This window comes from Allobosea sp. Root670 (assembly GCF_001429415.1).
Taxonomy (GTDB): Bacteria; Pseudomonadota; Alphaproteobacteria; order Rhizobiales; family Beijerinckiaceae; genus Allobosea; species Allobosea robiniae.
In genome coordinates, this window is sequence record NZ_LMJU01000001.1 from 1,183,449 (window position 1) to 1,239,563 (window position 56,115).

Below are 56,115 nucleotides of genomic sequence, written 5' to 3' on the forward strand. Positions count from 1 at the left end.
ACTGGGCTGGAGGCTCGTTTTCGCGGGCCAGCTCAACGGCGATCCCAAAGCGCTCGAAAGCAGCTTCGAGACTTACGCGAAATCCGGCGGCATCGGGACGCCGCTGCTGAGTGTCGCAGCGCTCGCGGCCCCGACTGCCGAAGAAGCGCGCAGCATCACCGATCAGCTCAGGGTCGTCCGGGTTTCGCTGGCGGACGGCCAGAGCGTCAATCTCGGCAGCGAGGAACAGGCCGCGGAGTTCGCGCGGCAGGCCGGCGCAACGGATTTCAGAGCCGAGATCCGCAGGCCGCATGTCCTGTCCGGCACGGCCGAGGATGTTCGCCGGGAACTGGACGCCCTGCACGCGCGCTTCGGCGTCTCGGAATTCATCATCGACACCCCCGTCGCGGCGACGCGGCTTCGCGCCACATCGGTCAGCCTGCTGGCCGGTGAAGCGCCTGCTCTCGCCGCTTGATCGTCAAAGGAGACTCGCCATGGCCCAGACACCGCCGCGCAAGACCCGCCTGACCTTCGGGGTGATGCTGCAGGGCGCCGGGAGCCACATGAATTCCTGGCGGCACCCGGCGAATCCGGCCGATGCCAGCGTCAATCTGGACTTCTTCATCGCCAATGCCCGCAAGGCCGAGGAGAACGGCATCGCCTTCGCTTTCGTGGCCGACGGGCTCTACATCAACGAGAAGTCGATCCCGCATTTCCTCAACCGCTTCGAGCCTCTGACGATCCTGTCGGCGCTGGCGACGACGACGCGCAAGCTCGGGCTCGTCGGCACGGTCTCGACATCCTATAGCGACCCTTTCACCATCGCCCGGCAGTTCGCCTCGCTGGACCTGATCAGCGGCGGCCGCGCCGGCTGGAACGCAGTGACCTCACCGTTGGAGGGCTCGGGCCGCAACTACAGCCGGCCGCACCCCGAACATTCCCTGCGCTACGAGATCGCGCAGGAATATCTCGATGTCGCCAAGGGGCTCTGGGATTCCTGGGATGACGACGCCTTCGTTCGCGACCGGCAGAGCGGGCGCTTCTTCGACCGCGAGAAGCTGCATACGCTGGGCCACAAGGGCCGCTTCTTCCAGGTGGAGGGACCGCTGAATATACAGCGCTCGGCGCAGGGACAGCCCGTGCTCTTCCAGGCCGGCGCCTCGGAAGCCGGAATAGGCCTGGCCGGCCGGCATGCCGATGCGGTCTTCGCCAATCATGTGCCGCTCGAGGATGCCCAGGCCCTCTACCGCAGCATCAAGACCAGCGCGCTCGCCCATGGCCGCAGTGCCGACGACGTCAAGGTATTCCCTGGCGCCGGCCCCATCGTCGGGCGCACTCATGCCGAAGCGGAAGAAAAATATCAGGCGATCCGCAATCTCGTCTCGATCGACGAGGCGCTGGCCTATCTCGGCCGCTATTTCGACCATCACGACTTCACGGCCTATCCGCTCGATGCGCCCTTCCCGGAGCTCGGCGAAATCGGCAAGAACAGTTTCCGCTCCACCACCGACCGCATCAAGCGCAACGCCGCGCTGAACCATCAGACGCTGCGCGAGGCCGCGCTGGAGGCGGCGACGCCGCGCACGGATCTGATCGGCACGGCGGAGGAGATCGCCGATGTGCTGATCGGGCGCGTCGAGAAGCAGGCAGCCGACGGCTTCGTGCTCGGTTTTCCGGTCTTGGGCCAGGGCCTTTCCGACTTCGTCGAGCTGGTCATCCCGGTGCTGGAGGAGCGTGGCGTTTATGACCGCTCGCTGCCGGGCACGACGTTGCGCGACCACCTCGGACTGCCCCGCAAGACGAGCCGCTACGTCGATGCCGGCGCGGGCGAGCAGGCGCGCAGGGCCGGCTGAGGCGAGCGGCGATGACCATCCGCATCGCAGCTCGGGCCAAGGCGTTCGATCCGGAAAGCTATCGGATCCAGCCCTTCGAAAACCGCCTGCCACCCGCCCTCGCCTCGCCGGCGAAGCAGCCGGATACCCGTCCGCAGCTGCGGACGGGCTGACGCACCGACATCCATCACACGAGCCAGATCATGACCCTCGCCAGCGATCTTGCGGGCCTGCCCGCGCGCGCCCAGACGGCACCGTATGTCGGTGATTTCAGCCGGTTCCGGATCGTGCCCGCGCGCTATCCGGCCCGTACCATCGGCACCATCTTCGCCGCCCTGGTGATCTTCGCGGTGCTGAACTCCGTGTTCTCCAACCCGCGTTGGGGCTGGGACGTCTTTGCGGAATGGTTCTTCTCGGAGCCGGTCCTGGCCGGCCTTGGTCGCACGCTGCTGCTGACGCTCGCGGGCACCGCGCTCGGTTTCCTGTTCGGGACGCTGCTCGCCCTGGCGCGGGTCTCGGGCTCGCCGCTGCTGGCCTCCCTGTCCTTCGCCTATGTCTGGCTGTTCCGCTCGGTGCCGCTGATCGTCCTGCTGCTGATCCTGAACAACCTCGGCTATCTCTACAGCACTGTCTGGCTCGGCGTTCCGTTCACCGACATCACCTTCGCTACCTGGTCGACGACGCAGCTGATCACGCCTTTCTTCGCGGCGGTGCTGGGGCTGACCCTGCATGCGGCGGCCTTCTCCTCGGAAATCGTGCGCGGCGGCATCCTCTCGGTCGATCAGGGGCAGCACGAGGCCGCGGCCGCACTCGGCCTGCCGCAACGACGGCAGTTCACCCGCATCGTGCTGCCGCAGGCGATGCGGACGATCCTGCCGAACGGCTTCAACGAGATCATCTCGCTGACGAAGGGCACCAGTCAGGTCTATATCCTGGCGCTGCCCGAGCTGTTCTACACCATCCAGATCATCTACCGGCGCAATCTCGAGGTCATCCCGTTGCTGATGGTGGCGACGGTCTGGTACCTCGTGATCCTCAGCGTGCTGTCCTTCGTGCAGCACCATATCGAGCGGCATTATTCGCGCGGCGCCTTGCGTAATCCGCCGGCTTCCGCGCTGACGCAAGCGTTCGCATGGCTCAGGCGGCATGTGCCGGCGGGTCGCGCTCCCGGTGACGAGCATGTTGCCCTGGCCCCGTCACCATCCGCTGCTGCGACCCGCCCCGGCGGTGAGATCAGGATCGGCGGCGTCTCGAAGAGCTTCGGCCCGCTCACAGTCCTCGACAATGTCAGCCTCACCCTGCGATCCGGCAGCGTCACCGCGATCATCGGGCAATCGGGCTCCGGCAAGTCCACGCTGTTGCGCGCGATCAACCATCTCGAGCGCGCCGACCAGGGCTTCATCACCATCGACGGCGCGCTGATCGGCTATCGCCAGGACGGTGACACGCTCTACGAGCTTAAGGAACGCGAGATCCTGAAGCGCCGCGTCGATGTCGGCATGGTCTTCCAGAACTTCAACCTGTTCCCGCACCTCACGGCCATCGAGAACATCGTCGAGGCGCCGGTCTCGGTGCGCGGAATTCCTCGCGTGCACGCGCTTGCGGAGGCGCGAAATCTGCTCGCGCGTGTCGGCCTCGCCGACAAGGCCGGCGCCTATCCGCGCCAGCTGTCCGGGGGCCAGCAGCAGCGTGTGGCCATCGCCCGCGCGCTGGCCCTGAAGCCCAAGGTGCTGCTGTTCGACGAACCCACCTCGGCGCTCGACCCCGAACTCGTCAACGAGGTGCTGGACGTCATCAAGGAACTCGCCCGCTCGGGCACGACGCTGGTGATCGTCACCCACGAGATCGGCTTCGCCCGCGAGGTCGCCGACGAGGTGGTGTTCATGGAAGCCGGCCGCATCGTCGAAGCCGGCCCGCCGGCCCGTGTCCTCGGCACGCCCGACCACTCCCGCACCCGCGAATTCCTGGCCAAGGTCCTGTGACCGCTCACTCCCGGAGAAAGCACTCCATGATCCACCGCAGACACCTGCTCGCCCTGCTCGGCAGCGCCGCTTCCCTGACCCTGAGCCTCGCACCCGGCATGGCCCAGCAGGCGCTGGACCTTTCTGCCGCGCAGGCGACCCGCCCACGCGCCGAACCGGACGAGGCCGCGATCAAGGCCATCGGCAAGGACGCAAAATTCGTGAAGGACGGCGTCTTTACCGTCGCCAGCGCCTCGGTGCGCCTGCCCTTCGCCGCTTTCGCCGAGGACAACAGGACCAAGATCGGCGTCGAGATCGACTTTGCCAGCCTGGTCGCCGACGCGCTGGGGCGCAGGCTGGAAATCGTCAACGTGGCGTGGGCGGATTGGCCGCTCGGCGTCGTTTCGGGAAAATACGACGCCGTGCTTTCGAACGTGACGGTGACCGAGGAGCGCAAGGAGAAGTTCGACTTTTCGACCTATCGGCAGGACCTGCTCGGCTTCTACGTCAAGGCCAGCAACCCGATCGAGATCCGCGAGCCCAAGGATGTGGCCGGGTTGAAGGTCATCGTCGGGTCGGGGACCAATCAGGAGCAGATCCTGCTCCGCTGGAACGAGCAGAACGTCAAGGCGGGGCTGAAGCCGGTCGAGCCGCTCTATTTCGACGACGACGTCGTGCTCTATATCGCCCTGGAGAGCGGCCGCGCCGACGCCTATCTCGGCCCCAATCCGACGCTCGGCTTTCAGTCCACGCAAGGCAAGACCCGTCTGGCCGGCAATTTCAGCGGCGGCTGGCCGCTGACCGCCGAGATCGCAGTGACGACGCGCAAGGGCGCAGGGCTTGCCGAGGCGATCACGGCCGCCCTCAACGGCCAGATCAAGAATGGCAACTACGGCAAGGTCCTCGCCCGCTGGAACCTCGCGAGCGAGGCCGTCCCCGAATCGCGCACCAACCCGCCGGGCTTGCCGAGGAAGTGAGATCGGCGCCGGCCGCTCGTCAGTGAGGCGGGCGGCCGTCATCGGTCTTTTCAGGGAGAAACTTCATGGCAACCGACAACTTCGCTGCGCTCGTCGGCAACACGCCCCTGCTGCCGCTTCAACGCTTCGCAGACAGGCAGAACCTGAAGGCGAAGCTGCTCGCGAAGATCGAGTATCTGAACCCGGCCGGCAGCATCAAGGACCGCACCGCCTGGGGCATCGTCCGCGACGCCGAGGAAAGGGGTCTGCTCAAGCCGGGGCAGCTGATCGTCGACCTGACCAGCGGCAATACCGGCATCGGCCTCGCCGCTATCGCCGCGGCGCGGGGTTATCGCTCGAAATTCTACCTGCGCAACACGATCAGCGAGGACAAGATCCGGCTGCTCCAGCAATACGGCGCCGAGGTCGTGCTGATCGACAACGCGGTCTTTCTGCAAGCGGGCGCCATCCATCGGATCATCGAACGGGTAAGGCGTGAGAACCCGGATGCGTATTACACCAACCAACGCGGCAATCCGGCTAATCCCCGCGTCCATTTCGAGACGACCGGTCCGGAAATCTGGAGGGCGACACAGGGCGAGGTCGACATTTTCGTCGCAGCGGTCGGCACCGGCGGCACCATCTCAGGCACCGGTCGCTTCCTCAAAGAGCAGAAGAGCGACGTGGAGGTCGTGGTGGTCGAACCCGGCGCAGCCTCGCTGCCTTCGGTCGAGAACGCCTATCCGGACAGCATCGAGGGCGTTCACAAGGTCACCGAAGTCGAGGCCGATTACCTTCCGGACAACTTCGACCCGCGTGTCGTCGACGAGGTCATCGTGACCGAGACCGCCCAGGCCCGCCGCTTCGCGCAGATGCTGGCGCAGGAGGAGGGCATCCTCGCCGGAACCTCCTCCGGCGCCGTGCTCTACGCCGCCTCCGAACTCGGTCGGCGGCCAGAAAATGCCGGCAAGACCATCGTCGCGGTCATCGCCGATAGCGGCGAGCGCTATCTCAGCCCGCCGAAACTCGGGCCTGGAGCGGAACAGGCGCCCGCGCCGGATCGAGCCGCCGCCTGATCGAAAGCCATCAGCGCGCGTCGAGTGCGAACAGGCCCCAGCAGCCGTTCAACGGATGGTCATTGCAAGGTTGCGGTAAAGGTATAGCCGACGCCGTAGACGACCTTGATCGGCGCTGGCAGGCTGGTGCGCTCCTCGATCTTGCGGCGCAGGCGGCTGACGATGGCGTCGAGATGGCGGTTGCCGAAGTTCGACCGTGGGCGGGCAAGCGTCTCCATCAATTCCTCGCGCTGGCAGATGTCGCCGCCGCGGCTGCACAACGCACTCATGAAGGCGAATTCGGTCGCGGTCAGCTTGAGCGAACGGAGATTGGGCGCGACCAGCATCCAATTCGTGCCGTCCAGCAGCCATTGATCGCTGATGCCGGTCGCCGCGCTGGGCGGGTTTCCGCTCCGCCGCAGCAGGCTGCGAATGGCCGCCTCGATCTCGCGCAGCGTGCTGTGCTTGACGAGGTAGATGTCCGCGCCGCTCTCGAAGCCACGGATGCGGTCGTCGCTGTCGCCGAGCGCCGTCAGCATGATGATGCCGCAGTGATGGGTTTCACGAATCTGGCTGGCGAGCTCGAAGCCGTTTCCATCGGGCAGGCCGACATCGAGAATGATGATGTCGGCCGCGTGGCCGGTTGCGAGCGCCTGGCGCAATTCCTGCGCTGAGGCGACCCCGCTGGCCGAGAAGCCGCACAGCCCCAGGAAATCGACCAGGTCCTTGCGCAGCCTGGTTTCGTCCTCGACGATCAGAATCTGCGTCACGCTGCAGTCTCCTCTGGCAAATCGGCGGCGGCGGCCTCACGCGACGACGGCACGCGCACGATGGCCGTCGTACCCTCGCCGTTGTCGGAGACGAGCTGCAGGGTTCCGCCGTGATAGGCCAGGAACTTGCGCGCTGCGTAGAGCCCCAGGCCGGTGCCGGTGATCGCCTTGGCGTTGGAGGCGCGAAAGAAGCGGCGCCCGATCTTGCTTTCTTCGGCATGGGGAATGCCGATGCCCCGGTCGCGAACCTGGATCACGACGGAAGCCGCTTCCTCCCAGGCTTCGATGCGGATCGCCGGGTCGTCGGGTGCATATTTCAAGGCGTTGTCGATCAGGTTGATGATGACCGTCCCGAGCATTTCCGGGTCGGCATGAAGGGAGGCGGCTTCGTCGGCCACGGCAAAATGGAGCCTGCCGCCGCGTGCCGTCATCTCGAAATGCAGGCGCGCATCCCCGATCAGGGAGCCGAGCTGGACCGGTTCGGGCTGGAAGCCGTTCTCGCGGTCATCCGCCATGAATCTGTCGATGAGGGAGAAGAGGCGATTGAGCGCCTCGCCGATGCCGGAGAGGCGCTCTCGCGTGGCTTCGGGCGACCTGTCGCCGACGAGACCGATCATGTCGACGGCGTTGCGGATGATCGCGAGTGGCGTGCGGAACTCATGGCTGACCACGCGCATGAAATCCGCTTGTTCATCGCGCAGGGCCCGCTCGGCCTCGATGCTGGCATTCAGCCGGCTTGCGAGCCTGCGGCGCTCCTCCACTTCCTGCAACAGGGCGTCGTGCTTCCTGCGCAGATCGGCGGAGAGCCGCGAACTGACCATGAAGAGCAGGCAGGCGAACAACGCGATCAGGAAAAGCGTGCCCTGCAACAGGTACCAGGCGTTGCGGTCCGCCAGAATCGGGCCACCGTCGAAATCGGCGGGCAGGCGATATTCGAGGACGCTCTGCAGGATGCTGGCCGCCATGTACTCGGCGAGAATGGCGATGGTGATCAGGCGCAGGAGCGGGGGTTGCGTCCGGTCCCGCACGAGGCCCAGGCACATCACCGACATCATGATCACGGTAAAGACGGTCGAGCTGTAAATCCGGGTCGCGATGTCGTCCGGGTCGATCGCGACGGCCGCGCTCCAGACGGCGATCTGCAGAACCAGGAGCGAGATGCCGATCCAGGTATAGCGCGGCTGCCCCAGGAAGCGGGCCAGCCCCTCCGCGAGCAGGACGAGTCCCAATTTGATGACCGTGTTGTGCAGCACGATAGCCAGGGCACCCGGCTCCGGACCGCGGATGATCATCAGGAGGAGGCCGACGGCAATCGCTCCAAAGCCCGCCGCAAGGAATTTGAGCTCGTAGAGATGGCGCCAGGCCCGCCAGACGAAGACCCAGGCCACCGCCTGCAGACTTGCAGTCGCCAATGCCACGATCAGGACCGTTTTGAGATCAAGCATCTCGCCGCATTCTCATGCCCCAGCCAATACTCGATATTGGATAAAATTCTACCCTTAATAACCTATGTATAGATTCAGTAGAAGATATTCATGTTTGATTTCGTCAGAATCTGAACGAATTCATAGGTAGAAATCCGCCCATATTTTGATTTACTCAATACAAAATACTTTTGACGCCCTGACTGAGGCAAGACTGACCGACGGTCACAGGGCAGTGGCCCGATCGCCGCGTGAAAAGACACCTTGCCGACACCGCTCTCACAAGGGGGAGATTGCGGATGCATGTTCGCGTGCTGTTCGGGGCCGTCGAAGCCCTCAAGTCCAGGTTGCTTGATCGCTGGACCGCCGGCTGGTCGGTGCCCACCGACGAGGTCTTCGTCCCGGCTCGCCTTCCGTTGCGCGATGCCGAGGCGGGCGGTGGCATCGCCGAGCCCTGGTTGCGGATGGCGGCACGATCCGCCGCGGTGAAATGGCGCAGCGAGGTGTGCGGCGTTCATCGGGGCCGGGTCCGGAGCGTGGTGATCGCCGGGGCGGGATTGCCGCAACCGGCGTCGAACAAGGTGCATGGAGCCGTGCATGTCACGGCCCGCTACTGTGGCCGGGTCCCGGATGGAGGCTTCTGCTTTCGGCATGGCCTCTGCGATACGAACGGCTCCGAGGTCCTGCATTTCGTCTCTCAGGTTTACTTCAACCCACCACCGGATCTTCCCGCGTATCCGGCCTTGAAATTCGACGTGGACGATGATTCCGAAGCTTTGTATCAAGCCGCCATGCGTTCAACCATGGCTGCTGCAGCATTATCCGGCGGCGATTTCTCCGAAAGCTCGGCTATCGCCCCGATTGATACGAAGCAACATGCCGTAGCGTCAGGGGTTTCGTAAGAATCTGTCAGAATTCAACTGAATTCAACGGTAGCCTGACCGGAGGCAGAAATCTAACCTGAGAATCGGCTTGCTTCGTTCTTCGCCAGGCGGTTGCCGGAACCGTCGACGCGGCGCCGAGCGCAACGCCACCGACGATGTCGCGAGACGAGTGACGAACGGGCTCCCGATCCGGTCGCTCGGCAGGGGGAATGATGACGCTTCGCAGCCGCGATTTGCCGAAATGCGCGCCCGCATCCCGTAGCGCCACGACGCCGATGACCTCCCCATCTGGATCGCATGCTGCGTCTCCGGCTGTTGCCGGTGAAGCCATCGGTCCGGTCTCCAGTTCTCTTGCCCAGCAGCGCAGCAGCCTGCGCAGGACGACGTCGCGAGCCTGTCTGGCCCTTGCGGTGTCGTTAGGCGCAGGGCTGCCGCTATGGCCGCACGCCGCTTCCGCGCAGCAGATCACCCAGGGAGGCGGCAACGGCGCGGGCGACCGCTTCGGCCTGGGCGGCATCGCGGGCGGCGGCGGCGGCGGCGGCGACCGCACCATCGGCTTTTTCGGGGGCGATGGCGGTTCGGCAGCACAGACACCCGGCGGTTCGGCGACCGCGGGAATGCGTGGTTACGACGATGTCGGTGGGTCCGGCGGAGCAGGCGGGGCGCCGGGCGCTCCCAATGACCTCTCTGCCGGCGGCGGCGGCGGCGGCGGCCGCGGCGGTTATGATCCCGGATTCCCCAGCAATGGCGGAGCGGGGGGAGCCGGCGGCGGCGGCAACCTCCTCACGACAACCTCTCCGCTCTCCCTCGGCTCGGCTTATGCTGGTGGCACAGGAGCGACCGGGTCCTTTGGCGCCTCCCCAGCGGGCAGTGGCGGCGGTGGCGGTGGCGGTGGCGGCCTCATCCTGACGGGTGCCGGCGTCAGCATGAATACGAACGGGTTCGCTGTCTCGGGCGGCGCGGGCGCTGGCGGTGCGGGCGCTGGCGGCGGCGGCGCCGGGCTGGTGCTGCTGAACGGCGGCACGATCACCGTCGCGGCCGGAGCGGGCGGTACCAGCGTCATTGCCGGCGGCCAGGGCAGCAACGAATATGAGGGCGGGCACGGCGGCGCCGGGCTGTTCCTGTACAATGGCGGCAGCCTGTCCCATCAGGCCGGCTCGATCACCGGCGGCGCGGGCGGGGGGTGGGCCTGGGCCGGCTCCGGCGGTGCCGGCGTGCTGAGCAATCTCGGCATCATCGACAATCGGGCCGCGATCACAGGCGGTAAGGGAGGCGATTCGAACGCAGGTGGGACTGGCTACGGCCGAGGCGGTGCCGGCCTGGAAGCCTGGGGCGGCTCGATCGCCAATATGGCGGGCGGCAGCATCACGGGCGGTGCGGGCGGGAACCAGTCCGACCTCAACCCAGTCTATGTCGCGGGCGTCGGCGGCGCCGGCATCGTCTTCCGGGATGGCCAGATCGCCAGCCTGGACAATGCCGGGACGATTTCAGGCGGTCGTGGCGGCACCGCCGCCTCCACCAGCCATGGCGTTGGCGGCGTCGGCATCGTCGGCGCGGCGAGCGGCGGCATCTCCATCATCAATTCGGGGACGATCGCGGGCGGGCTTTCCGGCGACGGCGTGACGCGCGCCAATGCGGTCGCGCTCTCCGGCAGCAACAACCGCTTCGAGATCCGGGCCGGCTCGACGACCGACGGCAATGTCGTGGTTCAGGGCGGCGGCACCAACAATGTCCTGGCGCTGGGTGGCGCCACGGATGGCAGCGTCAATATCGGCAACCTCGTGGCCTCGCATACCGGCTTCACGGCCTACGAGAAGACGGGGTCGTCGACCTGGACGCTGTCGGGCCCCGGCAACCAGAACTGGACGATCAACGAGGGAACGCTTGCCGGCAACGCCGCCAGCATGGCCGGCAACCTGACCTTCGCAGCCGGTGCCGGCACGCGCGGTGTCGTCTTCAATCAGGGAGGTGGCGGCATCTATTCCCGGACCATCTCGGGGGATGGCAACTTCACGTTGACGGGAGGGGGCTCCCTCACTCTGACCAATGAGCAGAGCTATACGGGTACGACTACCGTCAATGCCGGCACGCTGCGGATGGGGGCGGCCAACGCGCTGGCCTCTTCAGCCGGCATCGGTCTTCAGGGCAGCAGCACCTGGGACCTCGACGGCTACAACCAGACCGTCAAGAGACTGGAAGGGGACGCCGGCACGGCCGTCAATCTGGGCGCGGCGACGCTGACCATCGACAACAGCGCCTTTTTCGTCTTCAGGGGAGATATTTCCGGATCGGGCGGCCTGACCAAGACCGGGTCGGCGGGTCTCAATATCTTTGGGGCCAACACCTATTCCGGCCCGACCAATGTCGCCGGTGGGACGTTGAGAATTGGCCAGGGCGGGTCCATCCGCAACTCGACCGCGATCAACATCTCCAACGGCTCTCGGTTCGTCGTTTTCGAGCCCAACGCCCTGTCACCCACGGGGGCGGTCAGCCTGACGGGGGCCGGCTCGCAATTCGAGATACTATTCGACCAGCAGATCGGCTCGCTTGCTGGCGGGGCAGATACGAGTGTGATCCCCGGCCTGGGAGTGGTGCTGACAACGGGGACGAACAACACGAGCACCGTCTTCAGCGGCACCATCGGCAGCGTTTTCGGCGATGGCTCCCTGACCAAGGTCGGCACCGGCAGCTTCACCCTGAACGGAGTGAACACATACGAGGGCGCGACGGTCGTCACCGGCGGTTCGCTGATCGTGAACGGCTCGATCGCATCGTCCTCGGGCGTGACGGTCGCGGCCGGCGCGCTGCTGGGCGGCTCGGGCACGGTCCCGACGACGATCATCAACGGCGGGACGCTTTCGCCGGGCAACTCTCCCGGAACGCTGGCGGTCCGGGGGAACCTGACCTTCAACCCCGGCTCGACCTATCTCGCCGAGATCCAGGGCGCGAATGCGGACCGCGTCAACGTGACCGGCACGGCCGCACTGGCAGGCACGCTGCGTCTGGCGCCGCTCGGCGGCGCCTATGCGTTCAACAGCGCCTACACGCTGCTCTCGGCGGCGGGGGGACGAACAGGCACCTTCAGCCCGGTCGACACGGCGGGAACCTTCGGCGACGGCGTGACCACGACGGTGAGTTACACCACCAATGACGTGCTGCTGACGCTCGCGCCGAAGCCGCTCACGCCCGAGGGGCCCGGGGATCACGGCTCGCCACCGGGCTCGCCGACGCTCGGCGTGACCCATCCGCGCAATGCCTATGCCATCGCGCGCTCGATCGACACGGCGGTCGAGAATGGCGGCGATCCGTCGACGCTGTTCGGGATCTACAACCTGCCGGCAGCCGCGATCCCGGCTGCGGTAAACAGCCTCTCGGGCGAGATCCATACCGCGGCGCCGGCGATGGCGAGCCTCGCCTCCGACCAGTTCCTGCGTATCATGCTCGACCCGTTCGCGGCCGGGCGGCTGAACGGTGCCGGCGTCGGACCGGGCACAGCGGCGTTCTCCGGCCTCATGCGCAAGGGCGCGGACGAACCCGCCCTTCCCTCACGCCTCGACACCCCGTTCTACTCGGTCTGGGGCTCGGCCTATGGCTCCTATGGCCGCACCGGTGGTGACGCCGCGATCGGCTCGGCGAAGCGGACGATCGACGACGCGCATCTCGCAACGGGCATCGATATCCGGCTGTTGCCGGGGACAGTGGCGGGCGTCGCGGTCTCGGGCGGCAAGGCGCGGGCCTCGCTGCCGGGCCTGATCGGCAAGATCGACGCCGACGTGTTCCAGGCCGGCCTCTACGGCATGACACAGCTCGGCCTGGTGAAGCTCGGCGGGGCGCTGAGCTATGCCCGGCTGGAGAATGATGTCAGCCGCGGCATTCCGGCCCTGGGCTCGAGCCTCTCGTCCTCCTATGCGACGACGGCCTGGAGCGGCAGGTTGCAGGCGAGTGCCGCGCTGCTCGGCTGGAACGGCTTCACGGTCTCGCCGCTGGCGGCGATCCAGGCGACCCGGGCGCATAGCCCTGTGGTAGTCGAGGCAAACTGGGCCGGCGCCAATGCCGGGGCACTCGCACTCGGCGGGCGCAGCGACGTCACCGCCCGCAGCGAACTCGGCCTGCAGCTCGATGCCGATACCGTGCTCGGTTCGGTTCCGGTCACGGGCTATGTCCGGGCGGCCTGGGGGCATTATTTCCGGCGCGATGCGGATCTGACCGCAAGCCTGATCGGGCTGCCGGGCGCGAGCTTCACCGCGACCGGGGCCGAGGCAGACCGCAACAGCGCCCTCCTCAGTGCCGGCCTCAACGCCAGGCTCTCCGAACGCGTCACCTTCGGCCTCAACCTCGACGGAGAGCTCTCCGCCAACAGCAGCCGCCTCGGTGGATCGGCCCGGATCAGAGTCAGCTTCTGAAGGCAGCGATGGTCGTGCAGGCGCAAGATCGCGCAGGCCGACCGGCGCCTGATATCGTTCCAGGCTGGCCGGCCTTCAGTTCCCGACCTGTTATTGGCGCAGGACGGGGGAGTGCATGCGCATCCAGTCCGCCGACAGAACCCGCTCGTCCCGGCCGATCGCCCGAAAATCGACGGCCTCCAGAATGTTCGCAATGGCGATCAGAGCGGTCGTCAACGGCGTCGTGGCGCCAACCTGCCGACCGAGGACTTCCAGCGGCACGAGCGAGCAGGGCACATCCTCATGCAGGAAGCGCTTCTGCAGCTTGGGCCCGAAGCGGGGGATGGCGCCGAACAGCCGCGTTCCCGCCGGATAGGCCCGCTGGGAGAAGGTGGCGGACGGCAGCGGCGTGAGCCCGGCCGCGCGCATGACCTGATCGCGCTCCTGCTCCAGCGCGGCGGCGATGACATTGACCCGGCCCATGCGCGCCTCGTCGAAATGCAGGATGCCGGTCGTCAGATCGCCCATGTCGCGGTCCAGCGTCATCGCGCCGCCGATATAGGCGGGAACGTGGCCGATGCAGTTCGGGTTGTTCAGGCCGCTTTCGAGCACGTTCGCGGAATAGGTGAATTCCGGGAACTGCTCGAGGAAGGCCGCGTAATGCGGATTGTCCTTCGCTTCGGGCAGACCGGCGAGCTCGAGCCAGCGCTTCTGCCCCTTGAGCACGACGGTCGATGGATTGAGCTTCCCGGCCAGATGCAGCGTGTTGTTGAGTTCGAAGACCGCGACGCCCTGGGGATTGCCTGCTGAAATCAATGCGTCGGCAAAGACCTTGGAACCGCCGACATAGCCGCAATGCAGCACGACCATCTGGCCGGGCGCGAGGCCGGGCGCGATCTCGCGTGCCACGGCCGCATGCCGGTCAGCGGTGGTGGAGACCACGACGACATCCGCTCCGGCGACGGCCGCAGCGCCATCCGCCGCACTTTTCGGCAGGGCAACCGCCCCCTGGCCGCCCAGCCCCTCGAAGGACAGCCCCCCGGCCATGTCGGTCGACGAACGCACCGCACCGTCGCAGTCATACCAGCCGCAGATGCGCCCGCCCCGCGCTGCGACAGCGACCGCAAAGCCCGCACCTGCTCCGCCGAGCCCGATCAATGCGTAGTTCAGAACCGCCATGCCCTGCCTCCCCCTTGCATATCACGGATGATCATGTTGTCATCCGGTCGTCCGTACGTTTAATGTTCATCAAAATAATGTCAATCAAACGAGGGGAAATCCAATGACGTTAGACTTCATTCTCCTGTTGCGAAGGAAGATCAGCCTGGCCGCCGGCGCCGCCGGTCTCCTGGCTGCGACCCTGTCCGGCGCAGCAGCGGAACCGCTGAAGATCGCGGCCGATGTCGGCTATGCGCCGTGGGCGATGCGCCAGCCTTCCGGCGAAATCGAGGGGTTCTCGATCGAGGTTGCGAAGGACATCGCCCGGCGCATCGGCCGCACCGGTGTCGAAGTCGTCGACGTCAATTTCTCCGCGATCTTCGCGGGCCTCTTCGCCGGGCGCTACGACATGATCGTCGCCCCGATGTCCATGACCAAGGAGCGCGCGGCGCAGCTGCTCTTCACCGAAGGTTACCTGACCGGCGGGATCGGCCTGGTCACGCGCTCCGACGACGACAGCATCACCAAGCCCGAGGACCTGCGCGGCAAGGTGCTCGCGACCAATAGCGGCAGCTTCACCGATACCTGGGCGACGGCGAACGAGGCCAAGTACGGCTACAAGATCCAACGCTACGACAAGGACAGCGACGCATTGCAGGCCGTGATCGCCAAGCGCGCCGATGCCGATGTGGTCAACCTCAATGTCGGCCAGTACGCGGCCTCGAAGAACCGCCGCATGAAGGTCGTGCACCGAATCTTCGTCGACTACGATCTCGGCTACGGCTTCCGCAAGGATGCCAGGGAATTGCGCAACCAGGTCGAGAACGCGCTGGAATGCATGAAGCTCGACGGCACGCTGCAAGGCCTGCACGAGAAATGGTTCGGTGAGCAGCCCGATCCGGCCGATTCCAGCATGAAGGTCTTCGCCGGCTATGGCCCGATCGGGCTCGAAGGCTACGAGCGCAGCTATCACAAGCCGGATTGCAAGTGATGGCCGCAAGCGCGCCTGCCAGGGCCCTGCTGAAAATGCGGGGGATCGAGAAGAGCTTCGGCGCCGTCCCGATCCTGAGGGGTATCGACCTCGATGTCGCCGCCGGCGAGCTGGTCGCGATCATCGGCCCGTCGGGCTCCGGCAAGTCGACGCTGCTGCGCTGCATCAATCGCCTGGAGGAGCCGCAAGCCGGCTCCATCCACCTCGACGATATCGAGATCACCGGAAAGCGCGTCAACCTGAGCAAGATCCGGCGCGATATCGGCATGGTCTTCCAGGCCTTCAATCTCTATCCGCATTTCACCGCCGAGCGGAATGTCAGCCTCGCCCTGTCGAAGGTGCTGAAGCTGAAGGCGGCGGAAGCCTCGGAGCGGGCGCTGGCAGCGCTCGAGCAGGTCGGCCTGCGCCACAAGGCCAAGGCCTTTCCGGCCGAGCTTTCGGGCGGCCAGCAGCAACGCGTCGCCATCGCGCGCTCGATGGCGATGGCGCCGAAGCTCTATCTCTTCGACGAGCCGACCTCCGCGCTCGACCCCGAACTCGTCGGCGAGGTCCTTGCGGTGATGCAGGAGATGAAGGCGAAGGGCCAGACCATGGTGGTCGTGACCCATGAGATGGCTTTCGCCCGGCAGGCCGCCGACCGGGTGATCTTCATGGACGAAGGCGTCATCGTCGAGCAGGGGACGCCCGACGCGATCTTCCGCCAGTCCGTCAATCCGCGCCTCAGCAGCTTCCTGCGCAATTATCGCGGCAAGGAGGCCTAGAAATGGGCGAGATCGGCAAGTTCTTCTTCGACGGCACCATCGCAGCCGCCGTGCTGCCCTTCCTGTTCCAGGGCTTCCTCGTCACGCTGCAGTTGTCCGCCCTGACGATCCTGTTCGGGCTGTCGCTCGGGCTCGCACTCGCCTGCGCCCGCGCCTACGACATCACGGCGCTGAACCTGCTGATCGTCGCCTTCGTCGACATCCTGCGTTCGCTGCCGGCGCTGGTGATCCTGATCTGCATCTATTTCGTGCTGCCGGAATACGAGATCCGGATCGACGCCTACTGGGCGACGGTGCTGACGCTCGGCCTCGTGCTCGCCGCCTTCTCCGAGGAGATCTTCTGGGCCGGCATCACCTCGGTCCCGAAGGGGCAATGGGAGGGCGGCCTCTCGACCGGCCTGACCTTCACCCAGACGCTGTTCTACATCGTGCTCTACCAGGCGGTGCAGATGGTCATCCCGCCGCTGACCAACAAGACGATCAGCATCACCAAGAACACGGCGCTGGCCTCCGTCGTCTCGGTCTCGGAATTGCTGAACCAGGCGTCGAGCCAGCAGGCGCTCTATGCCAACCCGACGCCGCTCACCGTCGCCGCCCTGTTCTACCTGGCCGTGTTCGCGCCGCTGGTCGTGCTCAGCCGGCACATCGAGAGCCGCTATGCGGTGAAGAGGTAGGCACCATGTTTCACCCCGACACCGTCGCGCTGACCATTCCCTACCTGCTCTCGGGGCTGAAGGTCACGCTCCTGCTCGCGATCATGATCGTGCCGCTGGCCTTCGGCGTGGGCACGCTGGTCGCCATCGTCGCGAATGCGAGATCGCGGCCGGCGCAGCTCGCCGCCTATCTCTACATCGATTTCTTCCGCGCCTTCCCGCCGCTCGTCCTGATCATCTTCGTGTTCTATGCCCTGCCCTTCCTGGGCCTGCGCCTGCCGGAGATACCGGCCTTCGTCCTGGCGATGACGCTGAACGGCTCGGCCTATTTCGCCGAGATCGTCCGGGCCGGGCTCGCGGCCGTGCCGAAGGGCCAGTACGAGGCTGCGCAGGCAACCGGCCTGAACGGCTTTCAGGTGCTCGCCTATGTCGCCCTGCCCCAGGCACTGAAGAAGGTGCGCCCGCCCCTGCTCAGCAACGTCCTCGAGCTCGCCAAGGCGACCTCGCTTGCATCGGTCGTCGCGATCGCCGAACTGCTGCGCAACGCGCGAATCGCGCAAGGAGCGGTTTATGATCCGACGCCCCTGCTCATGGCCGCCCTGGTCTATCTCGCGATATTCTGGCCCTTCGTGCGCTTGCTTTCGCTGATCGAGAAGCGCCAACCCTTCAAGCCGGCATGAACACCGCCCCCCGCAACATCGGAAACGCCATGCCCGTGCCGCTTCATCTGCAGATCCAGGCCGACATCATGGGAGCGATCGAGCGCGGCGACTTCCCGGTCGGCGAGCAGCTTCCCTCGGAGACGGAGCTGCAGGCCCGCTACGGGGTCAGCCGTGCGACCATCCGCAAGGCGATGGAGGAGCTCTCGGCCGGCGGCGTCGTGATGAAGCTCCAGGGGCTCGGCACCTATGTCAACGATCGCGTCAAGGTCGGCCAGAGCGTGCGGCTGCGCGGCTATCTCGACGATATCCTGATCGCCGACGAGCGCCTGAGCTTCCGGACATTGGCGATCGACGACGTTGAGCCAGCGCCCGATATTGCTGCCCTGTTCGCGCCGGCCGACCGGGGGCCCGCGACCCGCTATCGTTCGCTCATCCTGCAGGCCGGCAAGCCGCTGATGATCGGCACGTCCCATATTCCCGTCTCGGTCTCGCCCCGCGTCGACGACGCCGAATTGCCGCCGGGCGAGCAGCAGACCGTGGTGCGTTTGCGCCGGGCCGGGCTCGCGATCCAGCGCGGGCAGCAGACGCTGGGCGCGATCGTCGCCGATGCCGAGCAGGCCTCGAATCTCGGCGTGCCCGCAGGCACGGCCCTGGTCGCCTCGCGCCGCCTCTATTACGACCGCTCCGACAGGCCGCTCATCGTCATCGACGGCATCTTCCACCCGACCAATTACAGCCTCGTCGTCGATCTCGTGCCCAGACCGGGCGGTCGCTTCGTCAGCTCAAGCCGGTAGAATTCCATGTTCGATCTCGTCATCCGCAATGCCCGCTGCGCCAGCTCCAGCGACGTCTTCAACGCCGATATCGGCATCCGCGACGGCCGGATCGCCGCGCTCGGCGCCATCGGCGACAAGGCGCCGGAGACCATCGACGCGGCTGGCCGGCTGGTCACGCCGGGCGGCGTCGACAGCCATCTCCATATCGACCAGCGCAAGGGCCAGGGCCGGATCAATGCCGACGACTTCTATTCGGGAACGGTCTCGGCCGCCTGCGGCGGCACGACGACGGTCCTGCCCTTCGCCCCGCAGCATCGCGGCGAAGGGATCGCCTGGGCGGCAGCCGATTATCACGAGCGCGCACGGAAGTCGGTCCTGGACTATAATTTCCACATCGTCGTCACCGACCCGTCCCATCCCGATTTCGACCGAGACCTCGCTGAGGCCGCTGCCGGCGGCCTGCGCTCGCTGAAGATCTTCACGACCTATGCCGCCGTCGGGATCGCCGATCGCGATATCGTCACGGTCTTCGCCGCCGCCCGCCGGCACGGCTTCATGGTCATGGTCCATTGCGAGAACACCGACATCATCGACCATGTGACCCAGCGATTGCTGGCGCAGGGCCATGTCGCGCCGAAGTTCCATCTCGCCTCGCGCCCGACCATCGCCGAAGCCGAGGCCGTGTTCCGGATCTGCGCCTACGCCGAACTGTTCAACGTGCCGACCATGATCGTGCATGTCTCGACCGGCCGGTCGCTCGACGTGGTCGCGCTCTCCCGCGCGAAGGGCACCACGCTCTTCGTCGAGACCTGCACCCAGTACCTGACCCTCGACGGCAGCCTGCTCGACAAGCCCGGCCATGAAGGCGCCAAGGGCATCTTCAGCCCGCCGATCCGCGACGCCGCCAACCGCGCCGAACTCTGGCGCGCGGTCGCCGACGGGCGCATCGACGTACTCTCCTCGGATCACTCGCCCTATAGGTTCGACGAAGTCGAGAAGTTCCCGAACGGCTTCGGCGCGAGCTTCGACAAGATCGCCAGCGGCGTGCCCGGCGTCGAGATCCGCATGCCGCTGCTGTTCACGCAATGCGTCAAGGAAGGCCGGATCAGCTTGCCTGAATTCGTCCAGCTGACATCGACCAATGCCGCACGGATCTACGGGCTGGCACCGCGCAAGGGCGATCTCACCATCGGAGCCGACGCCGATCTGTGCATCTGGGACGAGAATTACGACCGCGTCATCGACAACGCGATGATGCATCACAACGTAGACTTCACCCCCTATGAAGGCCTGAAGGTCACGGCCTGGCCGGCGGTCACGCTGAGCCGTGGCGAGGTGATCAGCCGCTATCACGAATTCTGCGGCACACGGGGGCGAGGCCGTTTCCTGCCGGCGACAGCGACCGCCCCTCATCAGGACCGAACCGATGCGGAAAAGGAGCTGGAAGCCTTCGGCCTCGCCTGGTGAGGCAGTCAGTGGCCAGTTGATCCCCCATCAAGCCGGGCTGAACAATTTCATCTGTCCAGCTCCGGCGATGGCGGCAAGACCGTCGTCGTCAGCGTCCGGCGCATCATGTCGCGCAGCGCATTGGCATTTCGGTAGCCGGCGGTCACTGCCGCTTGCCGCAAGGGGACGCCGTTTGCCTGGAGCGTCAGCGTATGGAGCATGCGTAACCGCCGGCGCCACTCCGCAAAGCTCAATCCGGTCTCGCCGCGAAAGCGGCGCGTGAAGGTGGAGCGGCTGACGCCGGTCTGCTCCGCCCAGCCATCCAGATCGTGGGCAAGCGCCGGCTTCTGGATCATGTCACGAGCCAGTTTCCGCAAGGGCGGCGTCTGCGGCATCGGCAGCGCGATCTGGATCTCGCTGGCTTCGCGGATCTCGTCGACGATCAGCGCCGCAAGATGCCCGCCGCGGCCACCGAGATCGTAGAGCAAGGGCCCGCTCGCCAGGGCGCGCAGCGAGACGTCGAGCAATTCCGAGACGGCGATCACGCGACAACTGCGCGGAACGGCATCGCCGAGCGCCTCGTCGGTGAAGAAAGCCGCCCGCATTTCGCAGCAGCCATAGGCCGCCAGCTCATGCGGCAGGTCGGCCGGCACGAGGAGCGCATAGCCCGACGGGACAGTCCAGGTGCCGATCTCCGTATGGAGCAGGAGCAGCCCGCCGGAGGCATGGAGCAGCTCGATGCGGCGATGGCTGTGCCAGCGTGTGCGGGCGCCGTTGAGAAACGACTGGTGCAAGACCGTGACCGGACGAGGCGTTTCCTCGCTCAACCACAATCTGTCGACGGTCTGCGGACCCGCCTGATCCGAACTCGGTGATTTTTCCTGAACGCGCATGAGTGCGACCAAATTTGACCCGGACACGGTCAATTATGATCCACGTCCGTAGAAGGATCGCAGCTATAATTCAAGAGCAGTCGAGCTAGTTTATAATCAGTTCAAACTAGGTCGATGCAAGAGTATTCGTCAAGAAACATAGATTAAATTCAGATCCAGGGCCGACGACGCGTATGCTATACACCACCGTATTCCGGCGCTTCACCGCGATACAAAGAAGCGTTCGCGCCTGTGCCCTGTCACAGATTTCACTGCCGGCGCTGTTCGTTGCGCTTGCTACGGGCGCCTCGGCCCAGCAGAGCGGGCCTGCGATCCGCCTCGACACCATCGAGGTGCAAGGCACCCGCGAGCAGGCACTCGGCCCGGTCAATGGCTATGTCGCGACCCGCAGCGCCACCGGCAGCAAGACCGACACGCCGCTCATCGAAGTGCCGCAGACCGTCAACGTCGTCACGGCCGACCAGATCCGCGCGCAAGGGGCCCAGAGCGTGAGCGAGTCCTTGCGTTACACCGCAGGCGTTCGCGGCGAGACCTATGGAGCCGCCTCGCAATTCGACAGCTACACGCAGATCCGCGGCTTCAAGGGCGATCTCTTCCTCGACGGATTGCGCCTGCCCGACGGCGCGGCCACGGCCGATTGGACGACCTCGGTCGTCGAGCCCTATGGGCTGGAGCGCGTCGAGGTTCTCAAGGGGCCTTCCTCCGTCCTCTACGGCCAGAGCGGCCCGGGCGGCCTCGTCAACATGGTCAGCAAGCGCCCCACCGCCACGCCGCTGCGCGAAGTCCAGCTCCAGACGGGCAGCTTCGGGCGCCTTCAGGGAGCCTTCGACCTGTCGGGGCCGATCGATCCGCAGGGCACCTTCCTGTATCGTCTGACCGGGCTCGCACGGAATTCCGGAACGCAGACCGACTTCATCGACGACGACCGGCTCTTCATCGCGCCCGCCTTCACCTGGCGCCCGAGCGCCGACACCACGCTGACGGTGATGGGCCAGTACCTGCGCGAGCGCAACGGCAAGACCAGCTTCAATTACCTGCCGACCTCCGGCACGCTCCATCCCAATCCCGTCAATGGTCGCCTGCCCTGGAACCGCTATGCCGGCGAGCCGGGCTTCGACCGCTTCGAGCGCGACCAGGGCTCAATCGGCTATGCCTTCGAGCATCGCTTCAACGACAGCCTGACCTTCAGCCAGAACCTGCGCTACACCCAGAACGACGTCTATCTGCGGGCGCTCAACCGCAACGGCGAATTGCTGGCCGACAACCGCACGCTGAACCGCGCCGCCTTCCGCATCGACGCCGCGGCGCGCGCCTTCACGCTCGACAACCGGCTGGAGGCCAAATTCGGCACCGGCCCGCTGTCGCATACCGCGCTCATCGGCCTCGATTACCGCAACGAGATCAGCCAATACGATGTCGGCCGCGGCCCGGCCCCCGCGATCCAGATCTTCAACCCGGTCTATGGCGCGTCCGTCGCCGATCCCGGCATCAACTTCCAGCGCAAGGATGCGGAACTGCGCCAGCTCAGCTTCTATGCGCAGGACCAGATCAAGTTCGACCGCTGGATCGCGACCTTCTCCGGCCGCTACGACATCGCCGAGACCCGGACGCGCACGCAGACCCTGACGACCAATACGCTGACCCGCACCTCGACGACGGACCGCGCCTTCAGCGGCCGTGCCGGATTGAGCTACGTCTTCGACAACGGCATCGCACCCTATGTCAGCGTTTCCACGTCGTTCCAGCCGACGGCGGCGACCGACTTTTCCGGCGCGGCCTTCAAGCCGCTGACCTCCCGGCAATACGAGGCCGGCGTCAAATATCAGCCGGCATGGATGAATGCCTCCCTCACCGCCGCGGTGTTCGACATTCGCCAGGACAATACGCTGACGGGCGATCCGAACCCGGCGCATCCCTTCGCGCAGGTCCAGCTCGGAGAGGTTTCCGTGCGCGGCTTCGACGTCGAGGCCAGGGCGCAGCTGACCGAAGGCCTCGGGCTGATCGCCTCCTATGCCTTCCTCGACCACGAGATCACCAAGAGCTCGATCGCAACCGATATCGGCAAGCGGCTGCCGGGCACACCGATGCATCAGGGCTCGCTCTGGGCCGACTATGCGATCCAGGGCGGCCCCTTCGCCGGCCTGTCGCTTGGCGGCGGCGTCAGGTTCGTCGGCAGCACCTACGACACCAACAACACCGTGCGCATCCCGTCCTATACGCTGGTCGACGCCACCATCGGTTACGATCTCGGCAAGCTGATGCCGGCCTTGAACGGCGCCAAGCTGTCGGTCGTCGCCAAGAACCTGTTCGACCGCTACTACGTCTCGCAATGCGGCAACGTCCCGGGCTGCACGTTGGGCTCGCGCCGCACGGTGCTGGCAACGCTGAGCTATCGCTGGTGAGGATGATGAACCGCGCGACCGGACTTGGGAGGCGGGCGGCCGCGCTGGTCGGCCTCGCCCTCTCGCTTCTGCTTGCTGCGCCGGCCGCAGCGACGGACATCCGCGTCACCGATCTCGCCGGCCGCGAGGTGGTTCTCAAGGAGCCGGCGAAGCGGATCGTGCTCGGCGCCTGGGTCAGCCTTGATGCGCTGTCGCTGCTGCATCCCGATCCCGTCAGCCTGCTCGCAGGCTGGGCGGAGGGCGGCGCCAATGCGATCCAGCCTGCGATCCTGCGCGGCCGGTTTCCGGCGATCGACCGGGTTCCGGTCGTCGGCCGTGGCTCCTTCGAGGCCATCGGCATCGAAACGATCATCGCGCGCCAGCCGGATCTCGTCCTGCTCAGCCGTTTCGACGCCTATCGCTACGGCTCCGACGCCGCCCCGGGCATCGCGAAGCTGGAGGCGGCGGGCATCCAGGTCGCCATCGTTGATTTCTTCCTCGACCCCCTGAAGAGCACGGAGCCGAGCCTGCGCATCCTCGGCAAGCTCATCGGGCGCGAGGCGCAGGCGGAGGCATTCATCGCCTTCTATCGCGAGCATCTCGACCGTATCGCGACACGGCTGGCCAAGGATACGGCCGAGCGTCCTTCGGTTTTCCTGCATGCTTTCGCGGCAAGGCCCGAATGCTGCTTTTCCGCCGGCCCCGGCACGATCGACGGCTTCATTCGTCTGGCCGGGGGCGAAAACATCGGCGCGGAGAAGATTCCCGGCGCGGTCGGACAACTCAGCCTGGAGTTCGTCCTGACGCGCAATCCCAAGGTCTATGTCGCAACCACGACCTCCGACAATGCCGACGCCGAAGCCTTCGCGCTTGGCCCGGCCGTACCGGCTGAGAAAGCCGCCCGCAGCTTCGCCAAACGCCTCGAAGGTCGCGATCTCGCGGCTCTGGATGCCGTCGCGCAGGGCCGCGCCCATGGTCTCTGGCACCTCTTCGTCCATACGCCCGCGCATGTCGTTGCAATCGAGGCTTTGGCAAAATGGCAGCACCCAGGACTCTTCGCGGATATCGACCTGGACGCCACGCTGCGCGAGATCAACAGCCGATTCCTGGCGGCGCCGCTGGAGGGAACATTCTGGATCTCCACCGGAAGACATGCCCCTCGGCGGTGACCCATCGCGGCGAGCGGATGGACTCCGTTCCAGCCTTCGCGTCAGGTACACCGATCGACCGTCGCTGGCAGCACATATCGATCAATCGGCTCCCTCATGCCACTATAGGTCGACCGATCAGGTGTGACCGCGAAGCGGAGTGGATTGTGACCGAGCGATTTGAACGGCATCGCCAACCCTAGACAGCCGAGGAACTCCAGAAGCTGAGGTTGCTGGCCGGAAAGGGCATGGCCCTGAAGGCGATTGCGAAAGCGATGACACGCAGCGAAGAGTCCATCAAGGACCGCGCAAAGCTCGACGGAATCAGGATCGCGAAGCTCCGCTAGACCCCATCAGGGCTCCCTACCGCGAGGAAGCCATGGCCTCAGGCCGGCCCCACCTGACGCCGCTTCCATTCGGCATAGAGATCGGGCCCGCCTTCGAGGCGAACCGGCCTATAGGCGATCTTCATCGACTGCTCGGCGAAAGGCTTTGCCAGATCGGCATAGACCGCCGCGCTCGACAGGCCATAGGGCGCGCCGTCATCGTTGGAATAGGCATAGTAGACCTCGCTGACGCCGGAGATCCGCATCGCCGCCATGCACATCGGGCAAGGATGGCCGCTGGCATAGACCACGCAGCCGGCGAGGCTCGGCGAAGCCAGCTTGCGGCTCGCCGCGCGCAAGGCGGTCAGCTCGGCATGGGCGGTCGGGTCGTTGGTCGCGACGATCTCGTTGACACCGGTCGCAATCACCTCGCCCTCCCGGACGATCACAGCCCCGAAGGGCCGGCCGCCCTTGTCCATATTGGACCGCGCAAGTTCGATCGCCTCGCAGAGAAACCTCTGTGCCTGATTCATGATCGCGCCCTTCAGTTCAACGCCCCCCGGCCGCGAGCAGGATCTGCTGCATCCCGGCCTGGCCGCGGCTGCGGGCGTGCTGGAGCGGGGTCACGCCATCGCGGTCGGCCAGGTTCACATTCGCACCGGCCGCGAGCAGGTCCTTGACGATCTGCTGGTGCCTGTCGCCGCCATCGCTCAGGATGATCGCCTCCAAAAGCCCGGTCCAGCCGAGATTGTTGATGTGATCGACCGCAACGCCGGCCGCGATCAGAGTGCGGACCGTCTCGACATGGCCACGCTCGCAGGCCGGGATCAGCGCCGTGCCGCCGTAGCGATTGGTGCTCTTCAGGTCCGCGCCATGCTCCAGCGTCAGTTTGAGGATGGCGAGGTGGCCGCGCGCACCGGCATAGAGATAGGGGCTGTCGTTCATCCCGTCCTTGGCGTTGACGTCGGCGCCGGCCTCGATCAGGGCACGGGCGGCGTCGACGCGGTTCTCATGGGTCGCGACGAGCAGGGCGGTCCGGCCGCGCGCGTCGCGTGCGTCGATCACTGCGCCCTCGACGAGCAGCCGCTTGATCGTGGCGACGTCATCCCTGGCCGCGGCGGCATGCAATCTGGTTTCGGTCATGGCTTGTCCGGATACTGTCTGCGGGCCGAAGGCCAGCAGGAGAATAACGAAGGCCAGGATCGGCGAAAATCGGGGCAATTCCGTCTCCCTGGACTGCAACCGGCGCCGTTCCGATAGACCGGCCCCGACACGCTTCGGCAGGAAAGATAGCCGGAGACATGGGACATGGCACCTGGGCTCATGGCCGCCGGGCCGGAACCAGGATCGCGCCGGAAGCTGCGATCACCAAAGCGAGGCCGAGCCAATCGGTCGGCGTCGGCCGCTCGCCGAGCAGCAGCACCGAGCCGAGGACGCCGATCGCGGGCACCATCAGCGTGCCGAGACTGGCTATTCCCGCCGGCAGGCGCGCCACCACCGTGAACCAGAGGAAATAGGCCAGTGCCTGCGCGCCGATGATGTGGAAACTCAACGCCGTCAGCACGCGCGGCGAGAGCAGCTTCGGCACGGGCAGGCCCTCGAAGACGAGCATGCCGATGCCGGCGACGAGCCCGCCGATCAATAATTGCCAAGCGGCGATCGTCAGCGCCGGAGCGGAGACCGGCCAGCGCTTGGTCACGATCGTGCCGAGCGCCCAGCTCACCGCCGCGAGTAGCGCCAGCATCAGGCCGAAGGAGAGCTGTCCAGCCAGGATCAAGGGCAGGCCGAGGCAGATGAGTCCGGCGATGCCGAGCGCGAGCCCGGCGAGGCGCCTGCCGTCGAAGGCCTCGCCCAGCACGAAGCGGGCAAGCAGCGTCGCCCAGATCGGCATGGTGAAGGTCAGGATCGCCGCGCGCGAGGTGGGGGCTGCGAGCTGCGCGAAGGCGAGCAGCACGTTGAAGGCGGCGATCGAGAGGAAGCCGGCGACGACCAATCGCGGCCACTGTGCACGCGGCACAGCAAGCGGAATGCCACGCGCCAGCGCAATCGCGACGAGCACGAGCCCGGCAAAGCTCATGCCGGCGGCGCGCAGGGTCCAGGGCGCGATTTCGGTCAGCGAGATCCGCACCGCCGGCCAGTTGAAGCCCCAGAGCAACCCGAGCAGGGGAACGAGCAGCAGCGCCCTGCCCGGCTTGCCCTCGCTCACCCCTCGATGCTTTCGAGCCCGCACCATTCGGCGACGAAGAGCGCCATCGCTCCGGTGATGCGCTTCACCGAAGCGAGGCTGACGCGCTCGTCGAAGGCGTGGATGTTCTCGCCCATCGGGCCGTAGCAGAGCGCCGGGATCTTGTCGTAGAGCGCGTGGACACGGGTATCGAGATAGGCCGCCGTCATGAAGCTCTTCAGCGGCTTGCCGAGCGCCGCCTCATGGGCGCGGCCGAGCACGGCCTCGGCTTCGCTGCCGGGCTCCAGCACATAGCCCTCGGCCCAGAAGCCGTTGAAGGTGACCTTCGGGGGATTGTTCGCGAGGAAGGAATCGGCGCGCGCAGCCTCGCGGATGCAATCCTCGATGCGCTGCGCCGTCTCCTTGGCGGTCACGCCGGGATAGAGCCCGACGCGGCAGTCGACCCGGCACCAGCACGGCACGGAAGAGGCCCAGTCGCCACCCTCGATCTTGCCGATATTCAGGTTGATCGGGTGCGGGTCATCTTCGAAATGCTCGCGGCCAACCTTCTCGATATTGAACTGTTCCTCGAGCTTGCGCAGCGCCGCGACGACCCGATAGGCCGCATCGATCGCGTTGGCGCCGGTGCCCATCTCGCGGACATGGGCGGGGATGCCGCGGACTTCGAACTGGAACCAGAGCACGCCGGCATTGGCGCGGGCCAGCATCTCGTATTCCGGCTCGGGGATCAGCGCGGCCTCGGCGCGGTAGCCGCGCAAATGCGTCATCAGCGCACCGTTTCCGGTCGATTCCTCTTCGACGACGGATTCGACATAGACCGTCGCCGCTGGCTGCATGCCGATACGGCGCAGCGCATCCAGGCAGAAGAGATTGGCGGCGGAGCCAGCCTTCATGTCGGCGCTGCCACGGCCATACATCCAGTCGCCCTCGATGACGGGGTCAAAGGGAGCATGTTTCCATTGATCGGCAGGGCCGGCCGGGACGACGTCGACATGGGCCTGCAGGATCAGAGAACGGCCCTTTTCCTCACGGGGGCGATGGATGCCGACGACGATCGGGGCTTCGGAATGCGTGTCGGAGAAGGGCGCACCGCCGGGATGGGCGGCGATCGCCTCCTTGTCCATGGCGAAGCGATCCATGGTGAAGCCGCGCTGCTTCATCGCCCGGAAGATGAAATCCTGGACCGTGTGCTCCTGCCCGCGGGTCGAGGCGAAGCGGACGAGTTCCTGCGTATAGGCGACCTGCTCGTCGAAGCCCGCCTCGACGGCAGCGAGGATTTTTTCGCGCAAGGCGGGATCGAGAGGCATGGGGCAGATCTCCTTAGGCCGAATCCGTCATGCTCGGCCTTGTGCCGAGCATCCACGCCTTACGACATGGATGAAGGGAAAGACGTGGATGGTCGGGACAAGCCCGACCATGACGCGGAGCGCTGCCCCATTAGTGCCCGAAGCGCCCACCGCCCGGCACCGCCGCCAGCAGTTGCCGCGTATACGCGTGCTGCGGGTCGGCGAAGATCGCGGCTGTCGGCCCGCTCTCGACGATGCGCCCGCGCTGCATCACCGCGATGCGGTCGCAGATCTGCGCGGCGACGCGCAGGTCATGCGTGACGAAGAGGATAGCGAGGCCGAGCCGGCTCTGGATATCCTTGATCAGCTTGAGGATCTGGGCCTGCACGGAGACGTCGAGCGCCGAGACCGCTTCGTCCGCCACGAGCACGTCGGGCTCCAGCGCCAACGCCCTTGCAATGCCGACACGCTGGCGCTGGCCGCCCGAGAATTCATGCGGGTAGCGGTCAATGGCGTTGGCGGAGAGGCCGACGAGTCCCAGCAATTCCTTCGCCCGCGCCAAGGCCTCCTTGCGCGGCGTGCCATGGGCGACGGGGCCGTCCGAGATGATGCGGCCGACGGTCTGGCGCGGATTGAGCGAGGCGAACGGGTCCTGGAACACCATCTGGATGCGCTTGCGCTGGCGGCGCAGTTCGGCCGGCTTCAGTTCGGAGAGAACGAGATCGCCGAGCGCGATGCGGCCGCGATCGGGCTCGATCAGGCGCAGGCAGCAACGCCCGACCGTCGACTTGCCCGAGCCGGATTCGCCGACGAGGCCGAGCGTCTCGCCACGGACAAGCGCGAAGGAGATGTCGTCGGCCGCCTTGACCTCGCGCGCGACGCCGAAGAGCGAGCGCTTGCGGTAGGTCTTGCCGAGCCCCTCGACGCTGATCACCGGGGCGGTATCCGGCAGCGGCGGCAGCACGGCCGGCGTCAGCGAGGGCACGGCGGCCAGCAGCTTCTGCGTATAGGGGTGGCGTGGAGAGCCGAGCACCTGATCGGCCGTGCCCTCCTCGACCAGCACGCCCTTCTCCAGCACGGCGATGCGGTCGGCGATCTCGGCGACGACGCCCATGTCATGGGTGATGAAGAGCACGGCCGTGCCGTGGCGATGGCGCAGGTTGTCGATCAGCTTAAGGATCTGCGCCTGGGTGGTGACGTCGAGCGCGGTGGTCGGCTCATCGGCGATCAGGAGCTTGGGTTCGAGCGCGAGCGCCATCGCGATCATCACGCGTTGGCGCTGGCCGCCGGAGAGCTCGTGCGGATAGGCCTTGGCGAGGCGCGGCGGATCGGGCAGGCCGACCTCGGTCAGGAGCTCGATGGCGCGGGCCCGGCGCGTCGCCCTGTCGTGCAGGCCGTGGGCCTCGAAGGTCTCGACGATCTGGTCGGAGATGCGCATGACCGGATTGAGCGAGGTCATCGGCTCCTGGAAGATCATGCCGACCTCGCGACCGCGCACCTCCTGCATCGCCTGTTCGTCGAGGGCGAGGATGTCGCGGCCGGCGAGCCTGATCTGGCCCGCGACCGGCTTCACCGCCTTGGGCAAGAGACCCATCACCGCATGGGCGATCATCGACTTGCCGGAGCCGGATTCGCCGACGACGCAGAGCGTCTCGCCGGGCTGGATGGTCAACGTGACATTCTCGACAGCATGGGCACGGTCGGCCATCGCGGGCAGCGCCAGCGTCAGGCCTTCGATGGAGAGCACGGGAGCGGTCATTCGCGCCCCCTGGCCAGACGCGGGTTCAAGGCATCGTTCAGCCCCTCGCCGGCGAGGTTGAGCGCGAGCACCGTCAGGAAGATCGCGAAGCCGGGGAAGAACGAGATCCACCAGGCGTCGAGCAGGCGCGTGCGGCCGGCGCCGACCATATAGCCCCAGCTCATCAGGTTGGGGTCGCCCAGCCCGAGGAAGGAGAGCGAGGATTCGAGCAGGATCGCCGAGCCGATCATCAGCGAGCCCATGACGATGATCGGCGCGATGGTGTTGGGCAGGACCTGGCTGAAGATGATCCGCGGCGTCGACTGGCCGATGGTGACGGCCGCCTGGACATATTCGCGACTTCGCAGTGAGAGCACCTCCCCGCGCACCAGCCGCGCCACCGGTGGCCAACTTACCACGCCGATCGCGAGCACGATCGAGCCGAGCTGCGGCTGCAGGATCGCGACCAGCACGATGGCAAGCGCGAAGGAGGGAATGGTCTGGAAGAATTCGGTGAAGCGCATCAGCGCGTCATCGACGAAGCCGCCGGCATAGCCGGCGACGGCACCGAGCGGCACGCCGATCACCAGCGCGACCAGGGTCGAGACCACCCCGATCATCAGCGAGACGCGGGCGCCATGGACGAGGCCGGAGGCGAGGTTGCGGCCGAGCGTGTCGGTGCCGAGCGGGAAGCGCTCCATGGTGAAGGGCGCGAGGAAGGGCCGAGCCACGGGACGCCAGGGCGATTGCGGATAGAGCGTCGGCGCCAGGATCGCGAAGGCGATGACGGCAAGCAGGATAACGATGCCGATGACCGCGCCGCGATTGCGGATGAAGCGCTTGAGGAAGTTCATGCGTGCGCCTCGATGCGCGGATCGACGATCCGGTAGACCAGATCGGTCGCGATGTTGAAGCAGACGACCATCGCCGAGGAGACGAAGAAGACGCCGAGCAGGACGGAATAGTCGCGCTGGACCAGCGCATCGAACATCAGGCGCCCGATGCCCGGCCAGGCGAAGACGGTTTCGGTCAGGACCGCGCCGCCGACGAGCTGGCCTGCCTGCAATCCCGCCAGCGTCACCACCGGCAGGATGGCGTTGCGGGCGACGTGCCGCCGCCAAACGCGGGATTGCGAGACGCCCTTGGCGCGCGCCGTCTTGACGAAATCGGCGCCAGCCACCTCCAGCATCGAGGCGCGCATCATCCGGGCATAGAGCGCGGTGAAGAACAGGCCGAGCGTCAGCGCAGGCAGGACGAGATGCTGGCCGATATCGAGCGCGCGGGCGAGACCGGTATAGTTCGCGCCGATGGTCTCGTAGCCGACATTGGGCACGAGTCCGAGCTTCAGCGCGAAGACGATCTGGCTCATCAGCGCGACCCAGAACAATGGCGTGGCATAGAACATCAGCGCCAGCGTGGTGATCAGGCTGTCCGACCATTTGCCGGCCCGGCGCGCGGCGAGCGCGCCCATCGCCGTGCCGACGACGAGCGAGACGAGGAAGGCCGCGCCGGTCAAAAGCAGCGTCGCCGGCAAGCGCTCCATGATCAGGCTCAGCACCGGCTGCTGCTGGCGATAGCTGAAGCCGAGATCGAAGGTGAGATAGCCCTTCAGGTAGATCCAGAGCTGGGTCAGGAAGGGCTGGTCGAGACCGAAGCGGGCGCGCAATTGTTCGAGGAGCTGCGCGTCCGCAGCGCCGGCCTCGCCGGCAAGCACCTGCGCGGGGTCGCCGGGTGCCGCCCGGATCAGCAGGAAATTCAGGATCGCGATCGCGAAGAGGACGATGATCCCCTTCACGAGCCGGCCGGCGAGGAATTGCGCGAGGTTCATTCAGGACTTTCGTGAAGCTGTCATCCCACGCGCGCCGCGGCGCGAAGTGCCGCTGCGCAGACGCGGGACCGTCATCAGGATAGGGCGGCCTTATGGGCTAACCCCGATACGATCCCGGATCGCCGCTTCGCGGCGCCCGGGATGACGCGCCCCTCGGAGCTGACCTTACTCCTTCCAGGCGTCGCGGAAGCCGTCGTCGACGCCGATGCCGGTGGTGACGAGGTTCTTGACGTTGCAGCGATAGATGGTCGGGAAATCCATCTCCAGCAGCCAGAGCACCGGCAATTCATCGGCCAAGATCTTCTGGATCTTGGTGTAGAGGTCCTGGCGCTCCTTGTCGGTCGGCGCGATCGCCGCGTCGGCGAAGAGCTTGTCGACTTCCGGATTGGAATAGCCACCGACATTGGCGAAGGGATTGCCTTTGGCAATGTTGGAGGAAATGTAGGAGCGGGCCACGCCCATGGCGGGATCGCCGAGCTGGTAGAGGAAGTTGAAGTTCAGGTCGAAATCCCAGTTCGACGCCTTCTGTGTCCAGCCGGGCACGTCGGTATTCTCGATCTGGATCTTGACGCCGACATCCTCGAAATTCTGCTTGATCGCCTCGGACCAGCGGCTCCAGGTCTCACCATAGGGCAGGTTGAGCAGCTTGATCGTCTCGCCCTTGTAGCCGGAGGCCTTGATCAGCTCCTTCGCCTTGGCAGGGTCATAGGTGTATTTCGGCACGTCGGCCGAATAGAACTTGGTCTTGGACGAGATCGGCCCGGTCGGCAGCTTGCCGAGGCCGCCCCAGACCACGTCCTTTCCGAACTCGCGATCGATCGCGTACATCAGCCCCTGGCGGAACTGCTTGTTGCCGAGGATGCCGTTGCGGACGTTGGGCGTGATCCAGGCATGGGGGGCGAACATCTCCCAGCCCTTGGTGGTAATGCAGGTATTGGGCAGCTTCGACAGCCGTGCAACGTCGTAGACATCGACCGAGCCGCCGGTCAGCACATCGACCTTGCCCGTCTCGTAGGCAACGGCGCGGGCGGCTGCATCGGGAATGATCTGCCAGTAGATCTCGTCGAGGTTCGGCTTGCCCTTCAGCCAGTAGTCCTCGTTCTTGACGAGGTGGATATAGGAACCCTTCTTCCACTCCTTGAGCTTGAAGGGGCCGGTGCCGATCGGCGTGTTGTTGGCGGGGTTGGCGCGATAATCCGTGCCGTCATAGATGTGCTTGGGGATCATCGGCGCGGAGGCGACCTCCTGCGTGATGATCAGCGGGCCGAAGGGCTGCTTCAGTACGATCTTCACGGTGAGATCGTCGACCTTCTCGATCTTCTCGACCTGGGCGTTGACGATCGGGCGCCAGCGCGGATGGACCTCGCGCAGGAACTTGTCGAGGGTGAAGACGACGTCATCGGCCGTGAACGGCTTGCCGTCATGCCATTTCACGTTTTCCTGGAGCTTGAAGGTATAGGTCTTCGCGTCCGGGGAGATCTCCCAGCTCTTGGCGAGCGAGGGCTGCGGCTCGAGCTTCTCGTTATAGCGCAGCAGCGACTCGTAGATGTTGCCGGCAACCATGTTGGTCGGGCCGTTCTGGTTGAGGCCCTGCATCAGCATGGGCGGCTCGGGCTGGACGACGACATGGACCGTCCCGCCCTTCTTCGGCTCCTGCGCGGTTGCCGCACCCAGCGCGAGAACCGACGCCGCCAGCGCCAGACCGAATCTCAAACCCCTAGCCTTCGCCGTCATCTGCTCGTTCCCCTGTCTCGTATCGAGATCATATCGTTTGAATCGGATCCGTTAGGATCGTCCGGCGCCATCGCACCCGATCACGCGTCTCTTGGCAAGCGCCGCGCCAACTGCCCGGACGCGTCAGCGCGCCATGCCCGCCAGCGCATCGCGCATCGAGGTGCTGGGAATGCCGAACAGGCCGCCGTAATGCGTCTCGAGATCGGTGATCACGAACATCACCGTCGAGATCGAGACAATACCGATCGCCAGCACGATCGCGGCGAGGCGCTTGCGCGGAATCTGCAAGCCGAAGCTCAGGAAGACCAGCATCAGCCAGAAGGTCATGACGCTGGTGAACAGCGGCGAGACGGGGCCACGCACATCCTCGATCACCGCCCAGCGCCGTTGCTGCACGCGCTGATAGGTGGCTCGACACTCTGCCGCGAGGTTGGCGCGAAGCGCATCGGCAGGGTTCAGGCCGTTGATCGCCCGGCCGATACGGCCGATCAGGGCGCCGAGCGCGGGATCGGCGCCTTCGCGCGCCATGGCAGCGGTGTCGGGATAGGAGACGCCCGCGGGCTTGGGCTCGTCTGGCCAGGTACTTGCGATCACACCCGCCGTATAGCCGCGCAGGTCGAGCCGGATCGGATCTGCCTCGGCCCCGTAGCTGCGCAGGCATTCATCGAACTGGGCGAGCCCAGCCGCATCGGCATTGCGATCGCGATAGGCCGTATCGAAGGCCGCCTTGACGCTGGAAAGCTGCAGACTGAGCACGAGGGCGGCGAAGGTCACGAGCAGGCTCGTCACCAGCCGGATCGCCTCCATCGTGCGTTCGGAGAGATGCTCCTCCGACAGCCAGCCCCGCAGCTTGACGCCGAAGATGGCGCTCCCGCTGAGCAATGCGCAGAAAATGAAGGCTGCCAGCGTCTCGGCCATGGTCGCGATCGCTCCGGACGGATGCGGTCCTTGCGCATACCGGCCCAGATGGGCGTGCGACCGCAGGTCCTGTCAACAGAGGCGACGAATTCCTCGCCATCGAACCCGCGTGCTCAGCGGAGCTCCTCGACATAGGTCGCGACGAAGCGGACGAGTTCGCTCTGCCGGGCCGTGCCGGTCTTGGCGAACAGGCGCTGGAGATGGGTCCGGGCGGTGGTCGGGGCGATGCCCAGCCGCTTGGCGGCAATGATCGTGTCGAGCCCCTCGACCATCAGGACGAGCATGCGCTCCTCGGTCGGCGTCAGGCCGCAGGCCTCGCTGACACGGGCGATGTTGCGATCCATCGCGCTTTCGGGATCGTCCACCGTCAGGACGAACAATTCGATGCTCGTCAGATGGACCGCGTCGATCGCGATCTGGCGGCCGTTGCGCAGCACCAGCGGCAACCGCACCTCGCCGGCCGCACTGCCAGTGCGGCAACGCTTCAGCCAGAGCTGCAACCGCGCCATGAAATCCTTGTCGCTGGCGGTGAAGCGGTCGATGCCCCCCAGGCCGTCGCGGGTCAGCGCTGCCGCGCCGCAGTTGCCGAAGCGCTGGTTCAGCTCGGCATCGATGACGAAAACCGGCCTGGAAGTCCGCCCGAAGGCGTCGGGGTCGACATGAGCGCGTGCGTGGAACGGGCTGTAGCTCGTCCTGGCGGCAATCGAGACGTGAAGCGACATCGCAATATCCATCCCTGCAATCGACGGGTCGCCGCACCCTGCTGCCGGAGAACCGAAACCCGGCCGGATGCAGCTCCGTTCTCTTTGGTCGCGGCGAGGCGCGAGCAGGTTCAATGCTCCTCTCGATTTTGGACTGTTATTGGATATCGCCTTCAGGCGCCCGCGGCAGGCTCCCCCACCGCCCGCGTCAGGCGGTCAGCGTCAGCTTGTAGGTATAGGTATCGCCCCGGAACAGACCTTCGACATATTCCAGCATGTCACCGTCGGCGCCGTAGCTGCGCCGTTTGATCAGCAGGCAGGGCACGGGAGCATCGAAGCCGAAGATGGCGCGTTCCTCGGCCGTCGGCGCCGCCGCCTCGATGGTCTGGTCGCAGCGCGTCAGGGGCAGGCCGAGTTCGGCGAGCCGGGCATAGACCGAGCCGGAGAGATCGCTCTCCGCCAGGTCCGGCGCCCGCTCCAGATTATACCAGGCGACCTCGCGCGACATCGGGATGCCGTCGCCGGAGCGAATGCGGACCAGCTTGAGGAAGCGCGCATGCGAGGAACGGCCGAAGATCGAGGCGATCGAGCGGTCGTTGACCACGGAGCGCTCGACGATGCGGGAGGACGGCACACGGCCGAGCTCCTGCATCTCCTGGGTGAAGCCCTTGAGCCGGTCCATGCCGGAATGCAGGCGCGGTCCGGCCCCTTGCACGATCGAGCCCAGCCGCCCCTGCGCGCTCAGCAATTTTCGCTCGCGCAGGGCGTTGTAGGAGCGCTGCACGGTGGCGCGGCTGATGCTGAGCCGCTCGGCGAGCTGACGTTCAGCCGGCAGGGTCGTGCCCGGCGGCAGCGTGCCGTCGCCGATCAGCTGAGTCAGCTGGTCCTCGAGCTGCTGGTAAAGCGGCTTGGCGGTGTCGGTACGCAGTTCCAGCAGGTTCTGGAAGGGCGGTTTTGCAATCTGCTTAGGCACTGTCATCGATGGCATGAGCGTGACACAACCCGCGTAGCAGTTCGTGAATGGGAAAATCAAACCCTATGACCGGCAAACCTGTCTTCGTCCTGGGAAGCTTCGTCGTCTCCTGCTCGGCGAAAGTCGCCCGCTTCCCGCGCCCGGGGGAATCGCTCGCCGCCGAAACCGTGACGATCGAGCCGGGCGGCAAGGGGCTGAACCAGGCGATCATGGCCCGCCGTCTTGGCGCCGCGGTCGAGGGCCTGCTCGCCGTCGGGGACGACCTCGCCGCAGCTTTCGCGCCGCCGGCGCTCGAACGGGCCGGCCTGCCGCAATCGATGCTGGTCCGTCTCGACGGCGCGACGGGTAGCGGCATCGGCTTCACGGACGCCAGCGGCGAGACCTGCCTTGCCGTCGCCTCCGGCGCCAATCTCGCCCTCACGGCCGCGCATGTCCGGCAGCGGGCGCCGGCCATTGCCGCTGCGGCGCTGGTGACGGCCCAGTTCGAGATCGGCGATGCACCGATCGAGGCGGCCTTTACGCTGGCCCGGCAGGCAGGCATTCCGACCCTGCTCAACCCCTCGCCCTTCCGGCCGATTCCCGCCGCCATCCTGGCGCTGACCTCGATCCTGATCATCAACGAGACCGAAGCCCGCGGCCTCGCGGCCGCGCTTGGACGGGAGCAGGACGAGGCAACCGATCCGGATCGCTTCGCGAGGGAACTCGGGCCGGCGCTCCTGAAGCACGGCCCGCGTCTCGTCGTCCTGACCCGAGGTGCAGCCGGAGCCGTGGCCGTCACGGCGGATGCTCCCACCATCGTGCAGGCGGACTTCCCGGTCGAGGCGATCGATTCGCTCGGCGCCGGCGACGCCTTCGCCACGACGCTCGGGGTTCGGCTGGCGATGGGACTGGCCTTGCCCGAAGCCCTGCGCGACGCCGCGGCGGCGGGCGCCCTGACGACCACCCGTCACGGCGTCTTCGAGGCGTTGCCCACGGCCGACGCCATCGCGCTCATGAGCGGGAGGTGAAACGGCTTCCTCGCGACGAGAAAATTTGGATTGCTTTTGGACTTTTCCTGACCGACCCATCCTGCTATTTTGGGAAGCGTGCATCACGCATGCGCCTTCCTTGGCCAGCCGGGATTTCTCATGCCGCGCCTCGACGTCGATACCGTCATGTCCACGATCGACCGGCTGCTGGTCGGGGCGATGGACGAAGGACAGATGCAGGCCGCCGCGGAAGCGATGCGGCAACTCTTCAACGGCTCGAAAGCCTGCTTCGCCGGGATCGGCCCCCACCCCGACGACTGGGCATCCTATGCGACCGATCCCGACGAAGCGCTGCAGGAGCGTTGCACCGGCGAACTCGCGCCCGATTTCATCGAGATGGGCGGCACGCTGCGCGACATCCCGTACGGTGCGATCTACCGGGATCACGAGGTGTTCGGCGCGGAAGCCCTGCGCAGCTCCCGCGTCTGGCAGGAATGGATGCGCCCGCAGGACATGTTTGGCGGCCTGGCCTGCCGGCTTGCCGGGAATGGGCAGGCCTTCTGGCTCTTCGACGTGCAGCGCGGGCGACATCAGGAGGGTTTCGACGCCGAGGATGCCGCCCTGCTCGAAAAGCTCTATCCGGTGTTGCGGCGCGTGGTCGAACTGCGCCGCCATATCGGCCGGGTGACCATCCAGCGGGACGAAGCTCGCGGCGCTCTCGACCGGATCGCCATCGGCCTCGCGATCCTCGACCAGGACATGCGCATCACCTACGCCAATGAAGGCGCCGACGAGATCCTGGCCGACCCTGACGGCGCGCTCAAGCTGCGCCAGGGCCGCCTGTTCGCACGTCAGCCTGCCGACCAGCGCCAGCTCAGGCAATTGGTCGAAGGCGCCTTGCGGAGCGCACTGGACCCCCTCGCCCATCATCAGGCCAGCATGATTTTGCATGGCGAGGATGGTTCTCATTCGCTTTCGGCCTGCGCCATGCCAGCGCCCCCTTCGCCTGCCCAGGATCAAGCGGCCGGCCAGGTCCTGATCGCGCTGCGGCGCCTCGAGACGGCGGCCAATCTCGTCGCCTGCGCACGCCAGCTCTTCGACCTCACCGATACCGAAGCCAAATTCGCCTCCGCGCTCGCGAGCGGATCATCCCTGACCGAAGCCGCCGAAGCCCAGGGTGTCCGGATTTCGACTGCACGCACGCATCTGGCGCGGATCTTCCAGAAGACGAATACCCGACAGCAAAGTCAGCTCGTTTCACTGCTGCGCAGCGCGGAACTCCCTCTTCGGCCGCGCTGAATCCTCGCCATCTGGGCTGATCTCAAGCAACATTCGCCGCGTCTACGGTTTGTTTTCCTAGCTTCCTCTCGGTCAGGCCATGAAAACGAACCTAGACGAGACGCCGCGGCCGTTTCGTCATCCAAATGACGGAGATTATCCGGCCGGCCGATGAAACCGGCCGCCCGTCATCGGCCTGGGCACGCCGGTGGTCGAAGGCAGGCTCAGCGGCAACCCCTTCACCGAGCGTATGGCGAAATAGGCGAAGATCTGCGCCTCCAGCGCATCGCCGTTCCAGCCGACCGCCTCCACCGGCTCGACCGGCACACCCAGCCGCTCGGCGAGCCGCATCATGAAATGCCGGTTGAGCCGACCGCCGCCGCCGACGAGCCAGCGCTGCGGCCGGCGTGGGACATGGCGCAGCGCCGCAACGAGGCTCTCGATGGTAAAGGCTGCCAGCGTCGCCGCGCCATCGGCATCCGAGAGCTGCTCGACAACCTGGGCACGCCGATGGAAATCATTGCGGTCGAGCGATTTCGGCGCAGGCCGGTCGAAGAAGGGATTGGCCATGAAGCCGGCAACGAGATCGTCATGCACGCGCCCGCTGGCCGCCAGCGCGCCATCAGCGTCATAGGGCCGGCCGAGCCGGCGCAGCACGAAATCGTCGAGGATCGCGCTTGCCGGACCGGTATCGAAGGCGACGACGGTATCGCCGTCGATATAGGTGACATTGCCGACGCCGCCAAGATTGAGGACCATCACCGGCTGCTCGAGGCCCTGCGCGAGGGCGCGATGATAGAGCGGGGCAAAGGGCGCGCCCTCCCCGCCGGCCGCGACATCGGCATCGCGGAACCGGTCGACCGTGGGGATGCCCAGCGCATCGGCCACCGCCTGACCGTCGATGAGCTGACGGGTGAAGCGCTGCTCCGGCCGGTGGTAGACCGTCTGGCCGTGCAGGCCGACGAGATCGATCGCGGCGAGAGCAAGCCTCTGATCGGCGATATAGGCCCGGACGGCGGCGAGATGGTCGGCGGTGACGGCGGCTTCGAGCTCCGCCAGCGGAGCGCGCCCGGCCCGCTCGGCATCGGCGATCACGGCCTGAAGCTCCCGGCGCGTGGCGTCGCGGTAGGGATAGGACGCGCCGGCGCCGAAGGAGACGGCGTCGTGCCCGTCGCTCGTCACCAGCGAGACGTCGATGGCATCCATCGACGTGCCGCTGATCACGCCGATCGCGGTCAGGCTCTCCTGCGACAGGTCGGCCTCAGGCCTCGCGCCGGACAAGGCTATTCGCCCGGCTGCGGCCCGTCATAGCCGCCGATGATCACGAGATCGGACTGGCCGGCGCTGCTCAGGTGCTTCACCGCTTCCTGGTATTCGGGCGAGGCGTAGCAAGCGCGGGCCGTCTCCTCGTCCTTGAACTCGATAACGACGTTGTGCTTGCGGCCCTCGCCGCGGGCGAGCTTGTATTCGCCGCCGCGAACCAGGAACTTCGCACCGTATTTGGCGAAGGCTACGGCATTGAGCGAACGGTACTTGGCGTAGGCCTCGGCGTTCTCGACGTCGACGCGCGCGATCCAATAGCCCTTGGCCACGGTCAGGCTCCCTCGACGGCGACGAGATCGATCTCGCCGGCACCTTCGCGCAGCTTGCGCGCCTCGGCATATTCAGGGGAGAAGAGGTAGGCCCGCGCCGATGCGAAATCCTTGAACTCGATGATGATGTTGCGGGCGCGGCCTTCGCCTTCGCCCACCGTCATCTGGCCGCCACGCACGATCGGCGTGCCGCCGTAGATCTTCATGACCTCGGAGGCCTTGGCGGCATAGCCCGCCCATTTGGTCGCGTCGGAGACCTTGGCGCGGCCGATGACATATCCCTTGGGCATGGTGCTATCCGTTGGCTGAATCGGGTTCGGACCGGAGCTTACGAAGCCGCGACGATCTCGTCCATGACCGCGCCCGCCGCCGCACGCGGGTCTGCCGCGCGGATGATGGGACGCCCGACGACGAGATGATCGGCGCCGACGCGGATCGCCTCGGCCGGGGTGAGCGTGCGCTTCTGGTCACCCGCCGCGCTCCCGGAAGGCCGGATGCCCGGCGTCACGATGACCATGTCCGGCCCGATGACCTCGCGCACGATCGCCGTCTCGGCAGCCGAGCAGACGATGCCGTCGATGCCGGCCGTGCGAGCCTGCTCGGCGCGCAGGCGCACGAGATCGCGCACCGCGAGCCCATAGCCCGCATCGCGCAGGTCGCCATCGTCATAGGAGGTGAGCGCAGTGACCGCGAGCAGCTTCAGGTCGGCATCGCCGCGGCCTTCGACGGCACCGCGCATGGTCTGCGGATAGGCATGGACCGTGAGGAAGGTGACGCCGAGCTTGGTCAGCGAGTCCACGCCCTCGGTCACGGTGTTGCCGATGTCGTGCAATTTGAGGTCGAGGAAGACCTTCTTGCCCTCGGCGACGAGCTGGCGCGCGAGATCGAGGCCGCCGGCGAAGGCGAGGCGATAGCCGATCTTGTAGAAGGTGACGCCGTCGCCCAGCGTCGAGACCAGGCGGTAGGCATCCCACACGGTCGGTACGTCGAGGGCGACGATCAGGCGGTCGCGGACATCGTTGATCTTCGGGTTCATCAACCGGCTCCCTGAGTTTCGAGGGAAGGCGCATGATTCGAAGCAGGATGCAAGCGCGGGAAGCGCGAGCCCGGCACGGAGAACATCCTTCTGCGCATTGCTGCCTTTCCGAGAAACCTGTTTCCCCCGACCGGCCGACCCTCTAGGCCACACGCTCCGCTTCCTCGGAGACGCCGACGATGTCCTGGGCTGCCCTGACCGGGTTTCTGCTGCTGACCGGCATGGCCGCCTATGTCCAGACGCTGACCGGTTTCGCCTTCGGGCTGATCACGATGGGCGGCGTCGGCCTGACCGGTCTGCTTTCGCTGCCCGATGCCGCCATGCTCGTCAGCGTTCTCACGCTGGTCAACGCGGCGCAGATGCTGCTCAAGGGCTGGCGCGATGTCGACTGGCGCAAATTCGCGCTGGTTCTGATCGCGAGCTGGCCCTTCCTTTTCATCGGCTTCAATCTGCTGGAATGGCTCGCCGCGAGCCGGGCCGATCTGCTGCGACTGGCGCTGGGCTTCGTGATCATCGTCTCCAGCCTGCAGCTCGCGCGGAAACCCGACGCGTTCCGGCAGCCGTCGCGAGCCCCCAGCTTCCTGTTCTTCGGTGGCATCGCCGGATTGATGGGCGGTCTGTTCTCGACCGCTGGCCCGCCGCTGGTCTACCATTTCTACCGCCAGCCGATGCCGCTCGTCGTCGTCAGGGAAACGCTGGTGACGATCTTCGCGCTGAACGCCCTGTTCCGCACAGGGCTCGTCATCGCCTCCCAGCAGATTCCCGCGGCATCGACGCTATCGGCTCTCTTCGCCATTCCGGCAGTGATCGCGGGAACACATCTGGCACGCCGCTATCCGCCCCCGCTTTCGCAAGCCGTCATGCGGCAGATGGTGTTCCTGCTGCTGTTCCTGTCGGGCGTTTCGCTCGGCGCGCCGGCGGCTATTCACCTGCTTGGATTCTGAACCATCATGCTCGCTACAAAGGCGAGCGTGACGCCCCCCTGAACGACGGCGTGGCTGCGTCGAGAAACCCGGCAGGCGCTAGAACTGCGGCTCCTGCGGAGCCTGCGCCGTCAGCACCTGCTGGAAGACCTGCGCCCAGACTTCCGGCGGCTGCGCACCCGAGACCGCGAGCTTGCCGTCGACGATGAAGAAGGGCACGCCTGTGACGCCGACCTTGCGAGCGTGATCCTCCAGCCCGATCACGGTCTCGCGCAACTCGTCATTGGCGAGTTCGTCGCGGGCGGCCTGTTCGTCGAAGCCCTGCTCGACCGCGATCTGGATCAGCGTCTCCAGATCGCCGATGTCGCGCCCATCCTGCCAATAAGCCTTGAACAGGGCCGCCGTCATGTCGCCGCCGCGCTGCACCGTCGAGGCGGCTGCAACCAGCATATGGGCCATGCGGGTGTTGACGCTCTTCGTCACCTTCGCCCAGTTGAAGGTGACGCCGCTCTCCAGCGCCGCCTCCGACAGCCGAACCTCGATCTCCTTGCGCTTGCCGGGGCCGAACTTGCTTTCGAGATAGTGGGTACGATCCATGCCCTCCTCGGGCATCTCCGGGTTGAGTTCGTAGGGCAGCCAGGTAATGGCGAAGCGCTCGTTCAGGCCATAGCGCTCCAGCGCCGTCTCCAGCCGGGCCTTGCCGATGAAGCACCAGGGGCAGGCGATGTCGGAGACGATCGCGAGCGGCATCTTGTCCTGCATGTCGATGTCCTTGTCTCAGGCAGGCGGGTAGCGGTGCTGCCCGCCATGCCGGTCTTCGGCGAGCGCTTCCACGCCCGGCGTCTCGCAGCCGGAGAGGAAGGCGGGGCCCACCGGAATCTTGCCGGCACCGCCGGGGATGTCGAGGATATAGGTCGGCTGGCACAGCCCGGAAAGGTTGCCGCGCAGGCTTTTGACGAGCGCCTGCCCCTCCTCAAGCGTCAAACGGAAATGCGAGGTGCCGGGCGCGAGATCGGGATGGTGCAGGTAGTAGGGCTTGATGCGGTTCTCGACGAAGGCGCGCATCAGGGCACCGAGCGTCCCGACATCGGCATTGATGCCCCTGAGCAGCACCGACTGGCTGAGCAGGACATGGCCGGCATCGGCGAGCGTTGCGATCGCGGTGCGGGCATCGTCGGTGAACTCGCGCGGATGATTGGCGTGGATGGCGATATAGCTCGCCTTGCCAGGGATGCGCAGTGCCCTGGCATAGTCCGGCGTGATCCGGCCGGGATCGACGACGGGCACGCGGGTGTGCCAGCGCGCGACCTTGATATGCGGGATCGCGGCAAGACGCTTCGCGACCTCGCGCACGCGACGGGCGGAGAGAATGAAGGGATCGCCGCCCGTCATGATCACCTCCCAGATCTCGGGCCGGGAGGCGAGATAGGCGAGCGCGGCGTCGAGCTTGGCGCCGGTCAAGGCATCGCCGCCGGGGCCGACCATCTCGCGCCGGAAGCAGAAGCGGCAATAGACCGGGCAGGCATGGACGAGCTTGAGCAGGGCGCGGTCGGGATAGCGATGGACCACGCCCTCGACCGGCGAATGAGCCTCGTCGCCGATCGGGTCGGCCAGTTCCTGCGGCAGCGTCGTGAGTTCGGCAGCGTCGGGGATGAACTGGCGCGCGATCGGGTCGGTGGGATCAGCCGGATCGATCAGCCCGGCAACGGCCGGCGTCACCGAGACGGCATAGCGCTCCGCCACCTTCTGCAGGGCATCGCGGCGCGCGGGCGCGGCCAAGCCGGCCTCGACGAGCGCGTCGATGCTGCGCAAAGGCTGGCCACCGGGGGGCTGGTGAACGGTCATGCCCCTCCCCTGCCCGGTTCCGCGACCGGCGTCCAGAGCACATCCTCGATCCGGCGCGCGCCGACGCAGAGCATGACGAGCCGGTCGAAGCCGAGCGCGATGCCGGATGCCGCCGGCATCAGCGCCAGCGCTTCCAGGAAATCATCGTCGACCGGATAGCGCTCGCCATAGATGCGCTCCTTCTCGTCCATGTCGGCCTCGAAACGACGGCGCTGCTCGGCCGGATCGGTGAGCTCGCCGAAGGCATTGGCGAGCTCGACGCCGCAGGCATAGAGCTCGAAACGCTCGGCCACACGCGGATCGCCGGGCTTAGGCCTTGCGAGCGCGGCCTCGCTAATTGGGTATTCGCAGAGGATCGTGGCACGGCCACGGCCGAGATGCGGCTCGATGCGCTCGGACAGGATGCGACTGAAGATGTCGGACCAGCTATCGTCGTCGGTAACCCGGATTCCGGCCTCGATCGCATCGGCTGCGAGCCCGCCGCGATCAACCTCCTGATCGGCTGTCACCGTGCGCAACAGGTCGATCCCGGCATGGCGCCTGAAGGCCTCCTGCAAGGTCAGGCGCTCGGGCTCGGCGAAGGGGTCGGCCTCGATACCGCGCCAGCGAAGCATGGAAGCGCCGGCAGCGCGGGCGGCTTCGGCCATCAGTGTGGCGCAGTCCTGCATCAGCGCCTCGTAACCCTCGCCGGCGCGATACCATTCCAGCATCGTGAATTCGGGATGGTGCAGCGCGGTGCGCTCGCGATTGCGGAAGACGCGGGCGAAATCGAAGATGCGGCGCTCGCCGGCCGCCAGCAGCTTCTTGGCTGCGAATTCCGGCGAGGTGTGCAGGTAATAGGGATGCGGCGCGGCCGCGTTGTCGATCAGCGTCGTCGCGAAGCCGTGCAGATGCGTCTCGTTGCCGGGCGAGACCTGGAGGATCGCCGCCTCGACCTCGGTGAAGTCGCGGTTCTCGAACCAACGCCGCAGCGCAGCCTTGATCCGCCCCCGCGCCAGCAAGGCCGGGCGGCGGTCGGCATGGATGTCGGGGCGCCAGAACGGCGTCGGGGACGAACTCATCGAAACTCGCGTCGAATGCGTCGGAAAGCTTTCGTTTCGCGCGCGAATGCGGTAGTTGCGCGGCGACAGAATTCGCATAGCGCGGCGGAACGCCGCGCACCAGAAGGACATTCACGTGGTCAAGGTCATCGCCTCTTCCGTCCGCAAGGGCAACGTCCTGGATCTGGACGGACATCTCTGCACCGTCATCTCGGCCGAGAGCTTCTTCCCCGGCAAGGGCACGCCGACGACGCAGATCGACATGCGCCGCATCTCCGACGGCACCAAGATGACCCAGCGCTACAAGACGACCGAGCAGGTCGAGCGCGCCTATGTCGAGGACCGCGACTTCACCTATCTCTACCAGGACGGCGAGCAGTACGTCTTCATGAACCCCGAGACCTACGATCAGATCCCGGTCGACAAGGACGTGATCGGCGACGCCGCTCCCTATCTCCAGGAGAACATGAAGGTCTCGCTCTCGGTGTTCGAGGACAAGGCCGTCGCAATCGAACTGCCGCAGCGCGTCACGCTCGAAGTCGTCGAGACCGAGCCGGTGACCAAGGGCCAGACGGCCTCCTCCTCCTACAAGCCGGCGATCCTCTCGAACGGCGTGCGCAGCGCAGTGCCGCCGCATGTCGGCATCGGCACCCGCGTCGTCGTGATGACGGCCGACGGCTCCTATGTCGAGCGCGCGAAGGATTGATCTGCTGGCGCAGAGCGCAGCAGAAAATTCTCCTCTATAGCTTTTCGCAGCGGGCCCTTTCCGGGCCCGTTGTCGTTTCCGAGGACATCATGACGCTCACAGTCAAGGCCGCCGCCCTTTCCGGCTTCGTGCAGACGCTCAAGGCGCTCGACGCCATTCTCGACAAGGCCGTGCAACAGGCCGAGACCCGCAAGATCCAGCCGGAAGTGCTGCTCTCCGCCCGCCTCGCGCCGGACATGCTGGCCTTCACCCGCCAGATCCAGCTCTGCTGCGATTTCGCCAAGAACGCGGTCGCGCGCCTTTCGGGCGGCGAGAACCCGCGCTTCCCCGACGAGGAGAAGAGCTTCCCGGAGCTGAAGGAGCGCATCGCCAAGACGCTCGCCTTCGTCGCCGCGGCCGACAGCGCCGTGCTCGATGCCGGGCTCGCCCGCGAGGTCACCTTCCCGCGCGGCCCCTCGGCGACCGTGACGATGACCGGCGAGGCCTATCTCACCCGCTTCGCCATCCCGAACTTCTATTTCCACGCTACGACGGCCTACGACATCCTGCGCCAGAACGGCTTCCAGATCGGCAAGCAGGACTTCCTGCTCGGCGTCTTCGACGCCTGAGGCCAGCCTTCCTGACATGAGCCTGATGCCGGCCATCACGATCGAACGCCCCTCTCCCCGGGATGCCGGGGAGATCGCCGCGCTCTATCTGGCGTCGCGCGCGGAGGCCCTGCCCTGGCTGCGCCGTGTCCATAGCGACGACGAGGTGCGGGGCTGGATCGCGCATGTCAGGCTCGCCACCGGCGAGACCTGGGTCGCGCGGGAGACCGGGCGCATCCTCGGCTTTCTCTGCCTCGACGGCGAGGACCTCGACCAGCTCTACCTGCTGCCGGGAGAGTTCCGGCGCGGCATCGGCTCGCTGCTTCTCGCCAAGGCGAAGGAACTGAGCCCGGAGCGACTCCACCTGTTCACCTTCCAGCGGAACGCGGCTGCGCGGGCCTTCTACGAGCGCCACGGCTTCCGCCTCGTCGACCTCAACGACGGCGAGCGCAACGAGGAAGGCGAGCCGGACGCCCTTTACGAGTGGCGCAGTTCTTTTTCGAACGGGGGCTTGTAATCGGGACGCGCCCTTCCCATCTCAGGATCACGGCGATGTCGAGAGCGTTCCACAGCTCTCCAGCGCCGTTGAAGACGGCCATGAGCCGAACGTTTGACGCCGGATGTACGCGCACCCGTTCAGGACATGGCCGTTGGTTCATTCCGAGGCCCGTAGCGGACATCCGCTGCGGGTCTTTTCGTTTCCGCCTTCCGCCTCGGTGGGGCTGATCCCGACCATCACGTCATCGTTTATGCAAGGCCGCGTTCTAGACGTGGATGCTCGCCACAAGGGCGAGCATGACGGCGCGGTCTTTCAACCCTGCAGGAACGGATTGTTCTGCCGCTCTTCGCCGAGCGTGCTGGCCGGGCCGTGGCCTGGCAGGAACTGGACGTCGTCGCCGAGCGGCAGGAGCTTCGTCTTGATCCCCGAGATCAGCGCCTCATGGTCGCCATAGGGGAAATCGGTGCGGCCGACGGAGCCGGCAAAGACGGTGTCGCCCGCCAACAGGAAACGCAGGTCCTTCTGGAAGAAGGTGACATGGCCCGGCGAATGGCCCGGCACATGTGCGACCGCGAAGGTCAGGTCGCCGAGAGAAACCGTATCGCCCTCCTTCAGCCAGCGCGTCGGCACGACCGCCTTCATGCCGGGGATGTCGAAGCGCAGCCCCTGTTCCGGCAAGGCCTCGAGCAGCGGCTTGTCGCCCTCATGCGGCCCGATCACCGGGATCGACAGCGCCTCGGCCAGCTCTGTCGCGCCGCCGGCATGATCGAGATGGCCGTGCGTCAGCCAGATCGCGACCGGGGTCACGCCGAGCTCCTTCAGGGCGCCCAGAAGCTTCGGAACGTCACCGCCGGGATCGACGATGGCCGCCTCGTTTGATTTGGGCTCCCAGACGATCGAGCAGTTCTGCTGGAACGGCGTCACCGGCACGACGGCGATCTGGAGCGGCGGCTGGTCGGTCATGGGAGGCCTTTCGATGATCGCAGAAGGCTTTTACCGCCCGCCGCAGCGACTGGCGATGAGCGCGCGGTAATTCACCAGCTCGGAATCCATCTCGGCGACATTGCGTGCGCGTTCCGCCCCGCCCTGACAGGCGGCAAAGACCGAGCGGGCCTTCTGGAGATAGGTGACATGCTCTCGCCAGGTCCGGCACTGCGTCGCCTGGTCGGCTGTGGCCACACCTGCGAGCCGCGTCTGCTGCTGGCGGAAGCCGGCCTCGTTCTGGAAGAGATCGCGCGAACAGGTCGCCGGGCGCGGCTGCTGGGCCAACGCGGGAGCAGCCAGCAAAAGCGCCGCAACGGCCAGGACCAGCCTCATCCGAGGTTCAGCTCCTTGAAGAAGTCGTTGCCCTTGTCGTCGATGACGATGAAGGCCGGGAAATCCTCGACCTCGATCCGCCAGACCGCCTCCATGCCGAGCTCCTGATATTCGAGCACCTCGACCTTGCGGATGCAGTCCTGCGCGAGACGCGCAGCCGGGCCGCCGATCGAGCCGAGATAGAAGCCGCCATGGGCCTTGCAGGCCTCCCGCACGGAGGCCGAGCGGTTGCCCTTGGCGAGCATCACCATCGAGCCGCCGAAGGACTGGAACTGGTCGACGAAGGAATCCATCCGGCCGGCCGTGGTCGGGCCGAAGGAGCCGGAGGCGAAGCCTTCCGGCGTCTTGGCCGGGCCGGCGTAATAGACCGGGTGGTTCTTGAAATAGTCGGGCATGCCCTCGCCGCGCTCCAGCCGCTCGCGGATCTTGGCATGGGCGAGATCGCGCGCGACGACGATCGTGCCGGTCAGCGACAGGCGCGTCTTGACCGGGTGCTTCGAGAGCGTCGCGAGAATCGCGCTCATCGGCTGGTTGAGGTCGACCTTGACGACATCGCCGCCGAGCGAGGCGTCCTCGACCTCCGGCAGGTATTTCGACGGATCGGTCTCCAGCGCCTCCAGGAAGATGCCATCCCTGGTGATCTTGCCCTTGGCCTGGCGGTCGGCGGAGCAGGAGACGCCGAGCCCGATCGGCAGCGAGGCGCCGTGGCGCGGCAGACGGATGACGCGCACGTCATGGCAGAAATACTTGCCGCCGAACTGTGCGCCGACGCCGAGCGCCTGCGTCATCTTATGGACCTCCTCCTCCATCTCGATGTCGCGGAAGGCATGGCCCGAGGGCGACCCCTTCGTCGGCAGCGCGTCGAGATATTTGGTCGAGGCGAGCTTGACCGTCTTCAGGTTCTGCTCGGCCGAGGTGCCGCCGATGACGATGGCGAGGTGATAGGGCGGGCAGGCGGCGGTGCCGAGCGTCAGAATCTTCTCCTTCAGGAACGCCATCATGCGGTCCTTGGTCAGGAGCGAGGGCGTCGCCTGGTAGAGGAAGGTCTTGTTGGCCGAGCCGCCGCCCTTGCAGACGAAGAGGAATTTGTAGGCATCCTCACCCTCGGCGTAGATGTCGATCTGCGCCGGCAGGTTGGTCGCGGTGTTCTTCTCCTCGAACATCGAGAGCGGCGCGAGCTGCGAATAGCGCAGGTTGCGCTTGAAATAGGCATCCGCCACGCCCTCGCCGAGCGCGGCCTCGTCGTCGCCATCGGTCCAGACCTTGCGGCCCTTCTTGCCCATCACGATCGCGGTGCCGGTGTCCTGGCACATCGGCAGCACGCCGCCTGCGGCGATATTAGCGTTCTTCAGCAGGTCATAGGCGACGAACTTGTCGTTCGAGGTCGCCTCGGGATCGTCGAGGATCTTGCCGAGCTGGGCGAGATGACCGGGACGCAGCAGGTGGTTGATGTCGATGAAGGCCTGCTCGGAGAGCTGGCGAATCGCTTCGCGCGAGACGTTCAGGACCTCGCGGTCGCCGATCTTCTCGACGCTGACGCCTTCGCTGCCGAGCTTGCGATAGGGCGTGGTGTCCTCGCCCAGCGGGAAGAGATCGACATGCGTATAGGCCATGGCCAGCGGCTCCGAAACAGGGTGCACCGCGATCAGGACATGGAAGACGCGGTAACGATCCAGCCGGCGTCATAGCCCGTCGGCCGGCATCGTCCAAGCAGTCTTTAATGCGTTTAAGCCTAGGCCGCCTGCGCGGCTGATTCGGCGAGGATCGCGTAGATCGCGGCGGGGTCGCGGACCTTGCGGACCTGTTCCAGAACGGTCTGGTTACGCAGCACGCGCGCCACACGGGCGAGCGCCTTGAGATGATCGGCGCCGGCACCTTCGGGCGCGATCAGCACGAAGATGATGTCGACGGGCTGACCGTCGAGCGCGTCGAAATCGATCGGCTTCTCGGTGCGGGCGAAGAGCCCGACGAGGCGATCGATCGCCGGCATGCGGCCGTGCGGGATCGCGATGCCATCGCCTATACCGGTGGAGCCGAGCCGCTCGCGCTGGAGCAGAGCTTCGAAAAGCTCGCGGTCCGGCAGGCCCGTCAGCGAGGCGGCATGCTGGGCAAGCTCCTGCAGAGCCTGCTTCTTGCCGTTGGCCCGCAGCGGCGAGATCACCGCTGCTGGGCTCAGAAGATCGGTCAGCGTCATTCGCCCGTCCATGCATGTCCCGTGCCGGTCGAAAAGCCGGCGGCACGGGTCAGGTTCGACGGCCGGAGCGGATCGCCCGCCGGCCTCAGGACAACGATGCCGGCGGGTCGATCCAGCCGATATTGCCGTCGCGGCGGCGGTATACGACGTTCATGCGGCCATTGCCAGCGTGGCGGAAGATGACGACCGGCGCGCCCGTCAGGTCAAGCTCCGCGACAGCGTCGCTTACCGTCCTGATATGCAGGGATTTGGTCGATTCCGCGACGATCACCGGGTTATCGCCGGCTGAAGCCCCATCGATTTCCTCGATATCCTCATCGGGAGCCGCGATCACGTAGCTGGGGATTTCGATGCCAACGTCGCGGCCATTGCCCGCCGAACGATCCTTCAGCCGACGCTTGTAGCGTCGCAGCCGCTTCTCGATGCGCTCGGCCATCTTGTCGAGGCTGGCATAGGGATCATGGGCAGTGGCAGAGGCTTCCAGCGTGATTCCCGAGGAGAGGTGCAGGACACCGTCGGTCCGGAAGGCGGAGCCGTCCTTGTCCACCGTGACGTGGCCCTGGTAGCCACCCTCGTAATATTTGCTGACCGCCGCAGCGACCCGCTCCTCGGCCTGGCCGCGCAGGGCCTCGCCGACATCGAGATTCTTGCCGGAGATTCGCAAGCTCATGGAGTGCTTCCCCTTGGTTTAGCCATGGCCCTGTTCGGCCATCCCTAGGAGCTAAGAACCGCGAGTCGGGGTTGTCAATGAGCCGGCGCACTCATGGCGCGCATGCGCCTGCGCTTTGGAACAAAATCGCGCGACGCTACCCCAGCGCCATCGCGACTTTCTCGCGCCGGCGCTCCATGGAGGACGGGATTCTGAGGGATTCGCGGTATTTCGCCACGGTGCGCCGGGCGATATCGATGCCGCCATCCTTGAGCCGGGTGACGATGGCATCGTCCGAAAGGACCGCCGAGGGGCTCTCGTCGTCGATCATCTGCTTGATCCGGAAGCGGACCGCCTCCGCCGAATGCGCTTCGCCGTAGCCGGTCGCGGCGATCGCGGCGGAAAAGAAGTACTTCATTTCGAAGACGCCGCGCGAGCAGGTCAGGTATTTGTTCGAGGTGACGCGCGAGACGGTCGATTCGTGCATGCCGATCGCATCGGCCACGGTCTTGAGGTTGAGCGGGCGCAGATGCTCGACGCCATGGGCGAAGAAGCCGTCCTGCTGCCGCACGATCTCGCTCGCGACCTTCAGGATCGTCCGGGCACGCTGCTCCAGCGAGCGGGTCAGCCAGTTTGCGGTCTGCAGGCATTCGGCGATGAAAGCCTTGTCCGAATCGTTGCGGGCCGCCCGCGAGACGCGCGCATGATAGGTCTGGTTGACCAGCAGGCGCGGCAGAGTGTCGGGGTTGAGGTCGATCAGCCAGGAACCGTCGGGCGCGGCGCGGATGAAGACATCCGGCACCACGGTCTCGGCGGCCGAGCCACCGAAGGCGCGGCCGGGCTTGGGGTCGAGGCGGCGGATTTCGCCCACCATATCGGCGATATCCTCGTCGTCGACGCCGCAGAGGCGCTTCAGCGCGGCGAAATCGCGCTTGGCGACCAGCGGCAGGTTCGCCACCAGTGCCTGCATCGCCGGATCGAAGCGGTTGCGGTCGCGCAACTGGATGGCCAGGCATTCGGCGACGTCGCGGGCCGCGACGCCGGACGGGTCGAAACCCTGGACGACGCGCAGCACCGCCTCGACCCTGTCGATGGCGACGCCGAGGCGTTCGGCGATCTCCGCCAGCGGCTCGCCGAGATAGCCGCTGTCGTCGACCGCATCGATGATATGGCGGCCGATGATGCGCTCCGCCGGCGCGATCACGGCGAGATCGAGCTGCGCGATCAGGTGATCATGCAGCGAAGCGTCCGCCGTCAGGCTGCTTTCGAAACCCTCGGGATCGCCGTCGAACGAGCCACCCGACGCGCCATAGGCGCCGCCGACGATCGGCAGGCTGTCGGCGCCGCCCGCCTCGCTGCGGGCCGGGGTCGGCTGCTCGTTCTGGAAGACATTGTCGAGCCCGGTGCCGAGCCTGCCCTCCATGCCCTCCTGCGTATGCAGGCTCTCGGCACGGGCGAAGCTCTCGGCATCGGCGGCGTGAGGGCCATCGGCATCATCGGGCCGGGCCGGCAGGTCGTTCGCCTCGTCGCGCTCCAGCAGCGGATTGCGCTCGAGCTCGCCCTCGACGAAATTCTGAAGCTCGAGATGGGAGAGCTGCAGGAGCTTGATCGCCTGCAGCAGCTGCGGCGTCATCACCAGGGATTGTCCCTGGCGCAGCTCCATGCGCGGCATCATCGCCATGCGCCAAAGGCCCTTCCCACTCGCGCGCCATCGGCACGCTTCTTGCTTGCGAAAAGGACACTAGCGCCGGCTCACCGCCGCGTCAAAGGCTGCACCGCGCCTCCGGACAGAGAATGATGCACCGCAACAAATCCGCAGCGAAGCGGGCCGAAGCGCCTCAGAGGCGGAAATCCTCGCCGAGATAGACGCGCCGGACATCCGGATTGGCGATGATCTCGGCCGGCGAACCTTCGGTCAGCACTCGCCCGGAATGGATGATATAGGCGCGATCGACTAGGCCGAGCGTCTCGCGGACATTGTGGTCGGTGATCAGCACGCCGATGCCGCGATCGGTCAACTGACGCACCAGCGCCTGGATGTCGCCGACCGCGATCGGGTCGATGCCGGCGAAGGGCTCGTCGAGCAGGATGAAGGAGGGCTTGCCGGCCAGGGCCCGCGCGATCTCGCAGCGGCGGCGCTCGCCGCCCGAGAGCGCGATCGAGGGCGCCTTGCGCAGGCGGGCGATGGTGAATTCCTCGAGCAGCTGGTCGAGCTGGCGCTCGCGTGCCTTGCGGTCGGGCTCGACCACCTCCAGCACCGAGCGGATATTGTCCTCGACCGACAGGCCGCGGAAGATCGAGGCTTCCTGCGGCAGGTAGCCGATGCCAAGGCGCGCGCGCTGGTACATCGGCAAGGCCGTGATGTCGTTGCCTTCGAGCGAGATGATGCCGGCATCGGCCGCGACCAGCCCGGTGATCATGTAGAAGATCGTCGTCTTGCCGGCGCCGTTGGGGCCGAGCAGGCCGACCGCCTCGCCCTGACGCAGATGGAGACTTGCATCGGAGACGACGGCACGCCCGCCATAGCTCTTGCGCAGACCGTCGACCGCGAGGATGCCCGGTCCGCCGATCGCGGCGACCCTGGACGAGGCCTGACGGACCTCCCCGTTGTCACGATTGCCGAAAAGACCGCGCAGCCGGCCGAAGACGCCCGGTTGCTGCGGGCGTGGGGCCGGCCGCGCCGGCGCGGCCGTGGGACGAGGCGCTTCGGAAACAGTCACTGCAGCACGATCAGTTGGTGGGCTTGGGCGCCGGCTTGGCGCCGGGCTTGCCGGCCTCGGTCTTGTTGGCGTCAGCCGCATTCGGAACGAACAGGCCCTGCACGCGCCCGCCCTGGACATTCGCGATGCCGGTTTCCGTGTTGTAGATCAGCTTCTCGCCGCGGGTCACGTTCGGCCCGTCGTTGAGGGCGACATTGCCGGTCATGATCACGACGTTGTTGGCGCGATCGAACTCGGCATTGTCCGAGGTTGCGGCCTGCGTCTTCGAGACCACCGTGACCGGCCCCTTGCACAGGATGCGCTTGATCGAACTGTCATTGCCCTGACCGCCCGCGCCTGCGCCCGCCGCCGCGGGAGCCGGCGTTGCCGGGCGCCCGGCGGTTCCGCCCGGGCCGCCACGGCCCTCGTAGAGCACAGTCATCACGGTGCAGCGAACCGTCGTCTCGCCCTGTACGGCCACGACATTGCCGGAGAAGATCGCCTTGTTCTCCTTGTCGAGCACGTCGAGCTTGTCCGCGTCGATCTTGATCGGCTCCTTGCTGTCGCCGCCGAGGCCACCCAGCGCCGAGGATGCGCCGCGCGCCTTGGCCGGGGCTGCCTGCGGCTTGGCGGGGGCGGCCTGCGCGAAGGCCTCCTGCGGCGCGCCAAGCAGCGCGAAACCCGCGGCAAGCAGCAGCGCGGCGTCGCGGGCATCTGCGAAACGGAGCATCTGGCCAGCCCTGGTCATGTCACTGTCTCTTCCCATTACCAGCGTCGCCCGCCGGTGCTGCATCCGCGGGAGGAACCCGATTCGCTTTCAGCAATTCCGGCATCGGCGTGCTGCCCTCGCGTTCGGGGCCGGCGAGCGTACCTGCTGGCGCGTTCCGGATGAAGACTCGCACCCGTCCCTCGAAGGCGATCAACTCGCCATTGTTCTTCACGTCAAGGGTGTCGGCGTCCACCGTGGTCTCGCCGAGGCTGACCTTGACCGGCTCCTTCGAGACGACGGTGCCGGATTTGAAGTCGACATCGGCCGTCTTCATCTGCATCTCGTGGTCGCTCTCGGTGCGGATCCTGACATCGTCGATGAGACGCAGCTTCTCCTTCTGCGTATCGAACAACCCCGTCTTCGCATTCACCGTCACCCAGCCCTCGCGCTCCATCTGGATGCGCGCCGTCAGGGTCTGGAGCTCGATCTGCGTGGGATTCCTGATCTCCTGGAAGGCGTTCACGGCCGTGACCTGGTAGGGCCGGTTGTCCTTGCGGTAGCCCGAGAGCTTCGGCGTCTCCATCCTGACCTTGCCGCCGGTGATGCCGACCGAGCTGACCGAGACATTCGCCAGCTTGCCGCCGAGCGGCGACAGGAAAGGAATGACGACGAGCGCCAGCACGAGCACGATCGCCGCGACGGGAATCAGCCGGCGCAGGAGGTGCACCAGTTGCGTATGGCGCCGCGCCGCGCCGAAGGCCGCGCGCCGGCGTAGCGCCTGCGCGGCCAGCCCCGCAGCCGGGTCGTTGAAGGTCATTGCCAAAGTCATGTCCCGCGCAATGGCAGCCGCTGACGGCATTTTCGTGTCACAGGACAGGCCACATCGCGCCCCCGCGTAGCTCGTCCATGAGGGCGCGCGCTTGTCTGCGCGCGCCACCCGCGCGCAGACTGACGCAAGAAGCCTTGGAAATTGTCAAGTGTGCGCGAAGATGTCGGTCTCGTCCCAGCCGGCGAGATCGAGCTCGGCCCGGTAGGGCAGGAACTGGAAACAGGCCTGGGCGAGGTGCCGGCGCCCTTCGCGCGCCAGCATCGTCTCGAGCTTCTCGTGCAGCGCGTGCAGGTGCAGCACATCGGAGGCGGCATAGGCGAGCTGGGCCTCGCTCAGCGTATCGGCACCCCAGTCGGAGGATTGCTGCTGCTTCGACAGGTCGACGCCGAGCAGTTCGCGCACGAGATCCTTGAGCCCGTGCCGGTCGGTATAGGTGCGGGTCAGCTTCGAGGCGATCTTGGTGCAATAGACCGGCGTCGTGACTACGCCGAAGGCGTGCTTGAGCACTGCGACGTCGAAGCGGGCGAAGTGGAAGAGCTTCAGAACGGCCGGGTCCTCGAGCAGGCGGATCAGGTTCTTCGGACGCTCGCCGCCCTTGGGAATCTGCACGACATCGGCGGTGCCGTCGCCGCGCGACAGCTGGACGACGCAGAGCCGGTCGCGGTGCGGATTGAGGCCGAGCGTCTCGGTATCGATCGCGACGCTCGACCCGGCCTCATAGCCGTCCGGCAGGTCGCCGCGATGGAAACGGATGGTCATGCTCGAAACCTCACTGGGGCCGCGCGGAGGCGCCCTTCAACTGCACTTCACGACAAGGGGAACGGCAGGCCGCGAGCCGAAAGCAACGCGTGTTCCGCAGCTAACCGCCAGCCCCGTCGCGTTCAAGCCCTTTCTGGGCCGATATAAACTCTTAGGCGCCCCGTTAACCTTTTATTCACCATAAGCTTCACCCTCGCGGCAAGCCGTGCGACAAAGGCCATCGGAGCTTGCCTGATGTCCCTGATCCGCCTCTTCAGCGATTTCGATGGCCGCATCGGCTTGCGGACCTTCTGGCTCGGCAGCATCGCGGTCGCGCTGACGCTGCTCGCCATCCAGCGCACCGTGCCGCTTCTGGTCGGTTACCGGGACGCGATCATGATCGTCGCCTTCGTCAAGGCCTTCGCCCTGTTTCCCTGGGCCGCGCTGGCAGCGAAGCGTGCCACCGACCGTGGCAGCACACCGCTCTTCGGCATCCTGCTGGTCTGCGCGATCGTGCTGCCGGAGCATCTGCGCGTCGTCATGCCGTTCGGCTGGCGCCCGTCGCTGGAGGCGATCTCGACCATGGCCTGGGTCGTCGCCTTCATCGATCTCGGGCTGCTGCCGTCGGCAGCGAAGCAGGATAGGGTTGCGGCCACGCCAGCGGGGGCTAGAACATCGGATTGAATACCAACCCGATGTTCTAGA

Annotated in this window: 55 protein-coding genes (1 of these 55 cut by a window edge); 23 read left to right on the plus strand and 32 right to left on the minus strand. The window is 66.3% G+C overall.

Going from position 1 to position 56,115, the window contains the following annotated elements; all coding sequences use genetic code 11:
• From ASE61_RS05435 to ASE61_RS05460, 6 genes are all read left to right on the plus strand, one after another.
• Positions 1-454 carry the final stretch of an MsnO8 family LLM class oxidoreductase gene (locus ASE61_RS05435; protein WP_061965306.1) on the plus strand. The gene continues 545 nt to the left of window position 1, outside the view, so 454 of the gene's 999 nt are visible here — the last part of the coding sequence; its start codon lies beyond the left edge, outside the window; the stop codon is at positions 452-454.
• 19 nt (positions 455-473) lie between these two features.
• Positions 474-1,832 (plus strand): LLM class flavin-dependent oxidoreductase, encoded by a 1,359-nt coding sequence (locus tag ASE61_RS05440; RefSeq protein WP_061965308.1) that lies wholly within the window; start codon positions 474-476, stop codon positions 1,830-1,832.
• 11 nt (positions 1,833-1,843) lie between these two features.
• Positions 1,844-1,984 carry a hypothetical protein gene (locus ASE61_RS26310; RefSeq protein ID WP_156406984.1) on the plus strand — a complete coding sequence of 47 codons (141 nt, stop codon included), beginning with the start codon at positions 1,844-1,846 and terminating at the stop codon, positions 1,982-1,984.
• A 30-nt stretch (positions 1,985-2,014) separates the two neighbouring features.
• Complete coding sequence (locus tag ASE61_RS27375; RefSeq protein WP_082617128.1) at positions 2,015-3,793, plus strand: amino acid ABC transporter permease/ATP-binding protein; 1,779 nt, start codon at positions 2,015-2,017, stop codon at positions 3,791-3,793.
• A gap of 26 nt (positions 3,794-3,819) precedes the next feature.
• A complete protein-coding gene (locus ASE61_RS05455; RefSeq protein ID WP_061965310.1) occupies positions 3,820-4,749 on the plus strand; it encodes an ABC transporter substrate-binding protein in 930 nt (309 codons plus the stop codon).
• 65 nt (positions 4,750-4,814) lie between these two features.
• Positions 4,815-5,804, plus strand: a complete 990-nt coding sequence (locus tag ASE61_RS05460) for a PLP-dependent cysteine synthase family protein (RefSeq protein ID WP_061965312.1) — start codon at positions 4,815-4,817, stop codon at positions 5,802-5,804.
• 59 nt (positions 5,805-5,863) lie between these two features.
• Here ASE61_RS05460 and ASE61_RS05465 read toward each other — a convergent pair whose 3' ends face one another.
• Positions 5,864-6,553, minus strand: a complete 690-nt coding sequence (locus tag ASE61_RS05465; RefSeq protein WP_061965314.1) for a response regulator transcription factor — start codon at positions 6,551-6,553, stop codon at positions 5,864-5,866.
• A complete protein-coding gene (locus tag ASE61_RS05470; protein WP_061965316.1) occupies positions 6,550-7,998 on the minus strand; it encodes a sensor histidine kinase in 1,449 nt (482 codons plus the stop codon). Before ASE61_RS05470 ends, ASE61_RS05465 begins: the two co-directional genes overlap by 4 nt.
• Before the next feature lie 278 nt (positions 7,999-8,276).
• Between ASE61_RS05470 and ASE61_RS05475 the strand changes: the two genes are divergently transcribed.
• Both ASE61_RS05475 and ASE61_RS05480 read left to right on the plus strand, forming a co-directional pair.
• Positions 8,277-8,879: a hypothetical protein gene (locus ASE61_RS05475; protein ID WP_061965318.1), complete on the plus strand. Its 603-nt coding sequence runs from the start codon at positions 8,277-8,279 to the stop codon at positions 8,877-8,879.
• Between the two features lie 392 nt (positions 8,880-9,271).
• On the plus strand, positions 9,272-13,264 hold the full coding sequence (locus ASE61_RS05480) for an autotransporter outer membrane beta-barrel domain-containing protein (protein WP_061965320.1): 3,993 nt from the start codon (positions 9,272-9,274) through the stop codon (positions 13,262-13,264).
• A gap of 90 nt (positions 13,265-13,354) precedes the next feature.
• Here ASE61_RS05480 and ASE61_RS05485 read toward each other — a convergent pair whose 3' ends face one another.
• Complete coding sequence (locus ASE61_RS05485) at positions 13,355-14,422, minus strand: NAD/NADP octopine/nopaline dehydrogenase family protein (protein ID WP_061965322.1); 1,068 nt, start codon at positions 14,420-14,422, stop codon at positions 13,355-13,357.
• Between the two features lie 103 nt (positions 14,423-14,525).
• On the opposite strand from ASE61_RS05485, the gene ASE61_RS05490 reads away from it, so the two are divergent.
• Genes ASE61_RS05490 through hydA form a run of 6 tightly spaced genes read left to right on the plus strand, consistent with a single transcriptional unit; the run spans position 14,526 to position 19,711 of the window.
• Positions 14,526-15,392: a substrate-binding periplasmic protein gene (locus ASE61_RS05490; RefSeq protein ID WP_061965324.1), complete on the plus strand. Its 867-nt coding sequence runs from the start codon at positions 14,526-14,528 to the stop codon at positions 15,390-15,392.
• Entirely contained in the window at positions 15,392-16,153 is a 762-nt protein-coding gene (locus tag ASE61_RS05495) for an amino acid ABC transporter ATP-binding protein (protein ID WP_061965326.1), read from the plus strand. Before ASE61_RS05490 ends, ASE61_RS05495 begins: the two co-directional genes overlap by 1 nt.
• A 2-nt stretch (positions 16,154-16,155) precedes the next feature.
• Positions 16,156-16,827, plus strand: coding sequence for an amino acid ABC transporter permease (locus ASE61_RS05500; protein ID WP_061965328.1), 672 nt, complete (start codon positions 16,156-16,158; stop codon positions 16,825-16,827).
• A gap of 5 nt (positions 16,828-16,832) precedes the next feature.
• Entirely contained in the window at positions 16,833-17,486 is a 654-nt protein-coding gene (locus ASE61_RS05505; protein WP_061965330.1) for an amino acid ABC transporter permease, read from the plus strand.
• A gap of 29 nt (positions 17,487-17,515) precedes the next feature.
• Entirely contained in the window at positions 17,516-18,262 is a 747-nt protein-coding gene (locus tag ASE61_RS05510) for a GntR family transcriptional regulator (RefSeq protein ID WP_162260068.1), read from the plus strand.
• Positions 18,263-18,268: 6 nt separating this feature from the next.
• Positions 18,269-19,711, plus strand: a complete 1,443-nt coding sequence (gene hydA / locus ASE61_RS05515) for a dihydropyrimidinase (protein WP_061965334.1) — start codon at positions 18,269-18,271, stop codon at positions 19,709-19,711.
• Positions 19,712-19,758: 47 nt separating this feature from the next.
• Here the strand turns inward: hydA and ASE61_RS05520 are convergent, their stop codons facing one another.
• Entirely contained in the window at positions 19,759-20,484 is a 726-nt protein-coding gene (locus ASE61_RS05520; RefSeq protein ID WP_061965336.1) for an AraC family transcriptional regulator, read from the minus strand.
• A 272-nt stretch (positions 20,485-20,756) separates the two neighbouring features.
• Between ASE61_RS05520 and ASE61_RS05525 the strand changes: the two genes are divergently transcribed.
• Together ASE61_RS05525 and ASE61_RS05530 are read left to right on the plus strand one after the other, a co-directional pair.
• Complete coding sequence (locus ASE61_RS05525; protein WP_061965337.1) at positions 20,757-22,985, plus strand: TonB-dependent siderophore receptor; 2,229 nt, start codon at positions 20,757-20,759, stop codon at positions 22,983-22,985.
• A 5-nt stretch (positions 22,986-22,990) separates the two neighbouring features.
• Positions 22,991-24,133: an ABC transporter substrate-binding protein gene (locus ASE61_RS05530; RefSeq protein ID WP_162260069.1), complete on the plus strand. Its 1,143-nt coding sequence runs from the start codon at positions 22,991-22,993 to the stop codon at positions 24,131-24,133.
• Positions 24,134-24,497: 364 nt separating this feature from the next.
• On the opposite strand, the gene ASE61_RS05540 is transcribed toward ASE61_RS05530, so the two are convergent.
• The 11 genes from ASE61_RS05540 to ASE61_RS05590 form a co-directional block, all read right to left on the minus strand.
• The gene (locus ASE61_RS05540; RefSeq protein ID WP_061965342.1) at positions 24,498-24,971 is read right to left on the minus strand and encodes a nucleoside deaminase; all 474 of its coding nucleotides are present in this window, start codon (positions 24,969-24,971) and stop codon (positions 24,498-24,500) included.
• 16 nt (positions 24,972-24,987) lie between these two features.
• Entirely contained in the window at positions 24,988-25,581 is a 594-nt protein-coding gene (locus tag ASE61_RS05545; protein ID WP_082617237.1) for an ankyrin repeat domain-containing protein, read from the minus strand.
• Between the two features lie 178 nt (positions 25,582-25,759).
• On the minus strand, positions 25,760-26,644 hold the full coding sequence (locus tag ASE61_RS05550) for a DMT family transporter (protein WP_244492712.1): 885 nt from the start codon (positions 26,642-26,644) through the stop codon (positions 25,760-25,762).
• Entirely contained in the window at positions 26,641-27,930 is a 1,290-nt protein-coding gene (locus tag ASE61_RS05555; RefSeq protein WP_061965347.1) for an ArgE/DapE family deacylase, read from the minus strand. Before ASE61_RS05555 ends, ASE61_RS05550 begins: the two co-directional genes overlap by 4 nt.
• Positions 27,931-28,060: 130 nt before the next feature.
• Complete coding sequence (locus ASE61_RS05560; protein ID WP_061965349.1) at positions 28,061-29,668, minus strand: ABC transporter ATP-binding protein; 1,608 nt, start codon at positions 29,666-29,668, stop codon at positions 28,061-28,063.
• Complete coding sequence (locus ASE61_RS05565) at positions 29,665-30,501, minus strand: ABC transporter permease (RefSeq protein ID WP_061965351.1); 837 nt, start codon at positions 30,499-30,501, stop codon at positions 29,665-29,667. The genes ASE61_RS05560 and ASE61_RS05565 overlap by 4 nt, the downstream gene beginning before the upstream one ends.
• Positions 30,498-31,475, minus strand: coding sequence for an ABC transporter permease (locus ASE61_RS05570; protein ID WP_061965353.1), 978 nt, complete (start codon positions 31,473-31,475; stop codon positions 30,498-30,500). Before ASE61_RS05570 ends, ASE61_RS05565 begins: the two co-directional genes overlap by 4 nt.
• Before the next feature lie 165 nt (positions 31,476-31,640).
• Positions 31,641-33,209 carry an ABC transporter substrate-binding protein gene (locus ASE61_RS05575; RefSeq protein ID WP_061965355.1) on the minus strand — a complete coding sequence of 523 codons (1,569 nt, stop codon included), beginning with the start codon at positions 33,207-33,209 and terminating at the stop codon, positions 31,641-31,643.
• Between the two features lie 123 nt (positions 33,210-33,332).
• Complete coding sequence (locus ASE61_RS05580) at positions 33,333-34,127, minus strand: hypothetical protein (protein ID WP_061965356.1); 795 nt, start codon at positions 34,125-34,127, stop codon at positions 33,333-33,335.
• A gap of 113 nt (positions 34,128-34,240) precedes the next feature.
• Positions 34,241-34,849, minus strand: coding sequence for a helix-turn-helix transcriptional regulator (locus tag ASE61_RS05585; protein ID WP_061965358.1), 609 nt, complete (start codon positions 34,847-34,849; stop codon positions 34,241-34,243).
• A 187-nt stretch (positions 34,850-35,036) separates the two neighbouring features.
• Positions 35,037-35,801, minus strand: coding sequence for a GntR family transcriptional regulator (locus ASE61_RS05590; RefSeq protein WP_244492714.1), 765 nt, complete (start codon positions 35,799-35,801; stop codon positions 35,037-35,039).
• A gap of 65 nt (positions 35,802-35,866) precedes the next feature.
• Here ASE61_RS05590 and ASE61_RS05595 point away from each other — a divergent pair, with 65 nt between their 5' ends.
• Positions 35,867-36,808, plus strand: coding sequence for a PfkB family carbohydrate kinase (locus ASE61_RS05595; protein ID WP_244492715.1), 942 nt, complete (start codon positions 35,867-35,869; stop codon positions 36,806-36,808).
• Between the two features lie 120 nt (positions 36,809-36,928).
• The gene (locus tag ASE61_RS05600) at positions 36,929-38,068 is read left to right on the plus strand and encodes a helix-turn-helix transcriptional regulator (RefSeq protein ID WP_061965364.1); all 1,140 of its coding nucleotides are present in this window, start codon (positions 36,929-36,931) and stop codon (positions 38,066-38,068) included.
• Between the two features lie 135 nt (positions 38,069-38,203).
• Here ASE61_RS05600 and ASE61_RS05605 read toward each other — a convergent pair whose 3' ends face one another.
• From ASE61_RS05605 to pyrF, 4 genes are read right to left on the minus strand one after another with little or no spacing between them, the layout of a single operon-like run.
• Complete coding sequence (locus tag ASE61_RS05605) at positions 38,204-39,328, minus strand: anhydro-N-acetylmuramic acid kinase (protein ID WP_274532844.1); 1,125 nt, start codon at positions 39,326-39,328, stop codon at positions 38,204-38,206.
• Positions 39,329-39,330: 2 nt separating this feature from the next.
• Positions 39,331-39,639 carry a DUF1330 domain-containing protein gene (locus ASE61_RS05610; protein ID WP_061965366.1) on the minus strand — a complete coding sequence of 103 codons (309 nt, stop codon included), beginning with the start codon at positions 39,637-39,639 and terminating at the stop codon, positions 39,331-39,333.
• 2 nt (positions 39,640-39,641) lie between these two features.
• The gene (locus ASE61_RS05615) at positions 39,642-39,929 is read right to left on the minus strand and encodes a DUF1330 domain-containing protein (protein WP_061965368.1); all 288 of its coding nucleotides are present in this window, start codon (positions 39,927-39,929) and stop codon (positions 39,642-39,644) included.
• A 38-nt stretch (positions 39,930-39,967) separates the two neighbouring features.
• Complete coding sequence (pyrF, locus tag ASE61_RS05620) at positions 39,968-40,675, minus strand: orotidine-5'-phosphate decarboxylase (protein WP_061965370.1); 708 nt, start codon at positions 40,673-40,675, stop codon at positions 39,968-39,970.
• A 179-nt stretch (positions 40,676-40,854) separates the two neighbouring features.
• On the opposite strand from pyrF, the gene ASE61_RS05625 reads away from it, so the two are divergent.
• On the plus strand, positions 40,855-41,619 hold the full coding sequence (locus ASE61_RS05625; RefSeq protein WP_061965372.1) for a sulfite exporter TauE/SafE family protein: 765 nt from the start codon (positions 40,855-40,857) through the stop codon (positions 41,617-41,619).
• A 78-nt stretch (positions 41,620-41,697) separates the two neighbouring features.
• On the opposite strand, the gene ASE61_RS05630 is transcribed toward ASE61_RS05625, so the two are convergent.
• The 3 genes from ASE61_RS05630 to epmA are packed head-to-tail and all read right to left on the minus strand — an operon-like array spanning position 41,698 to position 44,504.
• Entirely contained in the window at positions 41,698-42,360 is a 663-nt protein-coding gene (locus tag ASE61_RS05630) for a DsbA family protein (protein WP_061965374.1), read from the minus strand.
• 15 nt (positions 42,361-42,375) lie between these two features.
• A complete protein-coding gene (locus ASE61_RS05635; RefSeq protein WP_061965376.1) occupies positions 42,376-43,443 on the minus strand; it encodes a lysine-2,3-aminomutase-like protein in 1,068 nt (355 codons plus the stop codon).
• Entirely contained in the window at positions 43,440-44,504 is a 1,065-nt protein-coding gene (epmA, locus tag ASE61_RS05640) for an EF-P lysine aminoacylase EpmA (protein WP_061965378.1), read from the minus strand. Before epmA ends, ASE61_RS05635 begins: the two co-directional genes overlap by 4 nt.
• Positions 44,505-44,619: 115 nt before the next feature.
• Between epmA and efp the strand changes: the two genes are divergently transcribed.
• From efp to ASE61_RS05655, 3 genes are all read left to right on the plus strand, one after another.
• A complete protein-coding gene (gene efp / locus ASE61_RS05645) occupies positions 44,620-45,189 on the plus strand; it encodes an elongation factor P (RefSeq protein WP_061965380.1) in 570 nt (189 codons plus the stop codon).
• An 89-nt stretch (positions 45,190-45,278) separates the two neighbouring features.
• Positions 45,279-45,797, plus strand: a complete 519-nt coding sequence (locus ASE61_RS05650; RefSeq protein WP_061965663.1) for a DUF1993 family protein — start codon at positions 45,279-45,281, stop codon at positions 45,795-45,797.
• 16 nt (positions 45,798-45,813) lie between these two features.
• Positions 45,814-46,293, plus strand: a complete 480-nt coding sequence (locus ASE61_RS05655) for a GNAT family N-acetyltransferase (protein ID WP_061965382.1) — start codon at positions 45,814-45,816, stop codon at positions 46,291-46,293.
• 294 nt (positions 46,294-46,587) lie between these two features.
• Here ASE61_RS05655 and ASE61_RS05660 read toward each other — a convergent pair whose 3' ends face one another.
• The 10 genes from ASE61_RS05660 to ASE61_RS05705 all read right to left on the minus strand — a co-directional run bounded on the left by ASE61_RS05660 (position 46,588) and on the right by ASE61_RS05705 (position 55,431).
• Entirely contained in the window at positions 46,588-47,238 is a 651-nt protein-coding gene (locus tag ASE61_RS05660) for an MBL fold metallo-hydrolase (protein WP_061965384.1), read from the minus strand.
• Between the two features lie 30 nt (positions 47,239-47,268).
• On the minus strand, positions 47,269-47,592 hold the full coding sequence (locus tag ASE61_RS05665; RefSeq protein ID WP_061965386.1) for a hypothetical protein: 324 nt from the start codon (positions 47,590-47,592) through the stop codon (positions 47,269-47,271).
• On the minus strand, positions 47,589-49,205 hold the full coding sequence (locus tag ASE61_RS05670; RefSeq protein ID WP_061965388.1) for a fumarate hydratase: 1,617 nt from the start codon (positions 49,203-49,205) through the stop codon (positions 47,589-47,591). Before ASE61_RS05670 ends, ASE61_RS05665 begins: the two co-directional genes overlap by 4 nt.
• Before the next feature lie 119 nt (positions 49,206-49,324).
• Entirely contained in the window at positions 49,325-49,786 is a 462-nt protein-coding gene (gene ptsN, locus ASE61_RS05675) for a PTS IIA-like nitrogen regulatory protein PtsN (protein WP_061965390.1), read from the minus strand.
• A gap of 85 nt (positions 49,787-49,871) precedes the next feature.
• The gene (gene hpf / locus ASE61_RS05680; RefSeq protein ID WP_061965392.1) at positions 49,872-50,456 is read right to left on the minus strand and encodes a ribosome hibernation-promoting factor, HPF/YfiA family; all 585 of its coding nucleotides are present in this window, start codon (positions 50,454-50,456) and stop codon (positions 49,872-49,874) included.
• A 136-nt stretch (positions 50,457-50,592) separates the two neighbouring features.
• Positions 50,593-52,116 carry an RNA polymerase factor sigma-54 gene (gene rpoN / locus ASE61_RS05685; protein WP_061965394.1) on the minus strand — a complete coding sequence of 508 codons (1,524 nt, stop codon included), beginning with the start codon at positions 52,114-52,116 and terminating at the stop codon, positions 50,593-50,595.
• 157 nt (positions 52,117-52,273) lie between these two features.
• On the minus strand, positions 52,274-53,236 hold the full coding sequence (gene lptB / locus ASE61_RS05690) for an LPS export ABC transporter ATP-binding protein (protein WP_142114776.1): 963 nt from the start codon (positions 53,234-53,236) through the stop codon (positions 52,274-52,276).
• A complete protein-coding gene (locus tag ASE61_RS05695; protein ID WP_061965398.1) occupies positions 53,166-53,882 on the minus strand; it encodes an LptA/OstA family protein in 717 nt (238 codons plus the stop codon). Before ASE61_RS05695 ends, lptB begins: the two co-directional genes overlap by 71 nt.
• A gap of 1 nt (position 53,883) precedes the next feature.
• Positions 53,884-54,660, minus strand: coding sequence for an LPS export ABC transporter periplasmic protein LptC (gene lptC / locus ASE61_RS05700; protein WP_061965400.1), 777 nt, complete (start codon positions 54,658-54,660; stop codon positions 53,884-53,886).
• A gap of 156 nt (positions 54,661-54,816) precedes the next feature.
• Complete coding sequence (locus ASE61_RS05705; protein WP_061965402.1) at positions 54,817-55,431, minus strand: ribonuclease D; 615 nt, start codon at positions 55,429-55,431, stop codon at positions 54,817-54,819.
• A gap of 234 nt (positions 55,432-55,665) precedes the next feature.
• Between ASE61_RS05705 and ASE61_RS05710 the strand changes: the two genes are divergently transcribed.
• On the plus strand, positions 55,666-56,094 hold the full coding sequence (locus ASE61_RS05710; RefSeq protein WP_061965404.1) for a hypothetical protein: 429 nt from the start codon (positions 55,666-55,668) through the stop codon (positions 56,092-56,094).
• Positions 56,095-56,115 lie beyond the last annotated feature (21 nt).

Bases quoted from the DNA above. Each gene is read 5' to 3' on its own strand.
- ASE61_RS05440 (WP_061965308.1), top strand. From the start codon at position 474: ATGGCCCAGACACCGCCGCGCAAGACCCGCCTGACCTTCGGGGTGATG.
- ASE61_RS26310 (WP_156406984.1), top strand. From the start codon at position 1,844: ATGACCATCCGCATCGCAGCTCGGGCCAAGGCGTTCGATCCGGAAAGC.
- ASE61_RS27375 (WP_082617128.1), top strand. From the start codon at position 2,015: ATGACCCTCGCCAGCGATCTTGCGGGCCTGCCCGCGCGCGCCCAGACG.
- ASE61_RS05455 (WP_061965310.1), top strand. From the start codon at position 3,820: ATGATCCACCGCAGACACCTGCTCGCCCTGCTCGGCAGCGCCGCTTCC.
- ASE61_RS05460 (WP_061965312.1), top strand. From the start codon at position 4,815: ATGGCAACCGACAACTTCGCTGCGCTCGTCGGCAACACGCCCCTGCTG.
- ASE61_RS05470 (WP_061965316.1), bottom strand. From the start codon at position 7,998: ATGCTTGATCTCAAAACGGTCCTGATCGTGGCATTGGCGACTGCAAGT.
- ASE61_RS05475 (WP_061965318.1), top strand. From the start codon at position 8,277: ATGCATGTTCGCGTGCTGTTCGGGGCCGTCGAAGCCCTCAAGTCCAGG.
- ASE61_RS05485 (WP_061965322.1), bottom strand. From the start codon at position 14,422: ATGGCGGTTCTGAACTACGCATTGATCGGGCTCGGCGGAGCAGGTGCG.
- ASE61_RS05490 (WP_061965324.1), top strand. From the start codon at position 14,526: ATGACGTTAGACTTCATTCTCCTGTTGCGAAGGAAGATCAGCCTGGCC.
- ASE61_RS05495 (WP_061965326.1), top strand. From the start codon at position 15,392: ATGGCCGCAAGCGCGCCTGCCAGGGCCCTGCTGAAAATGCGGGGGATC.
- ASE61_RS05500 (WP_061965328.1), top strand. From the start codon at position 16,156: ATGGGCGAGATCGGCAAGTTCTTCTTCGACGGCACCATCGCAGCCGCC.
- ASE61_RS05505 (WP_061965330.1), top strand. From the start codon at position 16,833: ATGTTTCACCCCGACACCGTCGCGCTGACCATTCCCTACCTGCTCTCG.
- ASE61_RS05510 (WP_162260068.1), top strand. From the start codon at position 17,516: ATGCCCGTGCCGCTTCATCTGCAGATCCAGGCCGACATCATGGGAGCG.
- hydA (WP_061965334.1), top strand. From the start codon at position 18,269: ATGTTCGATCTCGTCATCCGCAATGCCCGCTGCGCCAGCTCCAGCGAC.
- ASE61_RS05525 (WP_061965337.1), top strand. From the start codon at position 20,757: ATGCTATACACCACCGTATTCCGGCGCTTCACCGCGATACAAAGAAGC.
- ASE61_RS05530 (WP_162260069.1), top strand. From the start codon at position 22,991: ATGAACCGCGCGACCGGACTTGGGAGGCGGGCGGCCGCGCTGGTCGGC.
- ASE61_RS05540 (WP_061965342.1), bottom strand. From the start codon at position 24,971: ATGAATCAGGCACAGAGGTTTCTCTGCGAGGCGATCGAACTTGCGCGG.
- ASE61_RS05545 (WP_082617237.1), bottom strand. From the start codon at position 25,581: ATGACCGAAACCAGATTGCATGCCGCCGCGGCCAGGGATGACGTCGCC.
- ASE61_RS05555 (WP_061965347.1), bottom strand. From the start codon at position 27,930: ATGCCTCTCGATCCCGCCTTGCGCGAAAAAATCCTCGCTGCCGTCGAG.
- ASE61_RS05560 (WP_061965349.1), bottom strand. From the start codon at position 29,668: ATGACCGCTCCCGTGCTCTCCATCGAAGGCCTGACGCTGGCGCTGCCC.
- ASE61_RS05565 (WP_061965351.1), bottom strand. From the start codon at position 30,501: ATGAACTTCCTCAAGCGCTTCATCCGCAATCGCGGCGCGGTCATCGGC.
- ASE61_RS05570 (WP_061965353.1), bottom strand. From the start codon at position 31,475: ATGAACCTCGCGCAATTCCTCGCCGGCCGGCTCGTGAAGGGGATCATC.
- ASE61_RS05575 (WP_061965355.1), bottom strand. From the start codon at position 33,209: ATGACGGCGAAGGCTAGGGGTTTGAGATTCGGTCTGGCGCTGGCGGCG.
- ASE61_RS05580 (WP_061965356.1), bottom strand. From the start codon at position 34,127: ATGGCCGAGACGCTGGCAGCCTTCATTTTCTGCGCATTGCTCAGCGGG.
- ASE61_RS05585 (WP_061965358.1), bottom strand. From the start codon at position 34,849: ATGTCGCTTCACGTCTCGATTGCCGCCAGGACGAGCTACAGCCCGTTC.
- ASE61_RS05595 (WP_244492715.1), top strand. From the start codon at position 35,867: ATGACCGGCAAACCTGTCTTCGTCCTGGGAAGCTTCGTCGTCTCCTGC.
- ASE61_RS05600 (WP_061965364.1), top strand. From the start codon at position 36,929: ATGCCGCGCCTCGACGTCGATACCGTCATGTCCACGATCGACCGGCTG.
- ASE61_RS05615 (WP_061965368.1), bottom strand. From the start codon at position 39,929: ATGCCCAAGGGATATGTCATCGGCCGCGCCAAGGTCTCCGACGCGACC.
- pyrF (WP_061965370.1), bottom strand. From the start codon at position 40,675: ATGAACCCGAAGATCAACGATGTCCGCGACCGCCTGATCGTCGCCCTC.
- ASE61_RS05625 (WP_061965372.1), top strand. From the start codon at position 40,855: ATGTCCTGGGCTGCCCTGACCGGGTTTCTGCTGCTGACCGGCATGGCC.
- ASE61_RS05630 (WP_061965374.1), bottom strand. From the start codon at position 42,360: ATGCAGGACAAGATGCCGCTCGCGATCGTCTCCGACATCGCCTGCCCC.
- ASE61_RS05635 (WP_061965376.1), bottom strand. From the start codon at position 43,443: ATGACCGTTCACCAGCCCCCCGGTGGCCAGCCTTTGCGCAGCATCGAC.
- epmA (WP_061965378.1), bottom strand. From the start codon at position 44,504: ATGAGTTCGTCCCCGACGCCGTTCTGGCGCCCCGACATCCATGCCGAC.
- ASE61_RS05650 (WP_061965663.1), top strand. From the start codon at position 45,279: ATGACGCTCACAGTCAAGGCCGCCGCCCTTTCCGGCTTCGTGCAGACG.
- ASE61_RS05655 (WP_061965382.1), top strand. From the start codon at position 45,814: ATGAGCCTGATGCCGGCCATCACGATCGAACGCCCCTCTCCCCGGGAT.
- ASE61_RS05660 (WP_061965384.1), bottom strand. From the start codon at position 47,238: ATGACCGACCAGCCGCCGCTCCAGATCGCCGTCGTGCCGGTGACGCCG.
- ASE61_RS05665 (WP_061965386.1), bottom strand. From the start codon at position 47,592: ATGAGGCTGGTCCTGGCCGTTGCGGCGCTTTTGCTGGCTGCTCCCGCG.
- ASE61_RS05670 (WP_061965388.1), bottom strand. From the start codon at position 49,205: ATGGCCTATACGCATGTCGATCTCTTCCCGCTGGGCGAGGACACCACG.
- ptsN (WP_061965390.1), bottom strand. From the start codon at position 49,786: ATGACGCTGACCGATCTTCTGAGCCCAGCAGCGGTGATCTCGCCGCTG.
- hpf (WP_061965392.1), bottom strand. From the start codon at position 50,456: ATGAGCTTGCGAATCTCCGGCAAGAATCTCGATGTCGGCGAGGCCCTG.
- rpoN (WP_061965394.1), bottom strand. From the start codon at position 52,116: ATGGCGATGATGCCGCGCATGGAGCTGCGCCAGGGACAATCCCTGGTG.
- lptB (WP_142114776.1), bottom strand. From the start codon at position 53,236: ATGCGGCTGACGCCAACAAGACCGAGGCCGGCAAGCCCGGCGCCAAGC.
- ASE61_RS05695 (WP_061965398.1), bottom strand. From the start codon at position 53,882: ATGACCAGGGCTGGCCAGATGCTCCGTTTCGCAGATGCCCGCGACGCC.
- lptC (WP_061965400.1), bottom strand. From the start codon at position 54,660: ATGACCTTCAACGACCCGGCTGCGGGGCTGGCCGCGCAGGCGCTACGC.
- ASE61_RS05705 (WP_061965402.1), bottom strand. From the start codon at position 55,431: ATGACCATCCGTTTCCATCGCGGCGACCTGCCGGACGGCTATGAGGCC.
- ASE61_RS05710 (WP_061965404.1), top strand. From the start codon at position 55,666: ATGTCCCTGATCCGCCTCTTCAGCGATTTCGATGGCCGCATCGGCTTG.